The sequence below is a fragment of the Terrilactibacillus laevilacticus genome, assembly GCF_006517395.1.
GTDB classification, from domain to species: Bacteria; Bacillota; Bacilli; order Bacillales; family Sporolactobacillaceae; genus Terrilactibacillus; species Terrilactibacillus laevilacticus.
Window position 1 is genome coordinate 1 of the sequence record NZ_VDCY01000017.1, and the last position, 57671, is coordinate 57671.

At 37.2% G+C, this 57671-nt stretch carries 48 protein-coding genes, 1 pseudogene and 1 riboswitch (1 of these 50 running past the window's edge); of the genes and pseudogenes, 9 read left to right on the forward strand and 40 right to left on the reverse strand.

The window, feature by feature from the left end:
- Nucleotides 1–122: 122 nt before the first annotated feature.
- Both FG390_RS13725 and FG390_RS13730 read left to right on the forward strand, forming a co-directional pair.
- The gene (locus tag FG390_RS13725) at nt 123–713 is read left to right on the forward strand and encodes a 3'-5' exonuclease (RefSeq protein ID WP_141191605.1); all 591 of its coding nucleotides are present in this window, start codon (nt 123–125) and stop codon (nt 711–713) included.
- Nucleotides 714–1289: 576 nt separating this feature from the next.
- Nucleotides 1290–1829 (forward strand): nitroreductase family protein, encoded by a 540-nt coding sequence (locus FG390_RS13730; RefSeq protein ID WP_141191606.1) that lies wholly within the window; start codon nt 1290–1292, stop codon nt 1827–1829.
- 403 nt (nt 1830–2232) lie between these two features.
- On the opposite strand, the gene FG390_RS13740 is transcribed toward FG390_RS13730, so the two are convergent.
- From FG390_RS13740 to FG390_RS13760, 5 genes are all read right to left on the reverse strand, one after another.
- Nucleotides 2233–2577, reverse strand: coding sequence for a DoxX family protein (locus FG390_RS13740; protein WP_141191607.1), 345 nt, complete (start codon nt 2575–2577; stop codon nt 2233–2235).
- A gap of 194 nt (nt 2578–2771) precedes the next feature.
- Nucleotides 2772–7184 (reverse strand): coiled-coil domain-containing protein, encoded by a 4413-nt coding sequence (locus FG390_RS13745; RefSeq protein WP_141191608.1) that lies wholly within the window; start codon nt 7182–7184, stop codon nt 2772–2774.
- On the reverse strand, nt 7171–7911 hold the full coding sequence (locus FG390_RS13750; protein WP_141191609.1) for a DUF6063 family protein: 741 nt from the start codon (nt 7909–7911) through the stop codon (nt 7171–7173). Before FG390_RS13750 ends, FG390_RS13745 begins: the two co-directional genes overlap by 14 nt.
- Nucleotides 7908–9410: a replicative DNA helicase gene (locus FG390_RS13755; RefSeq protein ID WP_141191610.1), complete on the reverse strand. Its 1503-nt coding sequence runs from the start codon at nt 9408–9410 to the stop codon at nt 7908–7910. The genes FG390_RS13750 and FG390_RS13755 overlap by 4 nt, the downstream gene beginning before the upstream one ends.
- The gene (locus FG390_RS13760; RefSeq protein ID WP_141191611.1) at nt 9383–10414 is read right to left on the reverse strand and encodes a Wadjet anti-phage system protein JetD domain-containing protein; all 1032 of its coding nucleotides are present in this window, start codon (nt 10412–10414) and stop codon (nt 9383–9385) included. Before FG390_RS13760 ends, FG390_RS13755 begins: the two co-directional genes overlap by 28 nt.
- A gap of 1603 nt (nt 10415–12017) precedes the next feature.
- On the opposite strand from FG390_RS13760, the gene FG390_RS15845 reads away from it, so the two are divergent.
- The gene (locus tag FG390_RS15845) at nt 12018–12161 is read left to right on the forward strand and encodes a hypothetical protein (protein WP_181406505.1); all 144 of its coding nucleotides are present in this window, start codon (nt 12018–12020) and stop codon (nt 12159–12161) included.
- Nucleotides 12161–12319 carry a hypothetical protein gene (locus FG390_RS15850; RefSeq protein ID WP_181406506.1) on the forward strand — a complete coding sequence of 53 codons (159 nt, stop codon included), beginning with the start codon at nt 12161–12163 and terminating at the stop codon, nt 12317–12319. The genes FG390_RS15845 and FG390_RS15850 overlap by 1 nt, the downstream gene beginning before the upstream one ends.
- Nucleotides 12320–12494: 175 nt before the next feature.
- Here the strand turns inward: FG390_RS15850 and FG390_RS13765 are convergent, their stop codons facing one another.
- From FG390_RS13765 to FG390_RS13785, 5 genes are all read right to left on the reverse strand, one after another.
- The gene (locus tag FG390_RS13765) at nt 12495–13652 is read right to left on the reverse strand and encodes a PucR family transcriptional regulator (RefSeq protein WP_141191612.1); all 1158 of its coding nucleotides are present in this window, start codon (nt 13650–13652) and stop codon (nt 12495–12497) included.
- Between the two features lie 24 nt (nt 13653–13676).
- Nucleotides 13677–14384 (reverse strand): TSUP family transporter, encoded by a 708-nt coding sequence (locus FG390_RS13770; protein ID WP_219995069.1) that lies wholly within the window; start codon nt 14382–14384, stop codon nt 13677–13679.
- A gap of 95 nt (nt 14385–14479) precedes the next feature.
- A complete protein-coding gene (locus tag FG390_RS13775) occupies nt 14480–15631 on the reverse strand; it encodes an iron-containing alcohol dehydrogenase family protein (protein WP_141191613.1) in 1152 nt (383 codons plus the stop codon).
- Nucleotides 15632–15672: 41 nt separating this feature from the next.
- Complete coding sequence (locus FG390_RS13780; protein ID WP_141191614.1) at nt 15673–17073, reverse strand: amino acid permease; 1401 nt, start codon at nt 17071–17073, stop codon at nt 15673–15675.
- Nucleotides 17074–17110: 37 nt separating this feature from the next.
- Nucleotides 17111–18466, reverse strand: coding sequence for an aminotransferase class III-fold pyridoxal phosphate-dependent enzyme (locus FG390_RS13785; protein WP_141191615.1), 1356 nt, complete (start codon nt 18464–18466; stop codon nt 17111–17113).
- 333 nt (nt 18467–18799) lie between these two features.
- Here FG390_RS13785 and FG390_RS13790 point away from each other — a divergent pair, with 333 nt between their 5' ends.
- Entirely contained in the window at nt 18800–19183 is a 384-nt protein-coding gene (locus FG390_RS13790) for an SET domain-containing protein (protein WP_141191616.1), read from the forward strand.
- Nucleotides 19184–19298: 115 nt separating this feature from the next.
- Here the strand turns inward: FG390_RS13790 and FG390_RS13795 are convergent, their stop codons facing one another.
- The 4 genes from FG390_RS13795 to FG390_RS13810 all read right to left on the reverse strand — a co-directional run bounded on the left by FG390_RS13795 (nt 19299) and on the right by FG390_RS13810 (nt 22909).
- On the reverse strand, nt 19299–19757 hold the full coding sequence (locus FG390_RS13795) for a hypothetical protein (protein WP_246092850.1): 459 nt from the start codon (nt 19755–19757) through the stop codon (nt 19299–19301).
- 13 nt (nt 19758–19770) lie between these two features.
- On the reverse strand, nt 19771–20595 hold the full coding sequence (locus FG390_RS13800) for a DUF3100 domain-containing protein (RefSeq protein WP_258311679.1): 825 nt from the start codon (nt 20593–20595) through the stop codon (nt 19771–19773).
- 565 nt (nt 20596–21160) lie between these two features.
- On the reverse strand, nt 21161–21517 hold the full coding sequence (locus FG390_RS13805) for a putative zinc-binding protein (protein WP_141191617.1): 357 nt from the start codon (nt 21515–21517) through the stop codon (nt 21161–21163).
- A gap of 330 nt (nt 21518–21847) precedes the next feature.
- Complete coding sequence (locus FG390_RS13810; RefSeq protein WP_141191618.1) at nt 21848–22909, reverse strand: permease; 1062 nt, start codon at nt 22907–22909, stop codon at nt 21848–21850.
- Nucleotides 22910–23090: 181 nt separating this feature from the next.
- On the opposite strand from FG390_RS13810, the gene selD reads away from it, so the two are divergent.
- Both selD and mnmH read left to right on the forward strand, forming a co-directional pair.
- Complete coding sequence (gene selD, locus FG390_RS13815) at nt 23091–24140, forward strand: selenide, water dikinase SelD (RefSeq protein WP_141191619.1); 1050 nt, start codon at nt 23091–23093, stop codon at nt 24138–24140.
- 183 nt (nt 24141–24323) lie between these two features.
- Nucleotides 24324–25361 carry a tRNA 2-selenouridine(34) synthase MnmH gene (mnmH, locus tag FG390_RS13820; RefSeq protein ID WP_141191620.1) on the forward strand — a complete coding sequence of 346 codons (1038 nt, stop codon included), beginning with the start codon at nt 24324–24326 and terminating at the stop codon, nt 25359–25361.
- A gap of 102 nt (nt 25362–25463) precedes the next feature.
- On the opposite strand, the gene FG390_RS13825 is transcribed toward mnmH, so the two are convergent.
- The gene (locus tag FG390_RS13825; RefSeq protein ID WP_141191621.1) at nt 25464–26867 is read right to left on the reverse strand and encodes a glycoside-pentoside-hexuronide (GPH):cation symporter; all 1404 of its coding nucleotides are present in this window, start codon (nt 26865–26867) and stop codon (nt 25464–25466) included.
- Between the two features lie 1215 nt (nt 26868–28082).
- On the opposite strand from FG390_RS13825, the gene FG390_RS13830 reads away from it, so the two are divergent.
- Nucleotides 28083–28361, forward strand: a complete 279-nt coding sequence (locus FG390_RS13830; RefSeq protein ID WP_141191622.1) for a hypothetical protein — start codon at nt 28083–28085, stop codon at nt 28359–28361.
- 430 nt (nt 28362–28791) lie between these two features.
- On the opposite strand, the gene FG390_RS13835 is transcribed toward FG390_RS13830, so the two are convergent.
- The gene (locus tag FG390_RS13835) at nt 28792–29823 is read right to left on the reverse strand and encodes a polysaccharide pyruvyl transferase family protein (RefSeq protein ID WP_141191623.1); all 1032 of its coding nucleotides are present in this window, start codon (nt 29821–29823) and stop codon (nt 28792–28794) included.
- A 717-nt stretch (nt 29824–30540) separates the two neighbouring features.
- On the opposite strand from FG390_RS13835, the gene FG390_RS13840 reads away from it, so the two are divergent.
- Nucleotides 30541–31071, forward strand: coding sequence for a 3D domain-containing protein (locus FG390_RS13840; RefSeq protein WP_141191624.1), 531 nt, complete (start codon nt 30541–30543; stop codon nt 31069–31071).
- A gap of 174 nt (nt 31072–31245) precedes the next feature.
- On the opposite strand, the gene mobB is transcribed toward FG390_RS13840, so the two are convergent.
- The 24 genes and pseudogenes from mobB to FG390_RS13960 all read right to left on the reverse strand — a co-directional run.
- Nucleotides 31246–31752 (reverse strand): molybdopterin-guanine dinucleotide biosynthesis protein B, encoded by a 507-nt coding sequence (mobB, locus tag FG390_RS13845; protein WP_246092848.1) that lies wholly within the window; start codon nt 31750–31752, stop codon nt 31246–31248.
- A gap of 71 nt (nt 31753–31823) precedes the next feature.
- Nucleotides 31824–32417, reverse strand: coding sequence for a molybdenum cofactor guanylyltransferase (mobA, locus tag FG390_RS13850; RefSeq protein WP_141191626.1), 594 nt, complete (start codon nt 32415–32417; stop codon nt 31824–31826).
- 72 nt (nt 32418–32489) lie between these two features.
- A complete protein-coding gene (locus FG390_RS13855) occupies nt 32490–33755 on the reverse strand; it encodes a molybdopterin molybdotransferase MoeA (protein ID WP_246092847.1) in 1266 nt (421 codons plus the stop codon).
- Between the two features lie 102 nt (nt 33756–33857).
- The gene (modA, locus tag FG390_RS13860) at nt 33858–34661 is read right to left on the reverse strand and encodes a molybdate ABC transporter substrate-binding protein (RefSeq protein WP_181406507.1); all 804 of its coding nucleotides are present in this window, start codon (nt 34659–34661) and stop codon (nt 33858–33860) included.
- Between the two features lie 81 nt (nt 34662–34742).
- The gene (gene moaC / locus FG390_RS13865) at nt 34743–35231 is read right to left on the reverse strand and encodes a cyclic pyranopterin monophosphate synthase MoaC (RefSeq protein ID WP_141191628.1); all 489 of its coding nucleotides are present in this window, start codon (nt 35229–35231) and stop codon (nt 34743–34745) included.
- 19 nt (nt 35232–35250) lie between these two features.
- Complete coding sequence (moaD, locus tag FG390_RS13870; RefSeq protein ID WP_141191629.1) at nt 35251–35481, reverse strand: molybdopterin converting factor subunit 1; 231 nt, start codon at nt 35479–35481, stop codon at nt 35251–35253.
- A gap of 15 nt (nt 35482–35496) precedes the next feature.
- Nucleotides 35497–35934, reverse strand: coding sequence for a molybdenum cofactor biosynthesis protein MoaE (locus FG390_RS13875; protein ID WP_141191630.1), 438 nt, complete (start codon nt 35932–35934; stop codon nt 35497–35499).
- A 63-nt stretch (nt 35935–35997) separates the two neighbouring features.
- Nucleotides 35998–36507: a MogA/MoaB family molybdenum cofactor biosynthesis protein gene (locus tag FG390_RS13880; RefSeq protein WP_141191631.1), complete on the reverse strand. Its 510-nt coding sequence runs from the start codon at nt 36505–36507 to the stop codon at nt 35998–36000.
- A gap of 28 nt (nt 36508–36535) precedes the next feature.
- Complete coding sequence (modB, locus tag FG390_RS13885) at nt 36536–37186, reverse strand: molybdate ABC transporter permease subunit (protein WP_373681554.1); 651 nt, start codon at nt 37184–37186, stop codon at nt 36536–36538.
- Between the two features lie 88 nt (nt 37187–37274).
- The gene (locus tag FG390_RS13890; RefSeq protein ID WP_141191633.1) at nt 37275–38540 is read right to left on the reverse strand and encodes a molybdopterin molybdotransferase MoeA; all 1266 of its coding nucleotides are present in this window, start codon (nt 38538–38540) and stop codon (nt 37275–37277) included.
- Nucleotides 38541–38593: 53 nt separating this feature from the next.
- Entirely contained in the window at nt 38594–39613 is a 1020-nt protein-coding gene (locus FG390_RS13895; protein ID WP_141191650.1) for a MoeB/ThiF family adenylyltransferase, read from the reverse strand.
- A gap of 39 nt (nt 39614–39652) precedes the next feature.
- Entirely contained in the window at nt 39653–40669 is a 1017-nt protein-coding gene (moaA, locus tag FG390_RS13900) for a GTP 3',8-cyclase MoaA (protein ID WP_141191634.1), read from the reverse strand.
- Nucleotides 40670–40735: 66 nt separating this feature from the next.
- Entirely contained in the window at nt 40736–41407 is a 672-nt protein-coding gene (locus FG390_RS13905; protein ID WP_141191635.1) for an MOSC domain-containing protein, read from the reverse strand.
- 73 nt (nt 41408–41480) lie between these two features.
- Nucleotides 41481–43619, reverse strand: a complete 2139-nt coding sequence (gene nasC / locus FG390_RS16105) for an assimilatory nitrate reductase catalytic subunit NasC (RefSeq protein WP_258311681.1) — start codon at nt 43617–43619, stop codon at nt 41481–41483.
- Between the two features lie 15 nt (nt 43620–43634).
- A pseudogene (locus tag FG390_RS16110) lies at nt 43635–45029 on the reverse strand (FAD-dependent oxidoreductase); the annotation flags it as partial.
- 66 nt (nt 45030–45095) lie between these two features.
- Nucleotides 45096–46316 (reverse strand): nitrate/nitrite transporter, encoded by a 1221-nt coding sequence (locus FG390_RS13915; RefSeq protein WP_141191637.1) that lies wholly within the window; start codon nt 46314–46316, stop codon nt 45096–45098.
- A gap of 365 nt (nt 46317–46681) precedes the next feature.
- On the reverse strand, nt 46682–47458 hold the full coding sequence (cobA, locus tag FG390_RS13920; RefSeq protein ID WP_141191638.1) for a uroporphyrinogen-III C-methyltransferase: 777 nt from the start codon (nt 47456–47458) through the stop codon (nt 46682–46684).
- A 36-nt stretch (nt 47459–47494) separates the two neighbouring features.
- Nucleotides 47495–47869: a nitrite reductase small subunit NirD gene (gene nirD, locus FG390_RS13925; RefSeq protein WP_141191639.1), complete on the reverse strand. Its 375-nt coding sequence runs from the start codon at nt 47867–47869 to the stop codon at nt 47495–47497.
- A 15-nt stretch (nt 47870–47884) separates the two neighbouring features.
- Nucleotides 47885–50299 (reverse strand): nitrite reductase large subunit NirB, encoded by a 2415-nt coding sequence (gene nirB, locus FG390_RS13930; protein WP_141191640.1) that lies wholly within the window; start codon nt 50297–50299, stop codon nt 47885–47887.
- Between the two features lie 361 nt (nt 50300–50660).
- Nucleotides 50661–51860 (reverse strand): NupC/NupG family nucleoside CNT transporter, encoded by a 1200-nt coding sequence (nupG, locus tag FG390_RS13935; protein WP_141191641.1) that lies wholly within the window; start codon nt 51858–51860, stop codon nt 50661–50663.
- Nucleotides 51861–52081: 221 nt separating this feature from the next.
- Nucleotides 52082–52183: riboswitch (purine riboswitch) on the reverse strand.
- 99 nt (nt 52184–52282) lie between these two features.
- On the reverse strand, nt 52283–53755 hold the full coding sequence (locus FG390_RS13940) for a nicotinate phosphoribosyltransferase (RefSeq protein WP_141191642.1): 1473 nt from the start codon (nt 53753–53755) through the stop codon (nt 52283–52285).
- 571 nt (nt 53756–54326) lie between these two features.
- Nucleotides 54327–55223 carry an ROK family protein gene (locus FG390_RS13945; RefSeq protein ID WP_141191643.1) on the reverse strand — a complete coding sequence of 299 codons (897 nt, stop codon included), beginning with the start codon at nt 55221–55223 and terminating at the stop codon, nt 54327–54329.
- Nucleotides 55224–55394: 171 nt separating this feature from the next.
- Nucleotides 55395–56759, reverse strand: coding sequence for an APC family permease (locus FG390_RS13955; protein WP_258311680.1), 1365 nt, complete (start codon nt 56757–56759; stop codon nt 55395–55397).
- On the reverse strand, nt 56749–57671 hold the 3' portion of the coding sequence (locus FG390_RS13960) for an ROK family transcriptional regulator (protein ID WP_141191644.1). Its footprint extends 187 nt past the window's final position; only the last 923 of its 1110 coding nucleotides appear in the window; the start codon falls outside the window, past its right edge — the gene reads right to left on this strand; the stop codon is at nt 56749–56751. The genes FG390_RS13955 and FG390_RS13960 overlap by 11 nt, the downstream gene beginning before the upstream one ends.

Consider the following 57671-nt stretch of genomic DNA (forward strand, 5'->3'; position numbering starts at 1 on the left):
AAAAACAATCCATGAACATGAACAATTAGAATACAAGTGACAATTTATCTGAAAAGGTCGAAAACTTATTTACACAAAATTATTGACACTGCCGACCTAAAAAATATAAAGGAATTGTTAATATGAATAAACTAAATACTGAATATAATCATGACTATGTCGATTATATGAAATATCAAAAATCCAAATCTCTTCCCTCAGATTTTATTGTCATCGATTTTGAAACTACTGGGTTAAGCCATAAATCGTGTGAGATTATCCAAATGGCAGCTATTAAATATATCGAAGGTGAAGAGAGTGAGCGTTTTGTCACTCTTGTTCAACCCTTTAGGTCTATTTCAAGTACAATTACAAGACTAACAGGTATTACAAATGAAGCTGTGGCAACCGCGCCATTGATTGATCAGGTCTTGCCTGATTTTGTTCAATTTCTAGAAAATCATGTGATTATTGCTCACAATGCTTCCTTTGATATGAAATTTCTTTTACATAACGCTTACTACTTAGGTTTAGATAAACCCAATAACGAAGTCATTGATACGGTATACCTTGCAAGAAAACATATGAAAGATGTACGAAATCATAAATTAGAAACTTTGAAGACAGCATTAGGCTTATCAAATATGATATCACATAGAGCAGATACAGATTGCGTGGTAACCGCTGAGGTATACAAAAAATGTCGGGATCATCATATGGCGGGGATAAAATAAAAAATCACAGAAAATAATATGAGAGAAAATTATTATTGGCATCCTTTTTGTGCCAATTGAGCATTTTTATATTCATTCTATTTTTAAATGTGGATCTAATCAACTATTTAATCTAAATATATCATAAAGCGATTTATTGTTTCTTCTATTATATTGCGTTACGATATATATATTAGGAAAAATGGTAAGGTATTGTTATCAAAAAGTTTTAGCGAGAACGCCACATAGTAAGTCGAATGACTGCAACAGCACCAGTTAATTTTGGCAGTAGCAGTAAAAGATTATCATTGCCAAGATTATCCCGCTCCTTGAGAGCATACAGAACGACTACAAATTATATATCTTTCCTTTATGTGATTAATCCGATCGCTGCGAAACTTTGAGTCTAGTTTTTAGGAATAAAAAACCTGAGGATAAACGAGTGTTCTTGTTAAGGTGTCTCCTTGGAAATTGAAAGACTTGAAAGACTCTCTAAAAAGTAATTAGATGAAATCCAGCTAGAGCTTATTCACGGAATTAATTACTTACTTAGAAGGATGTTAATTTGGTTAATACATAAAATGAGGAGGAAAGGTCATGAATGTTTTTGAAGCAATCAGCAAGCGAAGGGAAATTACTCAATTTCTAGGAAAGTCCATACCTTCTGAAATATTGGAACGTGTATTGAATGCTGCTTTTTTGGCCCCTAGTGGAAATAATCTACCATCCAGAGAATTTATTTTGGTAACTGACAGAGAAATATTGAAGCATTTAGCCAAAACGACTCCATATATGCCATGGCTCGCAAATGCAGCAGCCGGTATTGTTATTACAGGTTGTCCTAATGTCAGTAAATATTGGATTCAAGATGCATCGATTGCAAGTGGCTTTATTTGGCTCTCGGCAGTTGAATTAGGCTTGGGAGCTGCGTTTGGAGCTGTTTTTCATGCGGAGGATCATATTGAATCAAACAGCCGCGAAACCCATGTAAGGAAAACACTGGTAATTCCAGAAAATCGCCGGGTTTTGGCGATTATGGGCCTTGGGTACCCAGAAAAACAACCTGCTTCAAAAGAGTTAATTCCAAAGGATGAAATTATACATTACCACAAATTTAACGGTGAACATAACAATTGATTGAATATCGAAGTGTTTGGCACTTCGATATTTGTATTACATTAAGCCGTCCATTATATCCCTTGTCGAAGTGCCTGTCACTTCGACATAATGGTGATGTTGATAATAATGATCCTCATGGTTTAATGAGGAATAAGGTGAACAAACAGACGATTTCCCTTTTAAAGGATAGCGTCTGTTTGTTCATTTTCATCGATATAAAGGGCTTGAAATATCAACATTGGTAAATGAAAATTAAGCGCATGCTTTCATAGTTATTTCAGGATCTGGATCTTCACCTTTTTTCCTAGGAATGTCAAAATCGGATAGTAAAAAATGACGTTTAGGTTCAACGTCATGCCTAGCTAATGCATGCTTACAACAGACTAGAATGATTATCTACTGCTTAGTACTAGTGTAATAACTAAATTCTTAATAAAAATACCACAAATGAAATAATTCCAATGACAATGGCAGGAACGGCAGTAGAAATAGGGGCTTTAATCCTAAGATGCAAGAAAGCTCCGAAGATCATTGTCACAGTTAACCAAAGACCACCAAATGCGGCAAGCCTAGGCACCAAAATACCAACTATCATACAAATAGCTCCGATAAGTTGAACGAAACCCGTTATAATTCGAAACCAATTTGGTAATTTAAGATGTTCAAAGTTTTCTAATGCCTTTTTCGCCCCTGTTAGTGCCGTCACACCTAGAAAAGTAAACATAATACCTAAAATAATTTGTAGAATAATAGATACAATACTCATAATTACTCACTCCAATATTTTCAAATTCAGGTACTTGTCTTTTTAGTATATCGCATTATGTCAATCTACTACACTCAGAGTATATAAGTATTTCTGAATCAATATTAGTTCCAGATCAAATATAATCATATAAAACAAAAATATCGAAGTGCCAGGTACTTCGATATTTGTATTACATTAAGCCGCCTTATAACTTATTCAAATAAGGTTATCTGTTCTGTCTCACCAAGTCGTACAATTGATTTTGGCTCATGATCTTGGAAGTAGGCGTGGTGGAGCCATTTTTCTTTAGCCATAACTTTTTTACTTGAATCTGTTGAAGCTCTTAGTCGGCAACTATAAATGATTGGGAAATAGTCTTGGAGAAATTTCCCTTCTGTGTGGGCTGTGAGAGCAATTATTTGAAAACCTAGTTGTTCTGCGACAAAGAAAACAGGACTTAGTACATGGTCGCTCGATGCTTTTCCAAAAGGATTATCGAGTATAACAACTCGATGATGCTTCATACCTGGCTGAATGTGTTTCTTTTTTTCTGCCACATAATTTAGAATTCCTAAAAACAGCGTCATATTCTTGCTCCACTTTTCCCCTCCTGACCATACATTACTTTGCTCCCAGGAGTAAGAACGCGTCGTAACTTTGTTATCGTTTGTTACTTTGCGACAACTTACCTTCATGACCTCATTATTCATGACCATTTGTAGGAGCTGCTTTGATTGGAGCCACATTTCAACTTCTTTTCGTATTTTCTCATCGTCTTGCATATTTTGTTCGTTCAAGAAACGATCAGATTCTAATTGTTTTAGAATCCATTCGACATAATCCCTGATACGCATTTTCCCAACCTCTTCTTCCCATACAGGAATTTTAAAGGTGAAAATGGTTTTCCAATCATCCATAACTTTGACTTTTGTCCTTTTCGGAATTTCCTTGAGTTCTTCAACGAGCGTCAGCAGGTGGGAATGAATTTGGTTAATAAATAATTGTAAATCTTCATCACTCTTACGAATATATTCATTCGCATAATGTGAAATTTTCTCAATGCGCATCAGCATATTTTTCTTAAATTCAATGACATCTTTATAATTTTGTTTATTTTCTACGCCATTGATTGCCATTTTTTGTAACTTCATATCAGAAATATTATTCATACAAAATTCTCTAAATTTTCGTTTTGCCCGATCAACTTCTTTTTTCTCAGCTTCTACTAAAGCTTTAGTTTCTTTAAGGGCATCTTTAATGGCTTTGACCATTTTCTGACGGTTATACGTAAATTCAAGTGCTTCTTCTGCTACTAGAGATATTGCCACAATATCAGGTGCAGTAAAATGATGACCTTCTTCAAAAAGTTCCAATCCGTACCTGGCTTTCTCAACATCTTTTAGTTCATTCTCGATCCTTGTTAATTCCCTGTCAATATAAGCTTTCCGCTCATCTAAGTGCTTACCTTCAGATACTAATTCTTCAGAGATTTCTTCTAAGGATTGGTTGAAAGTGATCATTTTTGTATCAGGAAAATCTTTTATTAATTGATCTTTTTTCGTTTCCCATTTTCCTTTTTGCTTATCTAGGTTTGATTTTTTTTCAGTCACAATGGCGGCTAATTTTTCAACTTTTTGTTTTAAATTTACCATTTTTTCGCGCAAAGTTTCCATGAGTTGAACGCCATCTCCTGGAAAATCTCTGGTTTCTTCAACAAAGGGATGTTCATTTAACAATTCATTCATTGATTTGTTCAAACGTTGAATGGATTCCTTAGCATATGTTTCTTTAGCTATCCATTCTCCTCGCGTAACGTTGATTTCTCGAATTTTCATTTCTAGAGACATCATTTTTTCTGTAATGGTCTTTTTACTTTCACCCGTATGACGTGGAGAAAAAGATTGAAGGGATGTATATGTTTCATCATGTTTCACAATGTCTAACTTAGCATCGGTACTTCTGATACGATTCTCCAGGTCATCCTGTTCTTCCTTCCATGTAGCTAACTGCTCATTTAATCTCGTCATTTCTCGAATCACTTGACTTAAGCGGTGCTCTGTCTCTTTTTCGTTTTTCTTTTCTACATTAACTTCCTTTTCAAATTTGAGGTATTGGTGTCCGCGTTCAATTTTCCAATCTAATCCTTGCTTTTCATCACCGTACTGTTCAGCTAATTTTTTATTATGTTCAGATTTGGTACGCTGCTCAGCTAGAAAGTTTGTTTCTCTTTGAATGCTTGCAGAAAGATCTCCAAGTTGATTTTTCAATTGCGTGAGTTCTTCTTTTAATTTAGTTATTTTATCGTATGAAAAGTGTGATAAAAATTGATTAAAAGCCTTTAAACCGTCTTCCCATTTCTTAATATGTTGTTCTTTTTCTTTACGTTGTATGGTGACATCTTTTGCATACGCGCTGATTTCTTTTTTCCATTCCATAAAGGATGACGCATCTAAATTCTTATGCCAATGACTTGGACCAATCCAATTATTTATCCTCTCTTTCGTCGGTGACTGGGCTTCTTCTGTCGTCATTACTATAATAGGAAATTGAATTTGTTCACGAACATGGTTTAACTTATCGATCACTTTTTGTCTTGATCTATTCGTTGTGACTAATGTCATTGGCCAGAGTGGGTAGTGCTCATGTTTCTCTCTTTCTTCGATCTCCATGTTTTGTAAAAATTCCACACCTGTAACTAAAAAATCGACTTGATTTTTCCATGATGTGAGTTGTTGTTCAAGAAAAGCGTCACTAAAGAATGTTTCCTGATTACCATGGTCATCGACAAATCGATAGGCCACTCGTTCTTTAAGTAAAAGACTATCTTTATCTTTTGTTAGTTTATCAATGGTTTCGATTAATCTTTTTTCGATAGATTCCTGTGATAAATAAACATTTTCCAAAGTGACCCATTGAGAACGTAACGAGGATAGGACTTCAATTAGACTTTTCTGTGCCTCTTCCATCGCCGAAAGTTTAAAAACTATTTCATTTTTGCTCTTTTCAGTGGTAGCGTGAGTCGATTGAAAATCTTCCTTCCTCTCTTCTGCTTCCTTGACATCAATCATAGATTGCTTTTCTTCTTTATGTAATTCCATTAACTGATCGTCAAGATCTTGAAAGCGCACTTGCCATTTAATTAATTCTTCTTGTACATTTTCCTGTTCAGGGTTTGAAAGTAAAAGTTGCTTTAACTGCTCAATATCTTTTGATCTTGTCTCAATTCTACTTACTGTTTTTGATAACTGTTTATATAGATCTTTTTCATTTTCACCTAAGTCATGCTTTTTTTGATCTAACAAGTCCATTTGTTTCTTGATAGGATTTAATTGATCATTCAGTTCTTGTCTATCTTTCTCTAGTTTTTCAATTTCTTCTATATACCAGCCGAGGAGCGCACACTTCTCTTGTTCCAACTGATTTTTTAATTCATCCATGTCTTCAGTTTGATCATATTTTGCAAGCTCACGTTCAATATGGCGTAGAGCATCCTCTTGTTCTTTCTTTTCTTGTTTCATTTTCGCTAATTTTAATGAATAGTAATCGATGGCATATTTTTGAAGATACTCTTCTTGCATCGATTGTTTACCAAGCACTTCATTAAATTCAGCCTTTAGGCGATTTAATATGGTTTCTTCAACAAAAATCTCATATGAAGCTGATTTCACATCGTGGTCATGCTTACTTATCTTCCATTCTTCTAATTTTTCTAACGTATTTACTCTTTCGTTTGTATATTGCTGTTTCTCTTGACTAATTTTGTTCCAAGTTCCTTTAGCACGCTGTTTAACTTGTTCATATTCTAATTCTCTATGGTGAAATTTCTCATAAGTACCTGTGTAATTTTCAAGCTGACTCTCAATTTGCTTATTTTCTTCAAGTGTTTCTTTTAACTTTTTATAATTTTTGAAACTTGTATACTGCTGTTGAAACATATCGGCAAATAGATATTCATCATGACCGACAATCGAATTTTCAACCGTTGGAATAAGTAATCGATCAAAGAGTTGATTAGTGCTTTTACATTCATTGAAGAAGGCTTCGACACCACCTTCTAAGCTATTGATCTTGACAATGCTCTCCCATTCGCTTGAAATAATATGATATTGTTCTTCAAGAAATAATTTATAGTCTTTAATGGTGTTAAACGTCCGTGCACTTAACGTTTTGTCACGCATATGGTTATAATAGTCCTGCATCTCCCCGCGTTCCGATGATCTTTTTCCTTCTTTTCCCTCTCGAACAAAAGGGATTTCCTCGATATTATCTGGATCATTTCCCCCGTATTCATACACATACCGCATGGAATCTAGTCCATTTTTCGTTGTAAAAAGTGAGACAGCCGTCACAACATAACGTCTCGGATTATCATTTGTAATCCATTCAACAGCGATATGAGCAGGATCATTTTCAAGCATTAAAGTATGCTTAATTTTACGATCTGCGAGGTTAACGTGAGGTAGGACCGCTTGTAAAACCGTTTGAATAAAGACCGTCTTCCCGCCTCCATTCTCCAGTAAAACGGCACCATTATGTCCATCAAATAAAAACAATTCATCATTATAACGCTTGTTCCCTTCTTCATAAACGACGTTTGTTAAACGAATTTTACTAATCGATGGCATTTTCTTCCTCCCTCTCAAAGCTATAAATGAATTCAAATAGTCCTTTATTGAATTCTACTTCCATGAAATAACGCTGAATGATTGTTTTAGCTTTTTCGGTTAACGTGATTTCATCATTTCCAATCTCTTGTATCAATTCTTGATCAACTAAAAACCTTTTCACCGTATCCATAAAACTTAAGCGACTAATCGTATTTCCGCTTTGCCTTTTCGCCGTTTCTTTAATATCATCCATGTCTTCCCATTTTTCAATGATAAGACGCCAATTATAAGAAAACTCTTTTTCCAATTGCTTCAGTTCTTCCTCATCATGTGTCTTTAATTGATCGATGCGCTCTTGAATAAAGCGCACCCACTCATCCAAACGAAAAAACTGCCTTGTTGGCTCTTGACTCTGATATGTATCATAAAAGCTGCCAAATAGGATAATCGTAGAAAAATAGAGGAGATAAATATCTCCGTTTGTGGCACCAGATCGCAAATAACGACGCTTAATCCAGTCATTGCTAACATGAAAAGGAGACAATTTGGTTTCCGGAATTAAAAACATTTGCTCACTGGTACTGACAATGACACAATCCACTTCTCGGCTAAAAGCATCAAGAAGCCCTCGAATATCATCATCCGCTCGGTAATGTTGAACCGCTTCCTTATCCGTTACTCCATCGCGTGCGAGCTTAGTATAAATGCTGAATGCTTGCATGACTTTTTGTTCAGGATAATTCATGATTTTTCTGCCTCCAATCTTAAGATCATCTCTTGTATCGAAAACCGTTTATTTCCTTTGATAATCCCCTTGCCCTCTTGAACGATTAACCTTCGACCTCCGAGGAGAGCAAGCGCATCATCTAAAAGTGTCTTTCCTTCATCTCCATCCATCTTTCCTTTGATAATTGGAGAACGTTGATGTAGCACAAGCCAAAAGTGATAAAAATAACGTTGCTTATACAAGGTCGAATCACCATACTCTTTTAGATAATCGATAAACTCAGATAATGTACTTCCTCTATTTGATTCATAAGCAAGTAAAAAGTACTGCATGATGTCTTTATATTTTTTTATCAATTCGTTTCGATAAGGATCATCTGCATCATCCTGCATGTCTAATAAACGATTTTCCGCACGTTCTTCTTGTTCTTCAGTAATATTTTGCTCAGCCAAAAGCGTTAACGGTGACCACATTTGGTTTTCTTCAACTTTAAAAAATGGATGAAGTACACCTGACATTGCTTCGAGCGGCAGGGGCTCAGAAATAATATGGGATACAAGATCTTGATCAAAATTAAACGCCTGAATTCCTGTATAGTAAAGTGACTCTTGGGCTGTTATGAGTGTTGTGTTCTTAAGAGCAAATGTCTGCTCAAGGAGACGTGAATGATTATAGTGAACCGATTCCAATTCTCTCGTAATAGTCAATATTAAGTCATAGGTCTTCTTTTCTTTTTTATGAATATCCTTTGAATAAAGTCGTTCGCGAGTTTCTTTTACAAATTGACGAAGCTCTTTAAATTCCTCATCCTCTCTTATAAGCCGCCCATTAATATCCTCCAACAACTGTTTGTACCGCTCAAACGTCTCTTCTGAAACAATACTTCTTTGAATCTCACGTTTGAGCTTTATGATCCTTTCCTCTAAACTTTCAACATCAATGCGCATTTCATTGATTTGTCTAAGTGCCCCTTTAAATTCACCCTTTTCTAATTGTTTTCTTAACATAAGTTGATTGATCGATAATTGGAATTCACTATAAAACTCTTTAGTTGCAAAAATCAATTCTAATCCATCTTCGTCAAGTGTGTAATATTGGGTGTTCGTCTTCATATCAAAATTATTTGCTTTCAAAATCGAGTATTCAATGGTCTCATCTTGCGACGTTTCCCAATTAAAAAAAGTAAAACTCCGCTTTCTTCCTGTCGTTGGCCTGAAGGTTTGAATGATCGTCCGTGCAATTCTTTCATAATCCGTCTCTTCTAACTGATAACTTGATTCCGTCAGCTTATGCAAAAATCCTGCGAGCTCATTCGTACCGATCTTATATTGTCGCATGAGTTTTTGTTCAAAAAAGAAAAGTAAGGTGAGAAGCCCAAATCCCTTCATATCAATAATATTCTTTGCCTGATCCTGTTCACGTTTTCGATCTAGTTCATACAACGGATCAAAAAGTGCCAACCGTCTCAACCTTTCTCGATAACCATTGGTTATTTCTTGTATATCAAGCTTGTCCAATCCGACTCCCTCCATACCTGTTGTAATTCTCTCGTTTTTAGTGTTTCTTGGGGCCAGTATTTTCCACTTGCAAGCATATTTCGAATGACTTCTTGCTCCACTAATGGAAATTTGAGGAGGAATGCTTTCATAGAATCACCGTGTTCACGTTGATAGGCTTTTCCAACTGCCGGCTCTTTTTTTAAGCATACGAAATAAAAAGGCATAGCAAGGCGCACTGGCTGTTTGTTGTTTAAAGCATGCCATATCCATATTCCTTCTTTATCTAAGTCCCCAAAATAGAAGAAATCATGATGGGCTACTACCGGGTATTGTATCGAAAATTGTTCAATACTTTTAATAATGGCTTTCCCACGGCCATAGATTAGGGTTGAAAACTTGGTTTCTCTTAATATCTGGAGTAACCCTTGATACGTTGTTTTATTTTCAACAATAAGGTGGTATTGTTTTCTTGCATTTATTTTTTTTGGATTGATCGCAAACATAAGGGGTTCTGAGACAGGAATAATATTTAGGAGATGAAAAAGACCAATTCTTTCAAGGATTTCTTTTCCGCCTTTTTCAATAATCCACTTTTCATCTCCAACCAATTCATAACTCCGCTCTGGAGCTGGAACGTATTCTGTTGGAAATGAATTTTGTTTTATAAATTGATCTACTTTGAGAATAAAAGGCAAATGCTTTTTCCAAATGGAGGGATCCATTCTATAATACTCATCTATATTAATAGAAGGGTGCAATTTCCCTCGATAAATTTGTAATTCTTTATGAAAATCTCTCATGAGTAGACTTTTATTAATTCGATATTGAAAGGCAAGTGACGGAGACCGATCTGTACGTCCTTTCGCTTTGACCATGACGAGAATTTCCCTTTCTTCAAATTGTAAAATGGTTTCAGAAAAAGCCTCGTATGTTGGAAAAAATGGGTTTAGCAAGTGTTCAAGTTCTAATAAAGTGATTGTCTTCTTCTTAAATGTAGTAAAGATCTTTCTTATTTGATCCAATTAGACATGCACCTCAAATCAATCAGTAAATTATATACCACTATTGTACTAGATTGCAGAGGTGAACGCAGTATGATTGTTCAAGTAAACTGTATTGTTTTGAAGTTTTTAATCTTCATTTGTTTTTTCATCCATACTTGGCGGATTGCCAAGAAGAGGTATGAAACAACCATTTTCATAACCTTCCATATAGCTGGCCTCTTGATCTACATCATCCTCTGAAAAGATTTTGCGATACTTTTCAAATTCTTTTGCCGTTATAACCGAATTAAATAAAATTCTTTTCCGATGTCCATCTTTTCTAACAATGACACAAACCCCGTGCCCTTCTTGTTCATTAATCTCCCATACATAACCCTTAATTGGATCAATTTTATAGAACTTCGAATAAGTATATCCGCATTTATCACAAATAATATACTTTTCATCTGACTTATAATAAAAATCTTCAATTGCAGAACAAGCACAATTAGGGCATTTAGTAACAGTATATATAGAAGCTATTTTTAAATCTCTCCTTTAAGAGGTTGTTCAAAAAGTCACCAAATGATAAGCTGCGAATCTCGGCGCCCGTTTGTTTTTCCGGTCCTCATGTAGTGGATACAAGAGGATCTCTAGCTAAAATCGCTCACGTCCTGTGGCTGGCGCCTGAAGCTACCACATCATGTGGAATGCTGGTCCTAAGGAACGGCGCCGCTCTTAGCCTTCTTGCTTCTAATTTGTCACCTTTTTGAACACGCACTTTAATTTTTTTGGATAAGTGAATGATTGTAAAAATAGATATGCGTAGTTCTATCGCAAGGAAAAGTTAAAAAAGCGGATAATATAGAAGATGTTGCGAACGAATTAGATGTGTTAATGCCTGAAATGGTGAAGGTTGATGGAGAACATGTTATGAATATCCTTAACTTTATAATTAAAAAGGACGTTCATTAGTTAACATAAAAAATCAGAGTAAGAGACATATCGACAATTGGTAAGCCAAAAGCGATAAATTTTTGTTCTTTATAGTCCATATGAAAAATGTCGTATTCGCAAAGGATCGGTTAAATGCATGCTTTTGGTTTTCTCTCCATGCAATGAAGAATTCGGGGAAATTCGATACGTCTACGAGTTTTTTATATGAATTGAGCTTTTGGAGAGACTGAGAAAGTTTCAACAAGAACCCATGTACCTGAAATTGCTTACGGACTTATTACCAATCAATTATTACACCTCCCTTCGTTGTTTATCACAATTTTCATTTGTTAGTCTAACAAGTTGAAAAAATCAATACATAGATGTAGAGATATGAATAAGTGGTGGTTTAATACGTGGTGTACATATAAGATGGTAGATTTCGTAGTTAATAGAGAAGATAAGTTATCTTAATTTTAAATCTTTTTTGAGATTTGTCAAATGAAATGTCTTTTTGAGTCCTATCAAGTTATGTTAGGGTTCATTGAATTTTTCTATGTACGGAAGTTTCATTCTGTTATAGTTGTCACAATATTTATGATTCGGTAGAATATACATATATCCTTTACATACCTTTTATTATAAGTGATTATTGGGAATCCTTATATTAGGGGGTGAAAGGATAAAAAAGGAGGATGATAAAGAAATGACTACTCAAACTCCATCTCATGAAACACAACAAGAACTTTCTTTTGAAGAAAAGTTGAGACTATTATCTAAATCAATAGGAAACTTTAATATTGGAAAAGATTCAGATAAAATCTGCCGCGAAGTTAGAGGAAAAGAATAATGAATATTCAATGCCTTGAAGAATATTGCATCGCCAGAAAAGATTGTTCTGGAGATGCTTTTTTTATTGATACAAATTATCTCATCGCCTTTGTAAATACTACTCATCCCTATCATATCTCCACTGTTATCCATACGATTTTTTTACTCTATAAGTAGGCAAAGCTTTACATAAGTGAAACAGTATTATCAGAAGCTGTCATTGAACAAACTATTGGCTCGGATAATTTTGCAAAGATGTTAGGTTTAGGTATGTAAATACGATAAACCACTCAATAACAGAGAATAAAGGCGATCATGTTGTGAGATTATCCTCAATCTATATTTCCCCCTCCTAAGACACCTCCAAATAATTCTTAATCTGAATCGCCAAATAAAGATCACATCTTGTCTTAAATGATGAAAGATTATGATCCAATATCTGCGCTATCCGGCTAATTTGATAGTTAATCGTATTCCGATGAACAAAGAGTTCTTTTGCTGTTTGATTAATGCTGCAGTTGTTGTTCAGGTAACACTCTAAGGTCTGTAAGTATTTGGTGTTATTGAGTTCGTCATATTTCTCGAGTTGATATAATTTTTCATTTTTATAATCTCTTAATGCTTCTAAATCGTTGATAGGTAGAAGGAGTTTTAGAAAATCTAATTCATTGTACAGACCGATCGGTTTCTTAATGACAGATTTCTTGATTAAGTCTAATACTTTCGTCGCTTGGGTATAACTGTTTTTGATATTAAAGATTGCAGATTGGTTCGCACCAATCCCAGCGAATAAATCCTTATATTCATAGGAAAGATCATGAAATAGGCGATTTATAATCGAAGAAATATGATCTTCTGTGTCATTGATAAAGACAATAATGAGCTTAACATCCAATAAGAATGAGATAAAAGCATGGTTTTCTTTAACGAGACTGTTTTCCATTCTTTTTTTTAAGTTAAGTAATGTATTTTCATCACTTTCTAGCATTTGAAACGCTGTAATGCAGTACTGATTGTTCTCTTCATAGCCGTATTTGTCTAATATAATAAGGTATTCGTCAATATTATTTTGATCGAAAATCGCGCCTTTGATCGCTTTTGTTAATTCCGTTTCTTTCTTTTCGGATTGAAGAAGTTCATACGTAAAAATTCGTATCACATCGGCTAAATAAATATGCCAGGGAACAGAAAATAACGGAAAGTGATGTTCGTTACAATAAGCAATCATTTCGGGTGTTATATTTTTGATAAAAGGACCTATATTTACAATCATGCCGCTAGCACTGTTTTTGACGTTCTGTTTAATAAGATTGAAGAGATCTTCCTCTTTCTTTAACCCAACACCTGTTGTAAAAGTCATTTCATTTCCATGGAGAAAATCGGACATATCCAAACTTTCAACCGTATGGATCCATCTCACTAGATTATCTAGTCCTTGTTCACCCGCGAGAAGCGTCAATTCATGGCTATCCTTCACTTTCATATAAAGTTGTCGAACAGAATTGGCCATAACGAACTCCCCCTTTTTTAAGAATTATACCAATAAGAGCAAACCTGAGAAAAGTAGCAAAATATTAGTCAAAGCCATAAAGAGATTCTGCTTAATTTTATTAAACAGGTAATTACCCGCAAAAATACCAATTGTTATCGGGATAATGGATAGTAGACATAGAAGTAAAATATGGCCATCAACTTGTCCAGAAAACGCTTGTTGACCAAATAAAAACGTGTTCAACATCGACCAAACAGCTGCCATCGTCGCTCTGAATTCTGTTTTATCTTTAAATACGATGGCGGCATAAATGACTAGTAAGGCACCTCCAGAGATGATCAATCCATGAATGACTCCAGCCAGGAGCAGTAACATGAGTAATAGTAATTTGGGAAGGCGTAATCTCTTTTTAATACATAAGTTTTTCAAAGCAATGATAATAATTAATATCGCGTATGAAAGAATTAAAACATGGATTGGGATTTTGCTATAGATCGAGAGGCCTACAATAATGCCGATGATCATAAATATAATGATTTTGGCCAATTCTCGTTTATTTATATAGTTGTAATTGCGAATAGCAATCCACATGCAGCTGATCAAAGTAATAAAATTTAATAAAATCTTCGATAATGAGACTCCAACGACTTGTATTGAGAGCGGCATGGCTATTAAAGTGCCGGCAAATCCAGTGATCGTTTGAATGGCGTTAGAATAAAACATGATGAAGAATAATAATATGAATTTCACGAGTCTTCGTTCCTTGTCTATATCATTTATGTGCTAAAAAAATGTTATTTGGCTATTTCCTAAGTCGGAACAACCAAATAACATTGACTGATTTTTTATTTCAAAAGTGTTTTTTCCTTTACGTCAAGTCCAGCGAATGACCGATACATGTCATACAACATCTCATCTGTCACTTCAACTGGATTATTATAGAGATTAGGATGCCGGCTTAATTTAACAAGTTCATGAATTTGATCTTCCGTTAAATGAAATTCCGTTAAATCCACGGTTAAGTTTATGTCTTTTTTTAGCTTATAGATCTGGTCAGCCATTTCATCCACAGAGCTAAATCCTACATTTCTTGCTAATTCCGTTAAGCGTCCACTCTCTGCTTTTTCGTTAATACGGGCAAAATAATCTAATGTGATTCCGCAAGCTTCACCATGCGGAATATCGAAAAGGTTCGTTAAAGGGAAAGAACATGCATGAGATGCCGCTGTTTTTGGAAGGGTAAAAGCGAGTCCTGCGATTAAACTTGCCTCACACATCTTTTCTCTTGCTTCCAAATTTTCAGGATCCTTATAGGCTGTATAGAGATAGTTGAACACAAGCTTTGCTGCGTGAATGGCAAAGGCATCGCAGATCGGTTGATGGCCTTTACTCCAATACCCTTCTAGGGCGTGAGATAATGTATCAATACCTACACAGGCGGTGACTCTTGGTGACATGGTCATCGTTAACTCTGGATCGATGAGTGCAATAGATGGATAGAAATTATCCGAATTAATCGGTCCCTTATACCCTGTTTCATAGTTTGTCAAAACCGATACACACGTCACTTCAGAACCAGTTCCAGATGTTGTTGGTACTGCGATCAAAGGCAAGTGTTCTTTTGGCAGCGGCAAGCCTGTTCCGTGGTACGTAGTAATATCATCATCGGTTAAGCAAATGGTAGCTGCTGCTTTAGCACAATCCATCGAGCTTCCTCCGCCTAAAGCAATGACAAAATCACAATTAAATTGTTTAATGGTATCGGAACATTCCATCACATTTTTTACAGAAGGATTAGGCATAACATCACCATACACATGGTTAATCATCCCATTTGATTGTTCTTTGATCGTTTTTACTAAGGCACTGTCTTTAAAATGATGCCCACATACAATGATCCCATTTTCCTTCCCAAGTTCCTTGGCGATCATGCCTAATTCTTTAATTCTTCCATTTCCAAATCTAATATTTACAGGTTGACTGTAATTCCACATCATAAACACCTCACACACGTCTATTTTTTGCTTTGTTTTTTAAATCAACTTTTTTGCATTTTTCCTTTAAGTTTGACTTGATAATAAACTAATAGGATCACTAACCAGCCTATCCCACCAAAGACTGAGATTCTCGTTAACGGCGATGTGATAATCGCAATGAGAGCTGTAATCAAGATGAGAAGTCCGATAATCGGGACAGTCGGCCATAGTTTAATAGGATAATGTAGTGATTTATTTTGTTGGTTAGCTTTTCGTCTAAATAGTAATTCACTGACTAAGATCACACCCCACGTCCAAAGCGACGCGAAAGCTGATGCACTTGTAATCCATACATAGACATTATCTGGTGCCAAATAAGTAATGAAGACACCGATCGAGATTATGGCTGCGGTGATCCATACAGCGACATGAGGAACGTCGTTTCGGTTCAGTTTGGTAAAGTTGTTAGAGTAGTACCCCTTCTTTGCCATTCCGAAAAGCATACGGCTTCCACCATACACGCCGGTATTACTCGATGAAAAGGCAGACAAAATGATAATTAAATTAACCAATCCTGCGGCAAACGGAATGCCAATTTTTGTGAACATCAAAACATAAGGACTGGCACTTTTCTCTAAGATATACGTCCATGGAAAGGCACAAAGCATAATGAAGATCGAGCCAATATAAAATAGAGAGATTCTTAACGCAACTGTTTGAAACGATTTTTTCAAAGTGACTCTTGGATTATGCGATTCCCCTGCTTCAACCGCCAGTGTTTCAATACCGCTATAGACTTGAACGACAAGTGAAATCGTGGCTAACACACCTAAGATCCCGTTTGGTAAAAAGCCGCCATTTGACCAAAGATTCGTTAACCCAACAGCCTGTCCGTGGTTAAATACACCGGTTAGAATGATAAGAGCACCGAATGCCATAAATACGGTGATCGCCATGACTTTTAAAATAGCAAACCAATATTCTAGTTCACCAAATATTTTGACGGTAAGAAGATTTGAAAGTGTAAATAGAACTAACGCAATCAGTCCAGGGATCCAGGCTGGGAAGCTCGGGTACCAATATTGAACGAGCTTTCCTATGGCAGCGAGTTCGGACATGACGGTCGCGACCCAATAAAACCACCACATGCCTGATGTTAAAAAACCCATCCGGTCTCCCATATACTCTCCAGCAAAATGACTAAATGAACCCGAAATCGGATTTTCCATCGTCATTTCACCTAAACAACGCATCACAATCGCCGCTAATATCCCGCAAAACACAAAACTAATTAAAACACCCGGACCTGCCAGCTTCACCGCTGTTGCCGATCCGTAAAACAAACCAACTCCGATAACGCCTCCAAGAGCAAGCATTTGAATATGTCTTTTCGATAAACTCCGTTCCAGTTCTTTCTCGCCTTTCGTTTCTTCAACCCATTCTTCTTTTAACTTGGCCTGCATCTTCATGACCTCCCTCTATAAACAAGATAGATTTCGATTAAAACAAATAGGTATGATCAACCCAAGTCAACACTTCATCTAAGATTGGCAGAGTTTCTAGTAACTGTTCTTTCGTCATGATGAGTGGAGGACAAATATTGATGTTATTTTCACGTCCAAAGGTCGAGAACCCTTTTTCTTTTAATTTGCCCATGATGGTTGACATAATGTTGTTAGATGAACCATAGGGCACAAGAGGCTCACGTGTCGCTTTGTCTTTGACGAGTTCAAGTGCAGAGAAGAGTCCGATATATCGAACATCGCCCACACATGGATGTTTTTCTTTCATGTCTTCTAAAAATTCACCTAAATACTGTCCAACTTCATTGACATGATCTAATATGTGATGTTCGTAGTAATAATTAACCGAAGCAACGCCTGCGGCACAGGCTAATGTATGACCGCTATACGTTAGGCCGCATTGCAGAACGTTTTCTTCAAAATATTTGGAGATCTCTTCGCTTACAATGACACCGCCGAGCTGAACGTAGCCGCACGTCACACCTTTTGCAAAAGTAATTAAATCCGGTTCGATACCCCAATGTTGGAATGCAAACATTTTTCCTGTGCGACCAAACCCAGCCATCACTTCATCACAAATCATTAAAATACCATATTGATCACATAACTTTCTAACGCCTTGTAAGTAACCTTCTGGAGGAATGATGACTCCATTCGCACCTGTAATACTTTCTAGTAAAATAGCCGCAATGGCATTCGGTCCCTCATATATGATCTGTTCTTCTAATTGATGAAGATAATAGTCAGTCGCCTTTTCTTCATCTGCAAATTTAATTTTTTCATGATAGATATATGGATCGAAAAATTTAATGAAACCGGAAGCTGCAGGATTTTCGGCTGCAAATCGTCTAGGATCACCAGATGCGTTAGCGGCGCCTAAAGATGCGCCATGATATGATCTATATCTGCTTAAAATTTTACTTTTACCTGTAAACATACGAGCCATTTTGATCGCATTTTCATTTGCTTCTGCTCCGCCATTCGTAAAGAATACTCTTGAATAATTGTCACCTGCAATATCCACTAACATTTTCGCTAATTTTGCTTTAGGCTCCGTCGCATAAGCCGGTGCCATAAAAGCCATTTTGTCGACTTGCTCATGAATCGCATTGATAATTTCTTTATTGTTGTGACCTAAGTTGGTACAAACTAATAATGAACTCATATCGGTATATCGTTTACCTTCGTAATCCCAGAAATAAATGCCATCTGCTTTTTCAATTGCTAAAGCCTTATTCCCTTGTTTTGACCATGAATGCATCACATAATCTTTATCCAATTCTTGAATTTCTCCACCAGTTAATTTTTGATTAATATTTAAAACATCAACCATTTGATTATCCCTCCATTTTTATATAAATTTTCAGTCAGATAAATATCGTTCTTTGTGATCAAGCACATAACCCACCGGCAGGTTATGTTAATTGACTGAAAGGGTAGCTAACCTTTATCAAAAAACGCTGAGTTAAACAATTAAGGATTATATTATTAAATTTTTACTATACAAATCATTATATATTTTTAGAATTTTATTACAATAAGACTATAGCTTAAGAATTTTTGTGCTCGAGCACATAGGGAATCTAAAGGAAGAGAATTTTTTTGCCTTCATCATACAAGACATGTTACAGTTAATTAGAAATTAATGAAAGCGTAGGTAAGGTTTATGATCGAAGTGAAAAGTTCTCCCATTAGTAATGGAGAATTCAATAGAGGCGTTTTTGCGACTTTCGATATAAAAAAAGGAACGCTGATCCATGAAGCACCCGTTATTGCGTATCCAAATGAGCAACATGAACATATCGAAAAAACATTACTAGGGGATTATGCTTTTCAGTATGGCATTCATCATTCGGCGATTCTTCTAGGCTATGGCATGCTGTTCAACCATTCTTATGAACCGAATGCCCACTATAAGATTAATTTTGACCATCACACATTTGACTTCTATGCCTATCGAGACATAAAAGCGGGCGAAGAGATTTTCATCAACTATAACGGTGATGTCGATAACAAAGATCCTTTATGGTTTGAGGATGAAGAAGATTGAACCTCTCACAACTGAAGTCGCGAGTTACAGCTGATTCATAAAACAAATCCACCTTGTTCATTTCTTAGAATAAGGTGGATTTGTCATGATTACTTTAGATGGAAATCGTTCACTATCAAAACTTACCTATAAATCTAAAACTCAATTCTGCCATGATCGTAGAAATAACGAAGGTTCCTGTATAAACTACGAACGAGATAACGACGATTCTCCATCCTAACTTTTTAAATTGATTTAAGTCTTTGCCAAATGATAAACCTGCATAGGCTAGTATAGGTGTGGCCAAAGCTAAAAAGTTGACGTTTCCTGTTTCTTTAGTTATCCATTCACTTCCAGGAAAGATTTTTGTTGTGACCAATAAAGCGATTAAAGAAATATAGATAACTGCAGGTAAGTTAATGGGCAATATCTTCTTTATTCCCCAACCTACAATGGTTATAAGAACAATGATTAACATACCAGGTAGAGCTTTAATGGGTGAGACATGATATCCCGCCCAATTACCTAATAATGCAATAATTCCAATAATGATATATGTTAAGATCATATCTTTCATTTTTAAGTTATTTTCCAATGCCGTCACCCCTCTATGTTTTAATGTTTTTAATCTCGTTTCTGTGTTTTCTACCAAGGATTGGGTTTAACTTATTATATAAAAATTCTGTAAGTGGTAAAGATATGAATACACAAATATACGTTCCTAATAATGTCGTAATAAGGTTAGCGCCACCTGAGAATACTGCTATAGTACCTGCCTGCTCGGGATAAATGGTAACTAGCGTTCCTGTGACTGCCGCCATCATACTCCCTGATCCAACACCCGCTCCCATCGCCAAAGAAAGTGGATGAAAAATATCAAGTTTAGCGATGACACTTGTGAGGAGTGACAAATAAAGTGCGCCAAAAAGGGTTCCACACACATAAACTCCTAAAGCTCCTCTACCTTCAGGTGAATCTGAACGATATTTTTCAGAAATAATAGCGAGATTGGGTTCTCTATCAATTGAAAAAGTGGCTCCGATCGTTTCTCTTTTCATTCCTATCAACAAGGCAATTGGAAGACCTAAAATAATGGTTCCTAAGATATGTCCAGCCTCTTGCAAGAGTAGGGGGATACCAGATTTAAATAGTTCCATCAATTGTGGTCCCATCATTGTCCCTAACTTAGCAATAAAAAGCATAAACGAAATACCTAATATATTAGCTGAAATTTGCATTTCTTTCTTTTTTAAAATTTTAAGTTTAGGAATGCTCATGATTGATCCAATAATTAATGCATATAGCATAGGAAATAAAGTAATCGTACCAATACCTAAGCCGAGTTCATGTACACCGATAAGTTCTGAAACACAAACCAAAATCAAAACAAACAGATGAACCTTCCAACTGAACATCGATGGCTTTGCACTCATAATATCTCTCCTTTTATTTTAATTTTCAATATTTATTACAAGTTAAGTTTACAATTAGTTTACTGAATATGTCCTCCCCCCTTTTCAGTCTTTTTTCATGTCACCCCTTTCTAATCATTTAAATAAAAAGCACCTTCCTATTTAGTAAAATGATTACTAATAGAAAAGGTGCAGATTATATCATAACGAAAAAAACTCTTGTAATCAACTCTTTTAGAGATTTGCGTATAAAAGTAGTAGATATTGATAGATTTATTGAAAAAACATATGCTATTAGAGGTTGTTTAAAAAGTCACCAAATGATAAGCTACGAATCCTCGGCGCCCGCTTGTTTTTCCGGTCCTCATGTAGTGGATACGAGAAGATCGCTGGCTAAAACCGCTCACGTCCTGTGGCTGGCGCCTTAATCTACCACAACGCAAGGAATGCCGGTCCTCAAAACAGCGCCGCTCTTAGCCTTCTTGCTTCTAATTTGTTACCTTTTTGAACACGCACTTAAAGTGAAAAAAAGACCCCTTCCTTTGATTGGAAAGCGTCCAAAAGTTTTTCAATGGCTATTAAATGATTATTTTATAAGTTCCATTATTTGGTCGTAAGCTTGCATCGTAAGCTCAGGATCAGGATCTTCGCCTTTTTTCTTCGGTACATTAAAATTAGATAGTATATAATGATGCTTTGGTTCAACGTCATGTCTAGCTAATGAATGCTTGCAACAGGCTAATGGACAACCATCAATGGCAATGATATCACGTCCAGATTTTGCTGTTCTAACAAGCGGTTTAACATCTCCGCCTACTCCGGCAATACATGACATTTCAGCAATTCCTTCACGATCCATTTTTATCGCAATTGTATTAGCCGTTTGTGCAGCTGAAGAACATCCAGAACATGAATAGACAAGAGGTAAATCTGTTTTTTTCATTGTGGTACTCTCCTCACACCTCTATTTTTGTTTAAGCAGGAATCTATTTTCTTTTTAAATTAAGTTGCTGCTTATATCTAACAAATTAGTTTTATAGTAAGTAATTGACTAAAAAAAGTCTGTGAGGAAAATCACCTTTTTATGGCAACAGTTTACCACGCTGTCACTAAAAAGACATAGTTGAAGTCTGAAAATGCAACTTACTTTTTTGACTTTTAAAACAATCTCTTTTTACCATGTTTTTCCCATTAAACGACTTAATAAAAAACCTAGAGACAAGACACTTTTACCATGTCGAATCTCTAGGCTTTCTACTAATATATCTAAATCTTATAAGACTAGCTTTCCTATCAATCCACTAACCACTCCAAGAACAACCACCGAAATCACCACAAAACCTAACACTTTCTTAGGAAGTGACTTAGCAACGATTAATAACGATGGTAGACTAATGGCAGGTAATGTGATTAGGAGTGCTGCCGCCGGTCCACCACCAAGTCCTATAGACATAAACGTTTGGATGATTGGAATTTCGGCAGCTGTTGGAATGACAAAAATCATGCCGGCAATTGCAAAAATAAGGATTGCAAGTAGGCTATTAGCTGATGCATCACTTAATTGCGGGAATAACCAGACCCTTGCTGCGCCTAATAGAAATACTGATAAAACATATGCTGGAACAATGTAAAGAAGCATACTTCCTAAACTTTTTAACCATTTGACTAAAAAGCTACCTTCTGGTTTTTCATCAGTCATGATTTTATCAAGGTCAATAGGCTCAGCATCTTTCACAAAGCGATTAGCCAAATAGCTTACTCCAAAAGTTAGAATAAATCCAAATATAAGACGCATTAGAGTAAACTTCCACGATAAAACAAACGTCATAAAAATGAGTGTAGCCGGATTAATCATAGGGTTTCCAATCCAAAAGGCCAATGCGGCACCGACTGAGACATTCTTTTTACGAAGACCAACCGCCATCGGAGCGGCACAGCAGGTGCACATCATGCCAGGAACAGAAGCGAGTCCAGCAATCGCCGTGCTACCGAATGATGTTTTTCCAAGGACTTTTATCAGCCATTGGGTTGGCAATAATACTTGAATTAAAGATCCGAGTAGAATACCAAGGGCGGCTGCTTTCCATACGGACTCAAAATAAACAACCGCATAATCCCAAGCCGAATGCCATGATAACGTCTCATCGGAAAGATTCCCCAATATGGAAGAACCTATTGAATGAGTATGGGCCGCTAAGAATGATTTGCTATAATAAGGCAGCCATTTTACATAAAGTAATCCAGCAGCCGCAATAAGTATAAAAGTAACGACAAACCAAATCAATTTTCGATTTTCGGATGGTCGTTGCTGAGGTGTTGTGTCTAGTTGCGACATGTTACCCCTCCTGTATGTTAATTTTAAAGACAACATATTATATCATAAATTCATCCAATTTTTCTCAATATATATGATATAAAAGTTGAATTTTATTCGCTTCAATTTGGAAATTTCCCTTTATTGACAGTGTGTTTTATAATAAAACTATATCTAACTCGTTTTGAAAGGTTGTTTTCATATGACAGAGACACATTCTATAAAGCTAACTTCCCTATCATCTAAAGGAGGCTGCGGTTGTAAAATTGGACCTGCGGACTTATCACAAGTTTTAAGAGACTTGCCAAAAGCGGCTCCAAATCCAAATTTACTCGTCGGCCTTGATACAAGTGATGATGCTGGGGTTTACCGATTAAATGATGAACTTGCGATTGTTCAGACTGTAGACTTCTTTACACCGATTGTTGATGATCCCTATTCTTTTGGACAAATTGCGGCAGCGAATGCCATAAGTGATATCTATGCGATGGGTGGAACACCTCTAACCGCATTAAATATTGTTGCCTTCCCTATCTCAACATTGGACAAGGATATTTTAAAGGAAATTCTTCGAGGTTCAGCCGATAAATTGAAAGAAGCCGGCGTCACCCTTGTCGGCGGCCACTCTATCGATGACAAAGAACCAAAATTTGGACTAGCTGTGACAGGAACAATCCATCCAGATAAAATTCGTGCCAATACCGGCGCCAAACCCGGAGATAAACTGATCTTTACAAAACCGATTGGTGTTGGCATCTACTCGACTTCTATTAAAAAAGATCTCTTAACCGAGGAAGAAATTGCTCGTGTGACAAAGGTCATGTCCACTTTAAATAAAACGGCTTCCGAAACGATGGCGCCTTATGACGTTCATGCTTGTACCGATGTCACCGGTTTCGGATTACTTGGACATGCCTCCGAAATGGCGAAAGGCAGTCAATCTGGTCTTACCATTTATAAAGATCAAGTACCTTCCTTGCCTAGACTTAGAGAGCTTGCTGAAGCTGGTGCCGTCCCAGGTGGAACAAAGAATAACTTTAAACACCTTCAAGGAGATGTCACTTTCCCAAACACCATGGATCAAATCGATCAATGGATATTGTGTGATGCTGTGACATCTGGCGGTCTCTTAATTTCCGTTAGCGAAAAAGAAGCGAATGACTTACTATCTGATTTACAAAGAGCAGGTGTACCAGCCAAATTAATTGGTGAAGTCACTGAGGAAAATCCTGGACATATCACAGTCTTATAAGGATAAATATTCACTCGGTAATAGATAGCAAAAAATCGGCTTATGCCGGTTTTTTCAATTGGATTGATCATAGTAATAGGAAAAACGACGACAGTCATCATATGGCTAGTGGTATGTTTTCCTAGTATAAACATTTCTTTCAAGCTATCAAGTATGGTCCTAAAAGAGAAAGGTGGAAACTTTGTGTTTCAAGATATTTCGATTGATGAATTACTTGATCTAAAAAGTAAAGGTGAAATTACTCTTATTGACGTAAGATCACCATCAGAATATAAAGATGCTACCATACCTGGTAGTTTGAATATCCCATTATTTAATGACGAAGAACGAGCCGAAGTTGGAACGATTTACAAGCAAACCAGTCCCCAAGCGGCCAAAGAACGTGGGCTTGAGATCTTTTCCGCAAAACTCCCTGCTTTTATTAAAGATTTTGCTCAAATAGAAGGCAAAAAAGCCGTATTTTGCTGGCGTGGAGGCATGCGAAGCCGTACTTCTGCTACGGTTCTCGATTTAATGGGAATCAAAGCCTACCGACTAGAGGGCGGCTATCGAACCTATCGTAACTGGGTCGTAGAAAAGCTGAATTCATTTGATTTGAAACCGAAAGTCTATGTATTAAATGGAAACACGGGATCAGGAAAAACAACGATTCTGCACCGTTTGAGGAAAAAAGGATACCCTGCCATTGATCTTGAAGGAATGGCCAACCATAGAGGATCTATTTTCGGGCAAATTGGACTCAAACCTCATAATCAAAAAACCTTTGATGCCCTCCTCTTCCAAGATCTTGAGAGGTTTCAATCATCGCCTTATATTTTAATTGAAGGCGAAAGTAAACGCATTGGGAAAGTCCTCCTCCCTGACTTTTTAGTAGAAAAAAAAGAGCAAGGCATCCAATTATTCATAGATATGCCAATTGAAGAACGAATCACTCACATCTTAGAGGATTACCAGCCATGGAATCATAGGGAAGAATGCATAGAAGCCTTTGATCGAATTAAAAGACGCATTCATACACCGATTGCCAAACAAATTGAAGAAGATCTAAAAGCAGAAAACTTTCGTGCAGCTGTCGGATTGTTACTCGAGTTTTATTACGATCCATTATATGAACGTTCAGCCAATCAATATCCAGAGGACCTTAAAGTTACATTAAAAGTGAAGAATGTCGACGAGGCAGTTGAGGCTGTTTTGGATCAGGTTAAAGTGAAACAGAGTTAGTTTTAAGAACCAAATTTGTATTAGAGTCATCCTTATCAGATTTTAAAGGTGTCCAAAAATTTTGGACACCCTTTTTTTTCAAGATCATGATTATTAAAATGATCATTTTAATGGTTTTCTTTTCTTTTTTAAATCTGACATCATCTTTTTATATTTCTTTTCAGATAAAGGATAGAAACAAAAGATGATAATGGATAGTAATGTGAGGATGCCAGGTATTGATGCATTCATATTTTTAATGGCATTAAGGGATGATAATGTCTGGTCGCTATTAGCTACATAACCTGAGTAGCCTAAATAATAAGCAGAAAATGTTCCAGCTACGGCCACACCCAATTTGTTAACAAAACTCATACTAGATATGACAACTCCGTCTGCGCGAACGTTTGTTTTCCATTCAGCGTAATCCACACAATCTGCAAGCATGCCCCATGCGAGCGTATTCAGTGGCGTTGAAAAAAAGCCACAAATAAATAACCAAACCAATATTATCATAATTGAGGAATATGACGTAAATTGAAGTCCAGCAAATGAGATAAGGGATATCGTTGCCGATATAATCACGACACTCTTTCTTCCCCATCTTTTTGTTAATGTCGGTATAAATAAGTTACTGAGAAAGGCAGCGCCAAAAAACAAAACAGTCCCTATAAATACGAGATCTTCACGATGGATATTATAAGTAAAATAATATACCATGGTACTCAATCGAATATTAAAGCCAATAGAAAACATCAAAAAAGTTGAAATAAGGATGATCAGTGGCTTGTTTTTCAGCAATACCTGTATTGTTTTTTTCAATCCTTGTTTCTTAGGCTTTTTAATAACGACCCGTTCCTTGACGGTCATAAAGCTGAATACATTTAACAATAAACCAGCAACCGCATAGACTAGCGAAGTCATCTGAAACCCAAAGGAAGCATTATCGCCTCCAAATAATTTTACCAAAGGGGTTGCACATGATATAGCTAGAAGGATTCCTATATAAACGAGAATCATACGTACGGTTGTTAATACAGTCCGTTCATGTACATTATCAGTAATTCGCCCAGTTAAACTATTCACTGAAATCGTTTGAACACTAAAGAACATACCAAGTAAAATATAAGTCACATAAGCGTAAATAATATTGCCACTTGATCCAAAGTTAGGAGTCGTAAAACATAAAAAAGTACTTGCTGCTAACGGGACCGCGACCCATAGCAGAAAAGGTCTTGCTTTACCCCATCTCGTGTTCGTTTTATCTAAAAGCGTCCCCATTAATGGATCACAAATAGCATCAAATACACGTACGACTAAAAATAATGTTGCAATAACTTCTGGCTTGATTCCGTCCACATCTGTATAAAAGAATAGCAGATAGGCATTAACAAATTGAAACACGATATTATAGGACATATCGCCAGATCCAAATCCGAATCGCTCAATCCAAGTTAAACGACCATTAACATTTGACGGTAGCTTACTCTCAATCTTTAAATTCTTTGTCTGTTCTGCTTCTAACATACTTACCTCCAAGTTTCATTTTTTAGAGAAAACAATCTATCGCAGATGATAAAATTATCGATCAGCTATTCTTTCATCTTATAAAGACAACTTATAGATTGTAAGTCTTAGAATCTTTGAACTTAGGTTCCGTAATTTATTGATATCAAGTTATCGTTTTATGCGAATGGTCTTTTATTTACAATTTTCACACAAAATAATATATACGAACACCCTCGAAATAATTTTCATCACCTCCTTTATAGTTGAAAAGAGATTTATACTTTTCAACTAGTCTTACCAACGGCTTTTCCTAGGATCCTAATTTAAATGAAATTTATATGGCTATATTTGCAGAAAACATAATATTAAAATAATTTTGTATGCGATGAGTAGTCCTTCCATGTTTAGAAAGGTTGAAGTTTTTCTTTCATACAAATTTGATGAATACAACCAGAAAAATGGGCTTTTCAAACTGCTCCCTATTTTGAGTCAAAGTCTTTATTTTATAAACTGATGGAATAAAATGTGAGTTTTTGTTATTGTATAAGCAATAGTGGACAATTCTTTTAAAGGGCTTTCTATAATGAAATGGCAGTCTTTCTTTGTCTTTTACTATGTATCTATAGACATGACGCAAAACAGGTACAAGTTTATTAAGATACGATGATAAGGCACATGAAAGAAGACCATAGGGCAGACCTTGAAGGGTAAAAACGGGAGAATAGTGAAGAAATGAGAAAAAACTATTGTTAACCACTATAATACAGTGTTCTTACACACTTGGATACTAATTTAGATGGACGATCCCCCATTTTGTTGGAGAGGATATCCAACTTCCCTTCAATTAAATCAACTGATTATCCTCTAGGAACTTTGAGGAGTGAAAAAGCCGCCGTTAATTGCTGGCAATGCCTTTAATAATATGTTGGGTTTCTCCGGTCATTCATCATCTTTACTTTATTACAATAACCCATAACATAGATCAGAATTTATTTATTTTATAACCGAACATCTTACTACTATATATTGTGTCATAAAAGAAAAAACAAATCAACTCATAGGGATTGAGCTAAAGACAAATTAGACAAAATATAACAACTATGCATGATTTGTCTCTCATAGTTATTGTAACTATGAATGAACAGTGATTGAATGAATCAACGATACTAGTAATGGCATATACTTTGGACATGGAAATAAGTTTTATTCAATTATAATAATGGAGGTGAAACAATGAGAAAAATTATGATATTTATCCTTTCATTTGGTGTGGTGACAGGCGGTATTGTTATGTTTAACACCGAACAGAAAAGTAACGGGCAAACAAAGACCGATTCAATTGCGGATCATTTACTCCATCCAAAATATATTATTAAAAAAGGGATAAATGTAAATTCACGTACAGAATCTGCACAATCCTCTGAGTATAAGAGCGGAATACAAAACCTTCCAAATGTATATTTAAACAGACCAGTCGTGATTACAGAAATGCCTTACTCTAAAAACAAATAAGTTCTAAAGTAATGACGCTAAAAACGCCTGGATATCCAAGCGTCTTTATGTTTCTTATAGAGGTTGTTCAAAAAGTCAACAAATGATAAGCTACGAATCTCGGCGTTGGCTCGTTTTTCCGGTCCTCATGTAGTAAAAACCTACATTCCGGTCCTCAAAACAGCGCCGCCTTGATCTTCTTGCTTCTAATTTATCACCTTTTTGAACACGCACTTATATTGTTTTTGGTAATGTTTTTGGTAATTTCTTCACCTAAGAGGTGCTGGTCTCTTTCTTTAGTTGCTGTAATAAATGACGTATCATCTGTCATAAACCCTTACCTTGGAGTTGGCGTTTCAAAATCCTTGAGACCATTGGGATCAGGTTTATGAAATTCATTCAATGATGGAGATAAAAACCGCTTTAGACCTTTTCCTAATTTATAAATTGATCACCCTTTAAAAAATTCCTTCAATGGTTCAAAATCATCGGATAGATCAATATCATTTGGTTCTGCTTCTAGTAACCGTTCGATCATTTGTTCTAATTCATCAATATCTTGTTTATCCGTGTATTCAATGAAGTTTAATTCTTCGAGCCAATCGGTATAAGAATGTTTGGCTTTTCCATAACTATTTCCGAATACGAGGCATGGTGTTTTCGTAATAATGGAAAAGATCATGGCATGCAGGCGATCGGTAATGATTAACTTTTTAGAACGAATTCGATCAAGCATTTTCATGAAGTATTCCTCTCTATCTTCGTAATCAATGGTTTCTACCTCTGACAACACGGTATCAGTACGTTCAACTGTAGTTGTTTCTCCTGCCCAGCTCATTAATTCGGAAATAAAATCTTCATCTGTTACCTTCTCTTTGTCTGCTCTTAAAATAAAGAGCACGCCTTCCCTTTCGATATCTCTTGGCACGATATCTAATGATAACACCATGTCAGGAGTATAAATTACATTCGAATGAAATGTCTCTTTTAACCGGTCTAATGTCTGCGATTCTCTCGCGACTAAAGTTAAATTAGGATTTTGATGATAGGCATCCTGCGATTTCTTCTTTTCTAGATTTCCTTGTTTTGTATCTTCAAAATGGACCGATTGTGGTAATGAAATGGTTTTGTAATTCTTAAAAGCGGCGAATACTTTTCTTCGATCTTCTTCTATATCAAGATAAAGACTTCCTAAATTACCACCACCTGTAAAACAAACGATGTCGTTTTCATGAATGATTTCTTTTACGAGTTCAATACCTGCATCTGTGGCATAATCCATGATTTCGATATATTCATAGTATGGAAAGTGATTCCTAATAAATTTCTCCTCTGCATACGCTATCGCCTGGTCTCCAATGTTCGTATAACTAGGAGAACCAAATAGAAAAACTTTTCTTTTATCATTTACTAAGGCATCTGCATCCACATTTGGAGCAATGCCTTTCACTAACTTTTTTTCTTTTATTGTTTGTCCGTTCATCTCAAGTGCCCTCCTATCGTTTAATAACGGCTTGCTAATATCTATTACCCTAAAAGGTAGTTAAGTAAGCATGAAAACGTTAACAATACGAGTTATATTCACCCGGACACATTCAAACTTCTTCATAATTTAAGCGGTTACATCGCGCTAAACCATGCTATAGTTAAACTTGAGGAGGATTCTGAATTTTTTGGATTAAAACGGAAATTTTAAGATATTAGAAAACAAACTGGTATTCCCAGACCATATTGAGTCTATAAAGATAAGCAATCATGCCTATCTTTATATCCGTTTATCATTTAATTTAGATAAATGAAGGCTATCTCCTATATGCGGGATGGCGTTCTTTTATTGTGCATTGTTTTTTAGGAGGAATGTTTTAATATAACAATAGCTTTCATCAATATTCCTTAGAATAAATTGAAATTGCTTATTATAATTGAAAAAAAATTCCTAAGTTTAAAATTTCAAGTCAGAAACTAACTCAAAATTGCAAATTAATTCAACCTACCCTATAAGACCCATTTTTTGGGGGGAGCTTGTATTCTATTTCCCTACTAATAGATCAGGTTTATGTAAATCATACTTTCCCTATCAGTTGCACTGTAAATAAATTGTAACGCTCTATTAATTTGATTATCACTTTGTAATGACATAATGATAAGTATCCTGATAGAGAAAAAATGGATAAATAAAAATAAATGGAGTGCAAAAACTATGAGAAAACTAATCGTCTGTTCTACATTAGTTGTATCATTACTAAGTGCAGCAACTCCGACTTTTGCTTACACAGTTAAAAGTGGGGACACAATGACGAAAATTGCAACTGATAATGGTATGGCTCTACAAGATCTGTCAAAAGCTAACCCACAAATACAAGATTTAAATTCTATTTTCGTTGGTCAGCAAATAAACTTAAACGGTTTGAATACTGGTACTGAGGCGACAATTAACCAAAAGGTAGACTCAAACTTCAAGCCATTTACGGCAACTGCTTATTCAATGGGAACAGTGACTGCAACAGGAACTAAAGTAGCTCAAGGAAGAACCATAGCCGTTGACCCTAACGTGATTCCATTAGGATCAAAAGTAGAAATTAAGAGTGATATTCCAGGTGTTTCAGGCATTTATACGGCTGAAGATACAGGATCAGCAGTTAAAGGAAACAAGATTGATATATATATGAATACATATGATCAATGTGTTCAATTCGGTTTAAGAGATATTCAATTAAGAGTGTTAGATTAATAGGGACCCATATGGTCTCTATTTTTTTATATAAACATAACACGCTCATGTTCTCGTTTGCTTTGCGTTTTGCCAGAATGCACTCTACAATAGAGGTTACTCTGACTTTCATCTTATTAATAAAAGCCATATTTGGTGATGTATGAAAAGATTCTTACGCCTTTGACTGATTCATCAACATTTTAGCCCTTTCATTTTATTCTCTATGTACTCCGATAGCCATACACAATATTGGTCGTCATTTATTGAAAATACATTGTTCTCATTATGGAGTGGTATCCATGAAATAATCGCTACGATATTAGAAAGTTGTCTTAACAAACCAATCTCTTCTTCTGAACGAATACAGACGATTTTATCGTAATTTTTTTGTTTATAACCTTCAATAAGAAGAACATCAATTTCTGCCAATTGATAAATTGCCATCCAGTCCAGCTGAATATTTGTACTCAACGTTAACAATCCTTCTCCCGAAACACCTGAGAGAAGTGATCCTGCCTGCAACAGACGTGTAGAATCTTTATCTTTAGGAAGAAGTGGCGTACCCCCATGCCCATGGTGCTTAAACGAACCGGCTTTATATCCTTTTTTGGTTAAATAACGAAGAATATTTTCAGCCACTGTGGTTTTCCCACTATTTTGATAGCCAACAACTTGTAAAATCAGTGGTTCAGTTTTCAACGATTCACCTCCCATTCCATTTTCTAAAGAAATAACATGCTTACTTCCGAGTACAATGAATGATTCATCCGCTACAATTCAAGTAAATGGGTATAGTCCTTTTTTGTATTAATATTTATAAAGGATGTCTCTTCGATGGACAAGGCTTGAACAGACACATACAGTACTTTACATTGCTCCAATAACTCCATCATACTCTTCTTATTGCCCTTCAACTGACATTCAATTTTTTCTTTTACCCTATGATGGTATAACCCGATTAATGGCTGCACACGTCCGTTTACGTACGGAACAACCACTTCGTGAGTTTCTTTCCCCTGAAGCTGTTGAAGCAACATCAAGACAATTCTGGATGAAATTAAAGGAACATCACATGGAAGGACAAAATACCAACACGTATTTATCTTCTCCATAACTGTTAAAATGCCAGCTAGTGGCCCTTGTCCTTTATACAGTTCCTTATCTTCAATCACTCTCATGTCCTTCAGCTGATGTAACTCTGGAAGGTGACTTACGATAGTTACGTCTTTTACGAAGGGTTGAAGTGCCCGTATAGAGTATGTAATCAGCGATTCCCCACGCCATGTTACCAATGCCTTTGGTTCTCCAAAACGACGTGAACGTCCTCCCGCAAGAATAATACCTGTAACGCTTTCTTTATTCATCCTTGTTTTCGCCTCCAGACAAACCAACTGTACGATAGTATCTTGTCAATTTACTCCAATATTAAAACTCATTTACAACCATTGCTCATTCCCATCCTCGTCTTCCAATAACAACACATCGACTAAACTGCCTGCTGAATATCCTTTTGTACCGGCTGGCAAAACGATGAAACTATTAGATTCTAATAGTGAGGACACCATATTCGACTTGTCTTTTCCAGAAGGTTCCACGTAGATTTTTCCATCACAGAAAGAAACTTTTCCACGTACAAAACGAGTCACTGGACTTGGTTTTGGAAAATCCTTATGTAAAATAGCTTGTGTTCTTTTTATAAAAGGCTTTAACTGTCCAAGCATCATCTTTATAACAGACCTGGCAAAAAGTTCAAAGCCAACATAACATGCAGCAGGGTTCCCTGAGAGTCCAATGAGAAGTTTGTTCTGAATCACTGCGGCAGAGGTGATGCTTCCCGGACGCATAGCTATCTTATTAAATAAAACTTTTGCACCCAGCTCTTCGTAAATTTTTGGCATGTCGTCGTCATCACCGACCGAGATGCCTCCCGTTGTAATAATCACATCAGTTTCATTTAAGGCACTTCTTATCTTGTCAATCCCGTTGTTAAGCTGATTTCCTATCTGTCCAAAGTTGTATGAATCCGTTCGACACCTTTTGCATTGAGCAATCAGCATATAAGTGTTACTATTACGAACCTTCCCAAACTGAAGAGGTTCCTCAAGATTGGATAAATTGTTCCCTGCTGCGATGATTCCAATTTTCGGCTTTCGTGTAACCGAGATGTTTTTGTATCCGAAAGTGGCAAGTGATGCGATAATACCTGGATTTAACACGGTTCCTTTCTTTACGAGTAACTGGTTCTCCTTAATATCTTCGCCAATTTGGCTGACATTCTCTCCTTTTGATACTGGACGTCTGATTTCTATATACTTTCCCCCTGGTCTCTCTACAACTTTAGCAAGTTCAGTCATGATGACCGAATCAGCACCATTTGGCAAGGGGGAGCCTGTCATAACTTTTACAGCCTGTCCCTCTTTGATCGTTCCTCTCCACTCGTTCTCCATTCCAACCGTTCCAACAATCTTGAGAAAAACAGAGTGACCTTTTCCCGCCTTGCTCGTACTTATTGAAGGAATAGCGTAGCCGTCATATGGTGAACGAGTATACGATGGAATCGGATGAGATGCATAGAGATCATTGGCCAGCACCCTTCCGAAACTGTCTTCTAAATAAATCGTTTCGGTTGATAATTGCTTTGACTCAGCGGCCAATTTCTGAATAGCCTCTTCTATAGGAATGGGTTTACGAACAAGAACCAAAATACGACACCTCATTCTACTCATGTTTTGTTATTGTGATTTTAAAATCCTTAGTTTTAATTACAGGTCCAGTTGATCGTCATAAGTTCATATCGAAGTTGATTATTTTTTATTTAAAATCGTAAAGCCATACTTTTGAAATATTTGAAGGGCACCCTTTGTCTGTAAAAAGTGAAAAAAGGCTTCGGCTTCCTTTTTATGTTTTGTTGTTTTGATGACCCCAAGGGGATAAATAATAGCATCATGTGATTTAGCAGGTGCCGATTTGACTATTTTCACTTTATCCGATTGCATGGCATCTGTTTTATAAACCAAACCCGCATCCACATTATTTGTTTCTACATAAGTTAAAACTTGACGTACATCTTTAGCATACACAATTTTACTTTTCATTCTGCTCCACAGTTCTAGTGACGTTAATGTTTGTTTGGCGTAAGTTCCTGCAGGTACAGAGTCTGGTGTACCGATGGCTAATTGATGAACCTTTGAACTGGTGAGTGCATTAAAATCAAGCAACTTATTAGCAGATTTCCTTGACGTAATCAGGACTAATTGATTTCCTAACACATTTTTCTTTTTTTTGATCAATCCCTGATCTACTAACTCCCTAAAATTGCCCTCATCTGCAGAAAAAAACAGATCGACAGGAGCTCCCTCACGAATTTGTTGTTTCAGCATGCCCGAACCACCAAAATTAAAAATGACTTCCGTGTGGTTTTGTTTTTTATCATATTGTTTCTGAATCGTTCGTAAAGCATCTTGGAGACTGGCTGCGGCTGATAGTGTAATAGTCACCTTTTTATGAACATTGTCTCCATCTTGACGTTTAGCGAAACTTGCCGAACAACCTGATGATATAATAAGTATGAAACAAATAAATAGGTAACCGCAATATCGTACTCCCACGTTTCCCCTTCTTTCGAATCTTAAATAGTTTGCTATTTGATTTCAAATCAGGCGGTCGTTAAATGATGACCTGAAAGATTATCATTCGCTTTTCCTTTTATAAGTACCACTTTTACCACCTGTTTTTTCTAATAAATAAGTTGGTCCGATCGTCATATTGCGATCAATCGCTTTACACATATCATAAATGGTCAGTGCACAGACAGAAGCTGCAGTTAAAGCTTCCATTTCCACACCCGTGCTTCCCTTTGTCTTTACTACAGAGTAAATCATCAATTCATAACGATCCGTATCTACTTTCCATTGAAACGTGATATTAATTCCAGTTAACGGTAATGGATGACACATTGGGATGATATCTGATGTTTTTTTAGCCGCCATAATGCCGGCTATTTGAGCAACAGATAGCACATCCCCTTTTTTAACTTGACCATAAGTCATCTTTTTGTAAACTTCTTCCGAAACTAAAATACTCGACTGAGCTTGTGCAATTCTTGCGGTCTCTTTTTTTTCTGATACATCAACCATCCGCGCATGCCCTTGTTCATTAAAATGGGTAAATTCACTCACTTTGACGGGTCTCCTTTCTTTATCCTCCACTCACTGGTGGAATAAGTGCAACGGTATCTCCTTCAGCAATGACGTCCGAATCCGTGGCATATTCTTCGTTGATGGCAATCATAACCTCCTGAGTGGATAGTTTATATTGCTTTTCCATCAACTCTTTAAACTCCTTCACAGTCATTTGTTTTTTATGTATAGTCAAATTTTCACATCCCACTTGTTCACGAAGATGGGCAAATAACAAAACTTGAATCATTCACGTATCACACCCTTATTGATGATCTGTATAAGAGATGGTTCCCTCTTGATTGCCAATCCACATATCTCCATCTTCCCAATGTTCTTTTTTCCATATAGGAACCAGCGTTTTTATCCGTTCAATCGCATAACGATTAGCCTCGTATGCATCAGACCGATGTGGTGAGGATACTGCGATAACGACGGCAATATCCCCTACCTCCAAATGTCCAATTCGATGGGCAATAGCCGTCACTGTGTCGGGCCACTTTTTCTCTATTTCTTTACCAATATTAGTAAGCATTCCTCGGGCCATTGGTTCATAGGCTTCGTATTCTAAATAAAGAGTCTTTTTATCTTGAGTCATCTCTCTAACTGTCCCAATGAACGTGACAATAGCTCCGGCATTCCGGTGCTCCACTTGTTTAATCACTTTTCCGGTATCTATCGGGCAGCTCACAATGTCGAACATTAAGTTTCCTCCTCGCCATATTAAAGATTTTTATAACATAGTATAGGTTGTCCCACGTCACGATTATTGTCGATTTAATTCCCAGATAACATGAGCCAGCTCTGGAAGAATTAATTTGTTCATCGCAAGTCGAACCGCTCCACTCGATCCAGGCATGGCAAATATCACTTTATTTTGAATGGTTCCTGCAAGTGCACGACTCATTAATGCGGCGCTTCCAATATCTTCTGTGTAACTGAGCATTCGAAATAGTTCCCCAAACCCGACGATTTCTTTATCGATCATCGCTTTCACAGCTTCAATGGTTACATCTCTTTTTGTAATCCCTGTTCCACCATTTGTTAAAATAGCTTGCGTCTGTTCATCTCGACATCCCCAGCGTATCGCTTGTTGAATCGCTTCTTTCTCATCTTTGACAATATGATAAGCTGACACAATAAACCCTTGTTTCTCGATTAAATCGATGATCAAGGCTCCACTTTTATCCGTTTCTGTCGTACGCGTATCGGATATCGTGATGACCTGGCACCTTATGCGTTGGTCAGCCTGTCTCTTATGTTCCTGAACACTCATCTATCTCACCACCATTGAAAAATGAAAGTTAACGTATTTTTGAGCTGGCTGCTAGTAACAAGAAGGAGATCAACACACTTGCTAACACCCAGCCCCACATTTTCAACAGATCACCAACGTCATAAGCCGTGTAAACAGCCATGGAAAGTGTCTGTGTTTTCCCGGGAATATTACCTGCGACCATTAGAGTGGCGCCGAACTCTCCCAGCGCTCGCGTGAAGCTTAAAATAAATCCCGATAGCAGTGTTTTCGAGCATAACGGTAACTCAATTTTTAAAAACGACGTCCATTGATTCGCTCCGTCTACCCATGATGCTTCGATGATTTCCTTATCTACCGATAGAAAGCCTGACGTTGCAGTTTGGTACATTAAAGGAAACGCGACGACGGCTGAAGCCACCACAGCCCCTTGCCAAGTAAATAACAACGTATGAGAAAATAGCCATTCTGTTAACGTGCCGAACACACTATGATGCCCCAATAAAGTAACTAGCAAAAGGCCAATCACTGTAGGAGGTAACACAAGAGGTAGCATGAGAACTGTCTCTACAACGGTTTTTCCTCTAAATGTTTGATTTACCATTAGTCGAGCGATCAACACGCCAGTTATGAAAACGATAATCCCTGCGACCACACTAACTTTAAGGGTAACTCCAACAGGCAGCCAAAAATCTATCAATCCACTCATTCCTTTAGGTATTTCAATTTTTATCTCTTTAGTCTCAACTTTTGAATAAGAGGTTGTTCAAAATATTCAAACTTATTTCTTAACAGGACCATTCACTGTCTTGACTTTCTTCACATAATAAGAGCACATCGATTTCCTCACCTCGACTAAATCCCTCTGATCGACCTGGTAATACAGATAGGGCATTCGCTTCAACAAGAGACGAGATCATATTGGGTTTATCCAGACCCGTGGGGGACGCTATCAGACCATTTCCATTATAGAAAACACGACTCCTAACAAAACGGGTAAATGGATTGGACTGGAAATCCGCCATTAACTTGGCTCTTGTTTTCTTTAAGTATGGCTTTTTCGAATTTAAGTAGGTTTGAATGACCGGACGTACATAGAGTTCAAACCCTACATAACAAGATGAAGGATTACCAGATAAGCCAAACAATAATTTACCGTTGAGTTCTGCAACGGTCGTGACACTCCCTGGGCGCATCGCAATTTTGTTAAATAGGACCTGGGCACCGAGCTTTCTATAGATTGCCGGCATATAATCAAAATCACCAACGGATACTCCACCCGTTGTAATAAGAAAGTCAAATCGTTCGAGTGCCTGTGAAATGGATTGATAACATTCTTCAAAGTTATCGGCTAATTTACCTAAATCGTGAGGCTGTCCACCTGCACGCTCAATTTGTGCTTGAAGCATTTGTCCGTTACTGTTTCGAATCTTACCTGGAACGATCGGCTCATCTATTTCTAAGAGTTCAGTTCCAGTCGTATAGATGCCAATTTCCGTTTTTTTTATCACCTTTACTTTGGCATAACCGAATGTAGATAGAACAGCTCGAACACCTGGGTTAATATACGTTCCCTTAGTCAAGAGAACCGTCCCTTGTACGACATCTTCACCCTTATAAGTCATATTTTCGCCTGCTGCAACAGGCCTCGTAATCGAAATAAACGGTTGGCCATTTTTTTCATACTCTTCCGTAGATTCGAACATCACAACCGCATTGCACTGATCTGGAATCTGAGCACCCGTCATAATGCGTACTGCTTGAAAATCGTTGACTTCTTTAGATCCAATAAAACCAGCCCCAACTTCTTCAATCACTTCAAATTCTACAGGATTGTTTTGACTCGCTTTCAGTGAATTCTTTGCTTTTATGGCATAACCATCATAACGAGACCGATGAAAGTGAGGGACATCATGATCGGCTACCACATCTTCCCCTAAATATCTGCCATGTGTCTCTTCAAGACAAACAGTTTCTGATGGTCCATTATAGGCATAAGCCATTACCTTTTGAACAGCTTCACTCACCGGTATTGGCGTTCTTCTTTCTACCATATGCTGTTTCTTTCCTTTCCCAATTGAATATACTTTCCCAGATGGCAGGTCTATTATCCTAATATTTTCTGATAAACCCGTTTGGCATAAGCCATATCGTTCGTTCCATGTATTAAGGCTCGCCCATCTTTAAAGAGGACCATACGTTCCTTTTCGTAGTGAATATGAACTAAATAGGGATTCGCCTGCGCTTTATAACCGGCTTTTTTTAATTGAGAAAGGAGATGATTGATATTCAGATCTACAGGTTTTGGCGGTCGTACCTGAACTGTATCTCTTCCGCATAAAACCATTGTTTTCATTCCACTTGTGTAATCAAGAAAAGGATACGTTCGTTCCTTACCACAGGATAAGCAGTCCTCTCTTTTTGCTTTCGTCATATCGATACTTTGAAACTGATTGTTCCAAAGATCAAAGGTAACAAATGTTTTTCTGAGAGCAGCCCAATCTTCGACAAGAATTTTCATGGCTTCGGCAGACTGATGAGCCGTTACCATTTGGACAACAGGGGCGATAATCCCGCCGGTTTCGCACGTCATACTTTGAAAAGGAATGGCCTTCCATAAGCAATTCATGCAAGGTGTTTTTCCAGGAATCACCGTAAAACTCATTCCGAAGCTTCCAACACAAGCTCCATAAATCCAAGGGATGGATAATTTTTGCGAAACATCATTGATGATCCACCGTGTTTCAAAATTATCCGTGGCATCAATCATTAAGTCATGACCCTCAGCCATCACCTCAAGGTTCGAGGCATTCACATCTTTGATACAAGCAACAATGGAAACGTCATGATTGATCGCTGTTAGATGTTTCTTGATGGCAATCGCCTTCGGAATCTGATCGTGCGCATCACGTTCTAGGTAAAGCTGTTGACGCTGAAGATTGCTCCATTCTACATAATCTCGATCCACGATGGTTAAATGCCCCACCCCTGCTCGAGTGAGTAATTCAGCATTAGCCGTTCCCAAGGCACCCGCACCAATAATTAGCACTTTCTTTTTCTGTATGTTTCTTTGTCCCTTATCTCCAATAGCAGAAAACATGGTCTGTCTGGAATATCGGTCCTTCACTGTCATCTCACCTTCTCTCCCATATAATCTGATTTCAGGTTAACCGCCTATATATGACATCTCTATTTTTTTTCTGCCTTCCTTAGGGATATTTTTTAACCGTTTTTGCCGTTCTTCAGAGTAACGATCTGTTCTTCTTTCCCATACCTGCTTAACAATCTTTTGTAAGTCACTATCTGTCACACCTGAACGCAACGGCGTGCGGAGATCTGTGCCTTTTGTTGCAAACAAGCAGGTAAATAACCGGCCTTCAGCTGACAGCCGTGCTCTCGTACAAGAGGAACAAAACGTATCAGTAACAGATGAAATTATACCTATTTCTTTTGTCGTTCCTTTGTACATAAAGCGGGAGGCAACCTCCCCTGGATAATTAGGTGCTATAGGCTCTAATGGTAATTCCTTATTGATCCTGTCTAAAATCTCTTTCTTAGAAATCACTTGACTCTTATTCCATCCGTTGACGTTTCCGACGTCCATATATTCGATAAACCGTAAAATATGGCTAGTCTCTTTAAAATATTTTGCCATAGGAACAATATCTTGCTCATTGACACCTTTTTGAACGACCATATTGATTTTCACCTTCAAGCCCGCTTTCTCAGCAGCCTCTATACCAGCAAGTACGGAATTTACTTTCACGCCTTGTCCATTTATTTGTCCAAAACGTTGATTGTCTAGGGAATCAAGGCTGACCGATACACGATGAAGTCCCGCTTCTTTAAGATTCATGGCATATTTCGGAAGTAAGACGCCATTTGTTGACATTGCAATATCATGAAGACCTTCTATTCCATGAAGCACTTGAACCAATTTATGGATATCACGGCGCAGCAAAGGTTCTCCACCTGTAATTCTTACTTTCTGTACACCAAGGTGCACAAAAACCCTTGTGAGACGCTCTATCTCTTCGAAAGTCAGTAAGTGTGTTTTAGATAAAAATGGATACTCCGGACCAAATATTTCTTTCGGCATACAATATTGGCAACGAAAATTACAGCGGTCCGTTACCGATATTCTTAAGTCTCTAAGCGGTCGTTTCAATTGATCATCGAGCATCTTTTTCTCCTTTCAGCCGTCTATAAATACTCTTGATTCCATCTTCGTAAATAAGTCGTCGTCCGTTTACGAGTTAAGTCGTTCGATGCGCTTATTCATTTTCTTGCGCCATTCGTTCGCTAATTCTTTGACTGCTAGTAATCTTTTAATTCCATCAATATCATTTGGGTTATGTAAATAGATTTGATGACTAAAAAGAACAGAACATTGTTTTGGATGCCTCTTGATTAACACGATATCCGAATTTTTCCTGATCGTTCCTTCTTTCAGAACACGGGAAAGATAACCGGTAAACCCGGTTTCTACCATTTTTTCGAGAAGATTGGGCACCCCTGTTCTTTTAGAAATTGTATTGCATGGAATTCGACTTTGCGTGATTTGGATGACGGATTCGCCTATTTGGTAAATATCCCCTATACAAACATCTTCCTCTAACATATGAGTAACAGTCAGATTTTCTCCAAATGCAGCGGTGGGTAATTGAATACCAAATTCCTGTTGCCAGAAAGAATAATGTTCAAATGGATATATACACACAGCACGATCAGGACCGCCATGATGTTTTAAATCAGCGACACCATCGTCAAGAAAACCGTTTTTTGTTAAAATGGCTTCCTCGACTTTGTTTTTACATATTCCTGTCGTCATTTCCTTTCCCTGATTGTCATCCATTATTTTTGGTAACCCAATGGCTAAATTTATTATTTTTCGATGATTGTTCCTCACGTTGTAAAACATCCTTTTATATATCAAGAATATTTTGGAATTATCCAACCAATAATTTAATCATAACTTTTATCTTTTCAATTATCTACACTGGATCATCAATTGGGATGATATTCACAGCACAAATTTTGAATCCTGGGATTTTACAGTACGGATCTAAAGCCTGACTCGTCACTCTATTGATACTCTGATTGTCACCCCAATGAATGGGAACAAACACGGTATCTTTTCTTATCCGATGAGTTAGTTTACTTCTGACGGTAGCACTTCCTCTTCTGGACTCCAATTTAACCCATGCTCCATCCTTAATATGAAATTTTTCTGCTGTTTGTGGGTGTATTTCAAGAAAAGATTCATTATTGTCACGATTCAATTGAGGGCTTCTTCTGGTTTGCACACCGGTTAAATAATGTTTTAAGATACGTCCAGTAGTCAAATAAAGTGGAAATTCATCACTCGTTTTCTCTTTCTTATCTTCATTTAGTACTGGAATGATATGTGCTTTACCATCAATACTAGCGAATGAATCTTCAAACAGACGCGCTTTACCAGGATCATCAAGAGAGCGACATGGCCAGAACAATCCTTCACTCTGAGTCAATCGATCATAAGTTATACCATAATAATCCGCCTTACCACCGCGACTAGCCACTCTCAATTCGTTGAAAATGTCTTCAGGTGACGTGAAAGAAAAGAATTTTTCTTTGCCAAGAACTCTCGCAATCTCACAAAGAATCTCCCAATCATGCTTAACGCCCCTAGGAGGTTTCTTAGTGGCCTTTCTTAACGTAACTCGCCCTTCTAAATTTGTCATCGTTCCTTCATTCTCTAGGTATGAAGACGTTGGTAAAATTAAGTCAGCCAATCTCCCTGTTTCTGAAAGAAACATATCAACGACCACAAGGAACTTTAATTTCTTTAATCCTTCTTCAACAAAGTTGACATTAGGGTTAGACACAACCGGATTTGAACCCATTATAAATAATCCCGTAATCTCCCCTTGATGGACTTTTTCCATCATCTCATAGGCTGACACTCCTTTTCCAGGCAGGTTCTTTTCATCAATATTCCATACTTTCGCTATATATGCTCGGTGTTCGGGATTTTCTATACATCTAAATCCAGGAAGTTGATCTGCCTTCTGACCATGTTCTCGACCGCCTTGACCATTACCTTGCCCAGTAATTGCACCATATCCACAGCCGTTACGTCCTATTTTTCCAGTAACGAGTAAGAGATTAATAAAATTTCTAACGGCAAGCGTTCCATCTATTTGTTGTTCAACACCTCGAGCTGTAAAAATCATGCCTGTTTGTGCTTTTCCAAACTTAAATGCGACCTGCTTTATTAAATCAATCGAAATTCCCGTGATGTCCTCAACTTGATCAAGTTGAACGGAAGCTAAGTGTTCTTTTAATGACTCATAACCGTTTGTTCGCTCTTGGATAAACTGCTGATTGACCATTTCATTATCTACGATTATTTTAAGAATACCATTAGCTAGGGCAGCATCTGTTCCTGGTTTTATTCTTAAATGTAAATCTGCAAGAGCTGTTGTTTCTGTTTCCCGAGGATCAATAGCGATGATGAATGCTCCCCTTTGTTTTGCTTTTGAAAAATAAGGAATCAGAGTTGGTTGACATTCAGCAATGTTTGTTCCCGCCAAAATGATGCAACGGGCTTGAACAATCTCATCAAGTCCGTTTGTTAGCCCTCGATCTATACCAAAAGTTTTTTGTGCTGCACTGGAAGCAGCAGCCATACAAAACCTTCCATTGTAGTCAATATATTTAGTTTGCAAAGCCACTCGAGCAAATTTCCCAAGTAAGTAGGCTTCCTCATTAGTAAGCGAACCGCCACCATATACACCTAGTGCATGATTTCCTTCTCCCTGCTTTATTTTAGTAAATTTACTTTTTATAATATGCAATGCTTTCTCCCAGGAAATAGGGACAAACTCATGATTAACCTTTAATAGAGGTTGAGTGATGCGATCTTTCGCCATGACATGCTGATGGGCGTTACGCCCCTTTATACACAAGCGTCCTTCCGATGCAGGATTGTTAACCGGAATAACTTCATATTCCTTTTGATCATGATTCTCGTATTCAACCAATTTCATCTTGCATTGTACACTGCAAAAAGGGCATTGAGTATGATACTCCTTCTTCGTTCCGTTAAATGGAATCTTATTTTGCTTGTTCCCCTTGTATTTTTCCCCCAGCACTTCTTTTAACAGTGTTTCAACATAATTTTCACAACTTCCACAAGTTCGCGATGCTTTTGTACAAGTTCTTACCTGCTCAACGGAATTTAGTTTTTGTTCATGAATGGCTTGTACAATCGTTCCTTTTGTAACCTGATTACAATCACAGATAAATTCATCATCTAATAGATTTAATACACTCGATTGCTGATTATTTGAAGTATTTAATGAAGGCTCAAATGGAGAATGCCCGTCTCGTATTTTACTACTTTCACGAACCATTTTTGCTAACCGTGGACCATCGCTGATATCCCCAAAAAGAACAGTACCAATCACTGTTCCTCTCTCGCATAAAACTTTCTTGTATATGCCTTTACTTTTATCTTCTAAACAAAATGGTGTTGTACCCGGGCGATCTATAAACTCCCCTGCTGAAAAAACATGAACACCAGATACTTTTAACTTAGTAGCAAGAAAAGAGCCTGTATAAGGTTCAGTTTCAACGCCGCATAGATGTTTCGCTAAAACAGCCCCTTGTTCATATGATGGAGCCACTAATCCATATAAAGAACCACAGTGTTCTGCACATTCTCCAATCGCATAAATATTGGGTACATTTGTTTCTAGAAAGTCATTCACGACGATGCCTCGATTCACTGCCACTCCACTTTTCTCGGCAAATGAAACATTAGGACGTATACCAACGGCCATGATCACAAGGTCTGCTTCAAGTTCCGTTCCATCCTTAAAACGTACTTTACGAACACGCTCATCACCGATAATTTCTTCGGTTTCTTTATTCATTACGAATTTTAATCCTTGTGATTTTAGTTCTTCTTCTAATAATTTGCTTGCAGTATGGTCTAACTGTCGATTCATTAAAAAATTAGATCTATGAACGACTGTTACATCCATAGATCGATTAACTAATCCTCTCGCAGCCTCTAGTCCAAGTAAACCTCCGCCAATCACAACCGCTTTTTTATAAATATTAGATGCATTAATTAAGTATTTACAATCATTAATATTCCGATATCCCATAACGCCTTCTTTATCGACTCCTGGAATAGGAAGGATATATGGATGAGAGCCTGTAGCGATGATTAATTGATCATATTTTGTAGACACCATTTCGTCAGTGTATATCACTTGATTCTTTTTATCTATATACGTTATGGGATGTCCTGTGTACAAGGTAAGGTTATTTTTACAATACCAATCCCGGCTGTTGAGAAAAATATCATCTAAATTCGCATCACCTGATAATACATTGGATAATTGAATACGATTATAATTCGGATAGGGCTCATCACCAAAAATCGTGATCTCAAATTTCTCCTGTGATATTTTTAATATGTGCTCGATACAGGATACACCTGCCATCCCATTTCCAATAAGCACTAACCTTTTCTTATCCAAGTTCTTCACTCCCAACAAAAAGATGACGACATCATATTGTATGATTTAAACTTTTTCTAGAAAAATCCTTAATCTTTAGCTGACATTGATCGTTTGGTTGTCCTTCTGACTGTTCTTCATCCATGATTTTCTCCACGAATGAACAGCTAAAAGTAAAACGCCTAAAACAATAAGACCAACGATAGCAAAACAAAGGAACCCTGTTGTATATGTACCTGTTGTTTGTTTCAGTGTTCCTAACAGAGTGGGTACAAAGAAGCCCCCTACTCCTCCTGCTGCTCCAACAATCCCGGTGATGGTTCCGATCTCTTTACCGAAACGTTGAGGAACAATCTGGAAAACGGCACCATTTCCCATACCAAGACAAACCATAACAGCGATCAATAAGAACATCATGGCATAATATGTGGGAAGAAAACTGACACCAAACATGGATAATGCTAATCCGGCAAAAACAAATTTAAGTACATTGGTTCCACCAAATCGATCAGCAATAAATCCGCCAAGTGGACGAAAAACACTACCGACTAACACGCAAAGAGTCACAGAATCTCCAGCACTGACCTTTGGTATTCCATACTGTGAAACAAAAAAAGCACTTAAAAAACTTGTTAAACCAACGTACCCCCCGAAAGTGACAGCATAAAGGATACAAAAAACCCATGCGTCTTTAACTTTAAAGAGTTTAATATAATCTTTTATCGGCTTTGGTTTAGGTTGTGATGGCGCATCTTTTGCCATAAGAATGTAAGCCACAAATATTAAAAGCAAAGGGATAATGGCTAAACCGAGAACATTGTGCCAACCAAATTTTTCAGCTAACCTGGGTGCAAACAACGTAGCAAAAACCGTTCCGCTATTTCCAGCGCCAGCGATTCCCATAACTAATCCTTGTAATTGTGGAGGGTACCAACGACTGGCTAGTGGTAAAGAGGCTGTAAAACTCCCACCAGCTACACCTAACAAAATCCCTATACAAACAAGCTCACTAAATTGATGACCTGACAGCCATCCCCAAAGAAGAGGGATTAACGTAATTAACATACCGCCAATGGCCGTTTTTCTCGGCCCAACTAGGTCACATAAAATTCCCATCGCAATTCGAAAAATTGAACCGCCGAGCGCCGGAAGCGCAACAATTAAACCCATCTGAGCTGGTGTTAATCCAAAGTCCTGTACAATAAATGCTCCAAGCGCACCTAAAATAACCCAAATCATGAAACTGACATCAAAATACAATAGTGAAGCAATGAGAGACGGTAAGTGTCCTTTATTTTTCAAATCAGCTAATTTCATAATAGCCACCAGCTTTCCAATAATATAAAATATTATGACTTTTTATGAAGTAAGGTCGAGATTGAAAGTTTTTTCATGCTGCTTCGCTTAGTATTAAAATCTGCAAACGATGTATTGAATGTTAACTAAACATTTGAAATTCAAAAAATAATAGCCGCTTTTTTTAGATTGAGTATGATGGAGTAAAACATTCTTTATTGCTAACGACATATGTTTTGTCATTCGTTCAATCAGAAATGGATAAGGCCATACATCATGTCATAATGAACCATTCATTATTTCTTTGTGCAATAGATTGTTCAATTTTCCTCTTTACTGGAGTCATTACACGAGATCATGACCAATATAAAGAACATCTAACGTCTCTAAACACCTACCTCATCAAGTGTAACTGGAGTTCTGTTATCACTAAACCATTGTAATTTATCTCTGAACCTGACGACTTCACCGACAACAATCATCGTTGGATTAACGATTTGATGTTTCTCCGCTTCATAAATGACATCTTTTAAAGTAGATATCATCGTACGCTGTCTTTCCGTCGTTCCCCACTCAATTAGTGCAACAGGTGTTGTCGGTTTTCTACCATAAGTCACTAGATTTGAGACAATATGCGGCAGTGATGATACACCCATATATATGGCTAACGTGTCTACACCTGTGGCTAGTTTCGGCCAGTCAATCGTTTCTTTGCCATCTGATTTGCCATGTCCAGTAATAAAAGTAATCGAACTAGCTAAATCTCGATGAGTAACTGGAATTCCTGCATAGGCTGGGGCAGCGATACCTGCCGTAATGCCTGGAACGATTTCAAAATGTACCGCATTCTCAGCTAAATGTTCTGCTTCCTCACCTCCCCTTCCAAATATAAATGGATCACCTCCTTTTAACCGAACAACCGTTTGATACTTTTGAGCATAAGTTACAAGTAATTGATTAATAGCTTCTTGTTTTAACGGGTGCGCATGTGGAAATTTTCCACAAAAGAAAAGTTTGGCTGAAGGTTTGGCTTCTGATAACAAGTCTTTATTGACAAGGCGATCATACATGATAACATCTGCTGACTGAATTAAACGAAGTCCTTTCACGGTGATAAGGGTCGGATCACCTGGACCAGCTCCAACAAGGTATACTTTTCCCATTCTTACCCTCCTCATATCGATTGTTTGTACCTATTTTTACTCATTAAAAGATTCGTTATAAACGCACTTATCGGGATATTTAATCGATTGACTATCTAAATCCTCGATCACAATAAAAATGTCATCATTTTGTATTTTCACTGGGAATGTTCTTACACAGCCTTCATCTGGCTCCTGAACAACTCCATCTACAATGCCTATTTTCCAATTATGCATGGGACAAAAAACATACTCTCCGCTAATCATTCCTTCAGCAAGAACACCTTCTCGATGAGGACAACGGTTTTCAATTGCATAGACTTTTCCATTAGAGAGCTTAAACAAAGCAATATTTTTTTCTCCAATAAGCACTGTTTTTCCTAAATTCACAGGTAATTGACTATATTTTGTAACAAATACATTCTTCCCCATTTGTTCCACTCCTTTTTACTTTTCATTTCCTCCAACATAAACCTTTTGATAAAGTTTTTTCTGTGTTTCCTTATTAGATAAAACAGATGCCCATGGATCTTCAATCGTAGATAACGCTTCATCCATGCGTTGATTTAATTGATCCCGCGTCTCTTTACTCGATAGGACGTCACGGACATGTTCGATACCGACGCGTTCAATCCATGCAGACGTTCTTTCCAAGTATTTAGCATTTTCACGATAATATTGGAGAAAGGCCCCCGCATACTCAAGAACTTCCCCGCTTTCTTTAACTTTACATAGAAGGTCCGCTGTTCTTAATTTTGTACCACCATTTCCTCCGACGTAGATTTCCCATCCACCTTGAACGCCGATCACACCAACATCTTTAATTCCCGATTCTGCACAACTTCTCGGACAAGCGGATACACCCATCTTCACTTTATGGGGCGTATTTAATCCTTCAAATTTTTTCTCTAATTGAATTCCCATATCAATGGAATCTTGAGTACCAAAGCGACAGAATTTTTCACCTACACAAGTTTTAACCGTACGTACAGATTTGGCATATGCAAAACCAGAACGCATATTTAGATCCTTCCACATTTTTGGAAGATCTTCTTTGTCAACTCCAAGTAAATCAATGCGCTGTCCACCTGTCAGTTTGATCATTGGCACTTGATACTTATCAGCAATATCAGCAATTTTTCGAAGTTCATCCGAATTTGTCACACCACCGTACATTCTTGGAACAACAGAATATGTCCCATTCATCTGAATATTGGCATGCATTCGTTCATTAACAAACCTAGATTCTTGATCATCTACATAATGACTAGGATTGACCATATTCAAATAGTAATTTATAGCTGGTCGACACTTTGAACAACCCTCTTTATTTTCCCAGTCTAAAACATTCATGACTTCTCGAACGTTGGTCAATCCCATTGTACGAATGGCTGAAACCACTTCATCTCGGGTCATCGTTGTGCATTCGCATATTGGCTCTTCTTTCTTAGTGGAATCAAACTCATCGCCGATCGTCAGTTTTAACAAATCAGCTACCAATGATTTACATGTGCCGCAAGATCGAGACGCATTTGTACATGCTTTGACTTGCGCGACTGTTGTTAACCCTTTTTCTTTAATGGCTTGAACGATCGTTCCCTTCTCAACGCCATTACATCCGCATATAATCTCGTCATCCTGCATACTGCAAACGACACTCGTTTCCGAATTCTTTTCCGTTTCGGTATTCAAATATTCTTTTACATCAGCCTCTTTATTAATTAAACGAGATAAGTGAGTACTTTCTCGTGTATCTCCAAATAAAATGGCACCTTTTATTTTTCCATTTTCAACCAAAACCTTTTTATAGGTCATTCCCCATCCATCATAAGATTTAATCGTTTTCGTATTCTCTTGCTCATTAATTTGACCAGCAGAGAAAACATCCACTCCCGATACTTTTAGTTTTGCTGAATCGATAGAGCCTGTATAACCATCCGTTTTTTCTTCACAAAGATGGTTGGCCAGAACCTTTCCTTGCTGATAGAGCGGGGCAACCAATCCATAGCAACATCCCTGATGCTCTACACATTCTCCGACAGCATAGATATCTGGTATCTTCGTTTCCATGAAATCATTGACAATAATCCCTCTATGAGTGGGAATCCCATTTTCTTCTGCTAGTTTAATATTTGGACGGATACCTACAGCCATAATGACTAAATCGGCTTTCAGTTCATCTCCGTCGCTGAATTTCAATCCATCCGCATATTCATTACCTGTAATCTCAACTGTTTTTTTATTCAGCAGAAATTCCATCCCCTGCTTTTCTAGTTGAAGTTGCAATAAATGTGAAGCCGTTTTATCCAATTGTCTATTCATAAGGTAATCACTAATATGTACAACTTTTACATTAAGACCTAAGTCCAAAAGACCACGGGCCGATTCAAGCCCAAGTAAGCCACCTCCTATTACCACAGCATCTTTACTTCTTTTTGAATATTCAATTATTTTTAGGCAATCCTTGATATTTCGAAAGGTGATGACACCCTTTTTATCTACTCCGGGTAACGGTAGAATAAAGGGATTTGAACCTGTCGCTAAGATTAATTTATCATAAGGAGTTATTCTGTTTTTATCTGTTTTCACAAGATGGTTATCTTGATCAATCTCTATTACCGTTTCACCTGGATAAAGTCGAATGTCGTTTTTTTCATACCAATCCCAACTATTCAAGGTAATATCCTCCAGCACTGTATCCCCTTGCAATACTTTAGACAGTTGAATCCGATTATAATTGGGATAAGGTTCATTACCAAATACTGTTACATCAAACCGATCAGGATCTATTTTTAATATTTCTTCAAGACAACGTATACCAGCCATTCCATTACCGACGATCACCAATTTTTGCCGCGGCATAAAATCCCTCCAAATTAAATAAATTATTGAAATTGTCGAACTCTTTTTTAAATATGTATCCATTCTACATGTTTAGTTTTATAAATTCAACCCCCTAATGTAAGAAAATCTATCATTTTGTGTTTTGATTGTTTACAAGTACTTTTGAAAACGACCTTTAATGGTGTGAGGGGTTGAGTATAACATTGTCGTGACTCTCAATTAAAAAACCTATTCTTGAGATAACGACAACCTTTTTATAATTCCGTAGTTGTTTTTACATCGGCGTTTTTCTGCTTAAAACTTTCACCCTGTATATATGCACTTTAGCCGGCAATACAAAAAACACCACAGCCATAATAAACTGTGGTGCATCTATTTTTTACCATACAAACAAACCAACAAGCATCGCACTGAGTAATGACACGGCGATACCGCTCACCAATAGCTTCCAAACATTTTTTCCGATCACGGTTGATTTTTCAGGATCTTTATGGAAAATAGAATTGTATGTCCCATAAATCATACCAATGGTACTAAAGTTGGCAAAAGAAGTGAGAAATACAGTTGCTACAGCGATCGTATGAGGTCTTAAGTCACCTAATTGAGACTTTAAATCCATCATAGCAATAAATTCATTGGTTGCGAGTTTTATTCCCATCAGTTGAGCTACATACATGGTATCGTGACCATTCAAACCTAATAAAAAGGCAAAAGGACTGAAAATATACGAGAAGATTTTTTGTATCGTTAAGTCTTCAGCAAACAAGCCAAGGAGTCCGTTTAAGCAAGCCGTCAAGGCAACATAACCAATCACCATGGCCAAGATGACAATAACCATATTCATCCCAACCAGCATACTATTGGAAATTGTAGAAAAAAAGTCCTTCTTATCTTTTTTCGCGGCCTTATAGATGATATCGTCTTCTTTGTTAATACGAACGGGATTTAACACATTTGCGATGATCAAGGCATTTAAACAGTTTAGAGGAATTGCACAGAATACATAAGTTGGAGGTACCATTGACAAATATGCTCCAAGTATTGAACCGCTGACACTACTCATACTCATGATTCCAAATGTTAATAATCTTTTATTGTTTAGTGCAAGTAATGGCTCACGAATAACAGCTAATGCTTCGGTATTTCCTAAAAACATCATCTGAATGGAAAAGAAACTTTCTAATTTTGGCAATCGAGAAACCTTCGAAATGACCCAGCCGACTTTATCAATAATCCATGGTAATATACCAAAATAAGATAGAATATCAAAGAATGTAACAACAAAAATGATCGGAAGAAGAGCACTGAAGAAAAAGTCTATTTGCGGCTGATTCATCACAGATGGAAAGGCAAACGATATACCTTGACTTGCACATGAAGTAAGCCATGTAACAAAGGAAGCGATCTTATTTATAATAAACCCGCCGATTTTCGTTTCTAACATAAACCAAGTAATCAGGAACTCGACACCAAAAAGAATGAGAATCGCTCTCCATTTTACTTCTTTTTTATTTGGCGAACAAAGAAAAATAATCGACATGACGACAAAAACACCTAATAAATTAATCATAAAATACATGTTAGCCAACTCCTAGATGATATTATGAGTTTTGAAAAATGATTAAATCAATTAGACGCTTCTTGCATTTCTCTGTTTATTGTAACCAAATATAAACCCTTCTTTTCAAACTTTCTAACCAATTAGAAAGAAGGAAAAAGAAGGGTGCTATAATAGAAAAGTTTTTAGTAAAATCATTTTGGATCTATGGTTGTAGTACAAAAAACATTTTAATAACCATGTATACTTTTTTCACTTCTTGTAGGCTAGTGATTTACGGCTACTAGGTAGAGACTATCAGACCATATTACTGATATTATACAAGAGAATCTTATTGAATTAGATACACATTCTATCGTTTTTTGTCGAATCTAGCAACCTTATCACATTGATTCGGAATAGCAAGAGTAGTTAGGCTAGTTTTAATACGATGCTGCCTTTCGTTACTCTACCGCTTCTCGGTTTACTTTTTCTTTTACTTCATGAATTTTGTTCATTTTATTTTTCCAACATGCCTCGCTTAAATCAACTGGATATTCTTCTGGTGATCTCGTCCGTTTATACTCATCCCAAAGTACGTTTAAATTTTCTTTTGCAAACGTTCTAATCTCTTGAAGAGTAGGAAGTTCATAGACTAGATTTCCATTTTTGAAAATTGTTGTATGAAGCTCATTGATATCAAAATCTGTGACATATTTACTTATATATGTGTGAACAGGATGGAACATTTTTAAAGGTTTTTCTTTTTCTGGATGCTCATCTTCTATAGTGATATAATCACCTTCAGATTTATGACTTTGACGATTAACAATTCGGTAGAGCTTTTTTAATCCTGGCGTCGTCACCTTTTCAGGATTACCACTGATTTTAATCGTATCTTCCATTTCTCCATGATCATTTTCAATAGAAACCAGCTTGTAAACGGCACCAAGTGCAGGCTGGTCATAAGCGGTAATCAGCTTTGTTCCGATTCCCCAGTCGTCTATCTTCGCTCCCTGAGCTTTCAAGTTCATAATCGTATCTTCATCTAAATCGCTTGACGCAACAATTTTAGTATCAAGAAAACCCGCTTGATCTAGCATTTTTCGTGCTTCTTTCGAAAGATAAGCTAAATCTCCGCTATCCAACCTTATCGCTTTAAACTGGATATTTTCTCCTTTCTCCTTCGCCACTTTAATCGCATTCGGTACACCAGATTTTAATGTATCATAAGTATCAACAAGAAAAGTACATTCTTTATGTCGTTCGGCGTATTTTTTAAAAGCTGTATATTCGTCTTGATATGCTTGAACCATGGCATGAGCATGAGTTCCTGCTACTGGTATACCAAACAACTTTCCCGCTCTGACATTCGACGTCGCTTCAAAACCGCCGATGTAAGCGGATCTGGCTCCCCATATCGCTGCATCCATTTCTTGCGCTCTACGTGAACCAAATTCCATAGCCTTTCCCTCGTCACCTATTACACCTTTTATCCGAGCTGCTTTTGTCGCGATCAGTGTCTGATAATTTATGATGTTTAGTAATGCTGTTTCTACAAGTTGTGCTTCTGGAAGTGGTGCGACTATGCGAAGAATGGGTTCATTCGCAAAGACCAATTCCCCTTCCTTCATCGATCTTACTGTTCCTGAAAAACGGAGATCACGAAGGTAGGATAAGAAATCTTCTTGATACCCAAGTTCTTCTCTAAGATAAGTGATATCAGTTTCAGAGAATTTAAAATGACTAAGGTAGTCAATGACTTTTTCTAATCCAGCAAAGATAGCGAAACCATGACCAAAAGGCATTTTACGAAAGAAAACCTCAAACACTGCTTTTCGATTTTGAAGATGATCATTCCAATATGTTTCAGCCATATTGATGGCATATAAATCAGTATGCAAGGCTAGTCCATCATCTTTATACGTTTGATTCATTTTAATACCTCCTATTTAGTACTTTAACGATCGAATGGTATTTTTACTATGATTGTCCTTCTACACCCTTTTTAAACTACAATACCTTTAGATTAAGTGTATAAGGTGAAACTTCCATCATTGGGGGCTTTTCGACGCACAGGATGTGCTAGTGCAGGCGTTGCGACAGGACGCCTGGTTTTTAGCCTGCGTCATCCCCCACTGATGGTAAGCCTAAACCAATCGGACCTTTACGGGCAGTTGATCCCCCACCTATCTTCTTTGAATACTCAGAATCTTGAGGTGGGGGTCTTTTCTATCCGTTAAGGCGGGATAAAACAAAAAACCGGCAACACTGTAGGACACCGACTTGAGGTTAATGCTTAAAAATATTTCCTAGGCAAGCGCATGATACGACATGATATTTGAATTAAATCAAATTTAAAGTCTGCAAATGTCGAAAAATACCTAGAACTTTTTATCGAAATACGAATAGCTCCTCTCGCATCATTACCGGAGGAGCTACTGGTTGTCCAAAAATATCTATTAAATATCCACATTTCAAATAACATAACATTTGTTTAGCAGTACATTAAGGGGTATAATCTTTCCTCGCCATTTCGATAGCCCCTATTAAACTCGCATCGTGAGAAAAACGAGCTTCCTTCATGGATGGTACAAAAGGCACAAATTTGTCGATATATTGTTTAATGATAGGAAAAATTATGTCTTTATTACGCACCATGCCACCACCGATAACGACTTTTTCAGGATTCCAAGCAGTGGCGAGATTCGCAACTTGCGCACCTATTTCTTGTAATGCTTCATCTATGACATCTGTCACAAGTGAATCTTTTTTATATTCCGAGAACCAATCTTTTGTCTGTTTAAAAAGTCCTGTTTTCTCTTTCAACCTCATAGCGATGCCGATGCCACTTGAAAAAGCCTCAAACGGCGCTGCTTCTTGCTTAAAACCTTTTTCCTCATTTCGATTTTTGAGTAAATAGGCAATTTCCCCTGCAGCCCCATTTGCGCCTCTAACGACTTTATCTCCGATCGTATAACCCGCCGAAATCCCTGTTCCTAGATTGACGTACAATCCATAAGAGGTATTTTTTAAATTACCCCTTCTTAATTCTGCAATCGTGGCTGTTTTCACATCATTTTCCATCCGAATCGTTACTTCACCAAAAACATCCCGCATGTTTCTCTGAAGATTGATGTCCTCCCAACCCATAATGTTGGGGGCAAGATCCACATAATCACCAGAAACGACGCCAATAGTTGAGATTCCAATCCCTGTTAATTGGCCATCTGCTATTTGTATCATCTCTTGTGCGACATCGATGGCTTCCTTTAATATTTCTTTGCCATCTCTTCCCGCTGAGACAATTTCTTTTCGTATAAGTATTTTTTTGCTTTGATCAGCGATAGCGATGGCTGCTTTCGTTCCGCCAAAATCAAAGGCAAGTAAAATTTCTTTCTTCATGTTAAAACTCACTTTCTGTTATTTTGTCCCGCCTTAACGGCGAGTATTGACCCCCACCTTAAGTTCCTGAGTATTCAAAGAAGATAGGTGGGGATCAACTGCCCGTAAAGGTCCGATTGGTTCAGGCTTTCCATCAGTGGGGGATGAAGAACTCCCCCACTGATGGAAGTTTCACTTTATCGATACTTTCTCTACCTCATATTCAACTTTTCTAAAAGGCCATTCGTTATTTTTTCTAGCCCAAATAACGTAAACGATTAACCCTAATACCGTCCAAACAATGGAAAGACGGATGGCTTGCCAGCCTGAAGAATAAAAGACGAATGCCCAGCCAATGAAAGCCAGTATGCTTGGTATTGGATAAAGCCATTGTTTGAAAGGTCTCTTCATGTTTGGTTTCCTTTTTCTTAATACACTAAGAGCTATAATTTGTCCCATAAATTGTACCACAATGGTCACGGCCATTAAGGCATTAATGATCTGACCTAAATCAAAGAAACAACAGATAATCATGATACATCCCATAATGATTAATGAATAGTGAGGGAAACGATGTTTTTTGTGAAGCTTTGCAAAAGGTTTAAAGAACAATCCATCGGCTGCGGCTTGATAGGGTAAACGTGACGCTCCAAGTAACCCAGTGAAAAGAGATGCGAAACATGTCCAAAGAATAAGAATCGTTATAATGATAGCTCCCGGCTCTCCCCAAATTCTTTGCATAAATTCAGTCATGATGTTATGACTTTTCATGCCTTCCTGCCACGGTAGAACGCCGATAACACTAATGTTCATACTTAAATCAATCAGTGAAACTAAAATGACTGATAGAATAACAGCTCGTGGAATTGTTCGACCAGGATTTTTCACTTCCCCACCTAAATAGCACACTGTATAATATCCTAAATAATCATAGATCGAAATCAACATACCCGCACCGAGTCCTATAAAAAATTGACCTGGAGCAAAAGCATCTTTTGGGAAATCAAACGCCATGCTTGGATTAAAATGTGAAATTCCACCGATTAAAATGAGACTAACCGTTAGGATCATCCCTGCCCATAAGACAACCGTTATCTTAGCGATGGAGCCAATTTTTCTATAAAGAATGGCTATCGTGACCAATGTAATCGCAACAGCGGATAATTTAATGCCAAGGGATGATAAATTTGGGAAGAAGTAAACCAAGTAGTTCGCCATACCAATCGCACCGGTCGACATAATCATCGGAGTGGCAATAATGGTTGACCAAGTAAATAAGAAGGGCATTAACTTTCCTGTACGATATTTAAAAGCTTCGCGTAAATAAACGTACGAACCACCCTCGCCAGGCATAGCAGCTCCAAGTTCACTCCAAACGAGTCCGTCAAGAATTGCGAGCAGAGCTCCAATAATCCATCCAAACATCGCCTGAGGTCCTCCCATTGTTGCTAAAATGATCGGCATGGTAATGAAAGGACCTGCCCCCATCATTTGAGACATGTTCATTGAAGTAGCCTGCATTAAACCTATCGAACGATTAAAACCTTTATTTTCCAATTGGAATTCCTCCTCTTTTTTCAACTAAAATATGATAAAAACTTTTTTCAATAACATAAGAAATAACCCCAATACTACTAGCTTCATGATTCAAACTTGCTTTATCAATTTTTGTTTGGAGAGGAGAAAAACGTTTAATATAAGTTCTAATGCTGTCCATAATCTCCATCAATTGATCTGATTTTTGCCCTCCTATTATGACTCGTTCAGGATTTAACAAGCTTATAACATTGGCGAGTGTAATGGATACATCGATGACTAAATCCTTCTCTAAACTTCTCTTTTCTTTATATTCTTGTAAAAGATGAATAACTTTACGCTCGAAACTTCCAAATCTCCCGAATTTATAAGTGTTATCTTGATCTAGATCTTCTTTATCAACAAAGTAGCCAATTTCACCAGCAGAATGTTGAAAACCAGGAACTAGTCTTCCATCGGAAATAATCGCCGATCCAATACCTGTTCCAATGGATAGATAAAAGAAATGGTCCGCCGAGGCGCCTTTACCTATCCAGTGCTCCCCTAATGCCGCACTATCAACGTCATTATTAATGAAAATAGGAATTGGTATATTCTTTTCAAGCTCAGCCTTAAAGTTAATACTCTTCCATCCTAAGGAAGGAGCATCAATAACAATCGATTTCGTGTGATCTACGATAGAAGGTACAGACACACCAATACCCAAAATTGGAGATTCATTATGCTTACATTCTTGATAAAAATTCACTATTTTTTGAGCACATAAAATGACATCTAATTCTGGGGGCAAACTTACTTTTTTCAGGACTTGTCCACCCAAGTCTGTAAGAACACACAAAATACCTGAATTTGTTACATCTACTCCAATAACAGAATAGGACTGATCATTAAACGCAAGATTTGTTCCTTTTCTTCCTCCCTCGGCTGTCGATA

Excerpts from the sequence above, each read along its gene's own strand:
- FG390_RS13775 (WP_141191613.1), bottom strand. The coding sequence starts at position 15,631 with ATGATGTGGAATTACAGTCAACCTGTAAATATTAGATTTGGAAATGGA.
- FG390_RS13780 (WP_141191614.1), bottom strand. The coding sequence starts at position 17,073 with ATGCAGGCCAAGTTAAAAGAAGAATGGGTTGAAGAAACGAAAGGCGAG.
- FG390_RS15845 (WP_181406505.1), top strand. The coding sequence starts at position 12,018 with ATGACTACTCAAACTCCATCTCATGAAACACAACAAGAACTTTCTTTT.
- nirD (WP_141191639.1), bottom strand. The coding sequence starts at position 47,869 with ATGGGGAAGAATGTATTTGTTACAAAATATAGTCAATTACCTGTGAAT.
- mobA (WP_141191626.1), bottom strand. The coding sequence starts at position 32,417 with ATGAATAAAGAAAGCGTTACAGGTATTATTCTTGCGGGAGGACGTTCA.
- FG390_RS13790 (WP_141191616.1), top strand. The coding sequence starts at position 18,800 with ATGATCGAAGTGAAAAGTTCTCCCATTAGTAATGGAGAATTCAATAGA.
- FG390_RS13750 (WP_141191609.1), bottom strand. The coding sequence starts at position 7,911 with ATGAATTATCCTGAACAAAAAGTCATGCAAGCATTCAGCATTTATACT.
- selD (WP_141191619.1), top strand. The coding sequence starts at position 23,091 with ATGACAGAGACACATTCTATAAAGCTAACTTCCCTATCATCTAAAGGA.
- FG390_RS13940 (WP_141191642.1), bottom strand. The coding sequence starts at position 53,755 with ATGAATCAAACGTATAAAGATGATGGACTAGCCTTGCATACTGATTTA.
- FG390_RS13725 (WP_141191605.1), top strand. The coding sequence starts at position 123 with ATGAATAAACTAAATACTGAATATAATCATGACTATGTCGATTATATG.
- moaA (WP_141191634.1), bottom strand. The coding sequence starts at position 40,669 with ATGCTCGATGATCAATTGAAACGACCGCTTAGAGACTTAAGAATATCG.
- FG390_RS15850 (WP_181406506.1), top strand. The coding sequence starts at position 12,161 with ATGAATATTCAATGCCTTGAAGAATATTGCATCGCCAGAAAAGATTGT.
- moaD (WP_141191629.1), bottom strand. The coding sequence starts at position 35,481 with ATGATTCAAGTTTTGTTATTTGCCCATCTTCGTGAACAAGTGGGATGT.
- FG390_RS13805 (WP_141191617.1), bottom strand. The coding sequence starts at position 21,517 with ATGAAAAAAACAGATTTACCTCTTGTCTATTCATGTTCTGGATGTTCT.
- FG390_RS13890 (WP_141191633.1), bottom strand. The coding sequence starts at position 38,540 with ATGGTAGAAAGAAGAACGCCAATACCGGTGAGTGAAGCTGTTCAAAAG.
- cobA (WP_141191638.1), bottom strand. The coding sequence starts at position 47,458 with ATGGGAAAAGTATACCTTGTTGGAGCTGGTCCAGGTGATCCGACCCTT.
- FG390_RS13810 (WP_141191618.1), bottom strand. The coding sequence starts at position 22,909 with ATGTCGCAACTAGACACAACACCTCAGCAACGACCATCCGAAAATCGA.
- FG390_RS13800 (WP_258311679.1), bottom strand. The coding sequence starts at position 20,595 with ATGAGTGCAAAGCCATCGATGTTCAGTTGGAAGGTTCATCTGTTTGTT.
- FG390_RS13840 (WP_141191624.1), top strand. The coding sequence starts at position 30,541 with ATGAGAAAACTAATCGTCTGTTCTACATTAGTTGTATCATTACTAAGT.
- FG390_RS13745 (WP_141191608.1), bottom strand. The coding sequence starts at position 7,184 with ATGCCATCGATTAGTAAAATTCGTTTAACAAACGTCGTTTATGAAGAA.
- FG390_RS13765 (WP_141191612.1), bottom strand. The coding sequence starts at position 13,652 with ATGGCCAATTCTGTTCGACAACTTTATATGAAAGTGAAGGATAGCCAT.
- FG390_RS13880 (WP_141191631.1), bottom strand. The coding sequence starts at position 36,507 with ATGAGTGTTCAGGAACATAAGAGACAGGCTGACCAACGCATAAGGTGC.
- FG390_RS13835 (WP_141191623.1), bottom strand. The coding sequence starts at position 29,823 with ATGAACGGACAAACAATAAAAGAAAAAAAGTTAGTGAAAGGCATTGCT.
- FG390_RS13915 (WP_141191637.1), bottom strand. The coding sequence starts at position 46,316 with ATGAAATTAGCTGATTTGAAAAATAAAGGACACTTACCGTCTCTCATT.
- FG390_RS13740 (WP_141191607.1), bottom strand. The coding sequence starts at position 2,577 with ATGAGTATTGTATCTATTATTCTACAAATTATTTTAGGTATTATGTTT.
- FG390_RS13945 (WP_141191643.1), bottom strand. The coding sequence starts at position 55,223 with ATGAAGAAAGAAATTTTACTTGCCTTTGATTTTGGCGGAACGAAAGCA.
- FG390_RS13830 (WP_141191622.1), top strand. The coding sequence starts at position 28,083 with ATGAGAAAAATTATGATATTTATCCTTTCATTTGGTGTGGTGACAGGC.
- FG390_RS13825 (WP_141191621.1), bottom strand. The coding sequence starts at position 26,867 with ATGTTAGAAGCAGAACAGACAAAGAATTTAAAGATTGAGAGTAAGCTA.
- FG390_RS13785 (WP_141191615.1), bottom strand. The coding sequence starts at position 18,466 with ATGGTTGATGTTTTAAATATTAATCAAAAATTAACTGGTGGAGAAATT.
- nirB (WP_141191640.1), bottom strand. The coding sequence starts at position 50,299 with ATGCCGCGGCAAAAATTGGTGATCGTCGGTAATGGAATGGCTGGTATA.
- FG390_RS13875 (WP_141191630.1), bottom strand. The coding sequence starts at position 35,934 with ATGTTCGACATTGTGAGCTGCCCGATAGATACCGGAAAAGTGATTAAA.
- FG390_RS13730 (WP_141191606.1), top strand. The coding sequence starts at position 1,290 with ATGAATGTTTTTGAAGCAATCAGCAAGCGAAGGGAAATTACTCAATTT.
- FG390_RS13905 (WP_141191635.1), bottom strand. The coding sequence starts at position 41,407 with ATGTTTTACAACGTGAGGAACAATCATCGAAAAATAATAAATTTAGCC.
- nupG (WP_141191641.1), bottom strand. The coding sequence starts at position 51,860 with ATGTATTTTATGATTAATTTATTAGGTGTTTTTGTCGTCATGTCGATT.